Source organism: Halodesulfovibrio spirochaetisodalis, assembly GCF_001672295.1.
GTDB classification, from domain to species: domain Bacteria; phylum Desulfobacterota; class Desulfovibrionia; order Desulfovibrionales; family Desulfovibrionaceae; genus Halodesulfovibrio; species Halodesulfovibrio spirochaetisodalis.
Genome location: NZ_JXMS01000006.1, coordinates 57,672 through 115,342 on the forward strand (window position 1 = coordinate 57,672; position 57,671 = coordinate 115,342).

General features: G+C 47.0%; 56 protein-coding genes and 2 tRNA genes (2 of these 58 cut by a window edge). 26 read left to right on the plus strand and 32 right to left on the minus strand.

Annotated elements, in window-relative coordinates; translation table 11 throughout:
• Together SP90_RS04910 and SP90_RS04915 are read left to right on the plus strand one after the other, a co-directional pair.
• Window positions 1–447: the final stretch of a methyl-accepting chemotaxis protein gene (locus SP90_RS04910; protein ID WP_066853196.1), read on the plus strand. 1,359 nt of this gene lie to the left of the window's left edge; 447 of the gene's 1,806 nt are visible here — the last part of the coding sequence; its start codon lies beyond the left edge, outside the window; it ends in the stop codon at window positions 445–447.
• Window positions 448–797: 350 nt separating this feature from the next.
• Window positions 798–1,064 carry a hypothetical protein gene (locus SP90_RS04915; protein WP_066853198.1) on the plus strand — a complete coding sequence of 89 codons (267 nt, stop codon included), beginning with the start codon at window positions 798–800 and terminating at the stop codon, window positions 1,062–1,064.
• Window positions 1,065–1,138: 74 nt separating this feature from the next.
• Here SP90_RS04915 and SP90_RS04920 read toward each other — a convergent pair whose 3' ends face one another.
• Window positions 1,139–1,786: a tetratricopeptide repeat protein gene (locus SP90_RS04920; RefSeq protein WP_066853200.1), complete on the minus strand. Its 648-nt coding sequence runs from the start codon at window positions 1,784–1,786 to the stop codon at window positions 1,139–1,141.
• A gap of 138 nt (window positions 1,787–1,924) precedes the next feature.
• Between SP90_RS04920 and SP90_RS04925 the strand changes: the two genes are divergently transcribed.
• The 4 genes from SP90_RS04925 to SP90_RS04940 all read left to right on the plus strand — a co-directional run bounded on the left by SP90_RS04925 (window position 1,925) and on the right by SP90_RS04940 (window position 6,035).
• A complete protein-coding gene (locus SP90_RS04925) occupies window positions 1,925–2,116 on the plus strand; it encodes a ferredoxin (RefSeq protein ID WP_066853204.1) in 192 nt (63 codons plus the stop codon).
• Between the two features lie 329 nt (window positions 2,117–2,445).
• Window positions 2,446–2,910 carry a chemotaxis protein CheX gene (locus tag SP90_RS04930; RefSeq protein WP_066853206.1) on the plus strand — a complete coding sequence of 155 codons (465 nt, stop codon included), beginning with the start codon at window positions 2,446–2,448 and terminating at the stop codon, window positions 2,908–2,910.
• Window positions 2,911–3,328: 418 nt separating this feature from the next.
• Window positions 3,329–3,997, plus strand: a complete 669-nt coding sequence (locus tag SP90_RS04935) for an anaerobic ribonucleoside-triphosphate reductase activating protein (RefSeq protein WP_066853208.1) — start codon at window positions 3,329–3,331, stop codon at window positions 3,995–3,997.
• On the plus strand, window positions 3,945–6,035 hold the full coding sequence (locus tag SP90_RS04940) for a ribonucleoside triphosphate reductase (RefSeq protein WP_066853209.1): 2,091 nt from the start codon (window positions 3,945–3,947) through the stop codon (window positions 6,033–6,035). Before SP90_RS04935 ends, SP90_RS04940 begins: the two co-directional genes overlap by 53 nt.
• A gap of 613 nt (window positions 6,036–6,648) precedes the next feature.
• Here the strand turns inward: SP90_RS04940 and SP90_RS04945 are convergent.
• A complete protein-coding gene (locus tag SP90_RS04945; RefSeq protein WP_066853210.1) occupies window positions 6,649–8,322 on the minus strand; it encodes an FG-GAP repeat domain-containing protein in 1,674 nt (557 codons plus the stop codon).
• Window positions 8,323–8,637: 315 nt separating this feature from the next.
• Between SP90_RS04945 and SP90_RS04950 the strand changes: the two genes are divergently transcribed.
• Window positions 8,638–9,897: an RsmB/NOP family class I SAM-dependent RNA methyltransferase gene (locus tag SP90_RS04950; protein ID WP_066853211.1), complete on the plus strand. Its 1,260-nt coding sequence runs from the start codon at window positions 8,638–8,640 to the stop codon at window positions 9,895–9,897.
• A gap of 258 nt (window positions 9,898–10,155) precedes the next feature.
• Here SP90_RS04950 and fliQ read toward each other — a convergent pair whose 3' ends face one another.
• The 15 genes from fliQ to SP90_RS05025 all read right to left on the minus strand — a co-directional run bounded on the left by fliQ (window position 10,156) and on the right by SP90_RS05025 (window position 21,670).
• A complete protein-coding gene (gene fliQ, locus SP90_RS04955; protein WP_066853213.1) occupies window positions 10,156–10,425 on the minus strand; it encodes a flagellar biosynthesis protein FliQ in 270 nt (89 codons plus the stop codon).
• 11 nt (window positions 10,426–10,436) lie between these two features.
• Entirely contained in the window at window positions 10,437–11,246 is an 810-nt protein-coding gene (gene fliP / locus SP90_RS04960) for a flagellar type III secretion system pore protein FliP (RefSeq protein ID WP_066853215.1), read from the minus strand.
• On the minus strand, window positions 11,167–11,601 hold the full coding sequence (gene fliO, locus SP90_RS16455; RefSeq protein ID WP_082936303.1) for a flagellar biosynthetic protein FliO: 435 nt from the start codon (window positions 11,599–11,601) through the stop codon (window positions 11,167–11,169). Before fliO ends, fliP begins: the two co-directional genes overlap by 80 nt.
• Window positions 11,594–12,163, minus strand: coding sequence for a flagellar motor switch protein FliN (gene fliN / locus SP90_RS04970; RefSeq protein WP_066853217.1), 570 nt, complete (start codon window positions 12,161–12,163; stop codon window positions 11,594–11,596). The genes fliO and fliN overlap by 8 nt, the downstream gene beginning before the upstream one ends.
• A 40-nt stretch (window positions 12,164–12,203) precedes the next feature.
• The gene (locus SP90_RS04975; protein WP_157471190.1) at window positions 12,204–12,683 is read right to left on the minus strand and encodes a flagellar basal body-associated FliL family protein; all 480 of its coding nucleotides are present in this window, start codon (window positions 12,681–12,683) and stop codon (window positions 12,204–12,206) included.
• 35 nt (window positions 12,684–12,718) lie between these two features.
• On the minus strand, window positions 12,719–13,444 hold the full coding sequence (locus SP90_RS04980; RefSeq protein ID WP_066853219.1) for an OmpA/MotB family protein: 726 nt from the start codon (window positions 13,442–13,444) through the stop codon (window positions 12,719–12,721).
• A 2-nt stretch (window positions 13,445–13,446) separates the two neighbouring features.
• Window positions 13,447–14,316 (minus strand): OmpA/MotB family protein, encoded by an 870-nt coding sequence (locus SP90_RS04985; RefSeq protein ID WP_066853221.1) that lies wholly within the window; start codon window positions 14,314–14,316, stop codon window positions 13,447–13,449.
• Between the two features lie 34 nt (window positions 14,317–14,350).
• Window positions 14,351–15,112: a flagellar motor protein gene (locus tag SP90_RS04990; RefSeq protein ID WP_066853223.1), complete on the minus strand. Its 762-nt coding sequence runs from the start codon at window positions 15,110–15,112 to the stop codon at window positions 14,351–14,353.
• A 21-nt stretch (window positions 15,113–15,133) separates the two neighbouring features.
• Window positions 15,134–15,868, minus strand: coding sequence for a YggS family pyridoxal phosphate-dependent enzyme (locus tag SP90_RS04995; protein ID WP_066853225.1), 735 nt, complete (start codon window positions 15,866–15,868; stop codon window positions 15,134–15,136).
• 290 nt (window positions 15,869–16,158) lie between these two features.
• Window positions 16,159–17,076, minus strand: coding sequence for a GTPase Era (gene era / locus SP90_RS05000; RefSeq protein ID WP_066853229.1), 918 nt, complete (start codon window positions 17,074–17,076; stop codon window positions 16,159–16,161).
• A 605-nt stretch (window positions 17,077–17,681) separates the two neighbouring features.
• A complete protein-coding gene (locus SP90_RS05005; protein ID WP_066853231.1) occupies window positions 17,682–18,449 on the minus strand; it encodes an aminotransferase class IV in 768 nt (255 codons plus the stop codon).
• A complete protein-coding gene (locus SP90_RS05010; RefSeq protein ID WP_066853233.1) occupies window positions 18,446–19,813 on the minus strand; it encodes a chorismate-binding protein in 1,368 nt (455 codons plus the stop codon). Before SP90_RS05010 ends, SP90_RS05005 begins: the two co-directional genes overlap by 4 nt.
• Window positions 19,785–20,336, minus strand: a complete 552-nt coding sequence (locus tag SP90_RS05015; RefSeq protein ID WP_066853235.1) for an anthranilate synthase component II — start codon at window positions 20,334–20,336, stop codon at window positions 19,785–19,787. Before SP90_RS05015 ends, SP90_RS05010 begins: the two co-directional genes overlap by 29 nt.
• Before the next feature lie 12 nt (window positions 20,337–20,348).
• The gene (locus tag SP90_RS05020; protein ID WP_066853238.1) at window positions 20,349–21,101 is read right to left on the minus strand and encodes a polyphenol oxidase family protein; all 753 of its coding nucleotides are present in this window, start codon (window positions 21,099–21,101) and stop codon (window positions 20,349–20,351) included.
• The gene (locus SP90_RS05025) at window positions 21,092–21,670 is read right to left on the minus strand and encodes a 5-formyltetrahydrofolate cyclo-ligase (protein ID WP_066853350.1); all 579 of its coding nucleotides are present in this window, start codon (window positions 21,668–21,670) and stop codon (window positions 21,092–21,094) included. Before SP90_RS05025 ends, SP90_RS05020 begins: the two co-directional genes overlap by 10 nt.
• A 369-nt stretch (window positions 21,671–22,039) precedes the next feature.
• Here SP90_RS05025 and SP90_RS05030 point away from each other — a divergent pair, with 369 nt between their 5' ends.
• The 3 genes from SP90_RS05030 to infA all read left to right on the plus strand — a co-directional run bounded on the left by SP90_RS05030 (window position 22,040) and on the right by infA (window position 23,290).
• Window positions 22,040–22,702: a metallophosphoesterase gene (locus SP90_RS05030; protein WP_066853241.1), complete on the plus strand. Its 663-nt coding sequence runs from the start codon at window positions 22,040–22,042 to the stop codon at window positions 22,700–22,702.
• 213 nt (window positions 22,703–22,915) lie between these two features.
• Window positions 22,916–22,992, plus strand: a tRNA-Met gene (locus SP90_RS05035).
• A gap of 79 nt (window positions 22,993–23,071) precedes the next feature.
• On the plus strand, window positions 23,072–23,290 hold the full coding sequence (infA, locus tag SP90_RS05040) for a translation initiation factor IF-1 (protein ID WP_020001012.1): 219 nt from the start codon (window positions 23,072–23,074) through the stop codon (window positions 23,288–23,290).
• Between the two features lie 113 nt (window positions 23,291–23,403).
• Here the strand turns inward: infA and SP90_RS05045 are convergent, their stop codons facing one another.
• From SP90_RS05045 to SP90_RS05065, 5 genes are all read right to left on the minus strand, one after another.
• Window positions 23,404–24,432, minus strand: a complete 1,029-nt coding sequence (locus SP90_RS05045; protein ID WP_066853242.1) for an ABC transporter ATP-binding protein — start codon at window positions 24,430–24,432, stop codon at window positions 23,404–23,406.
• Window positions 24,433–24,435: 3 nt separating this feature from the next.
• A complete protein-coding gene (locus tag SP90_RS05050; protein ID WP_066853244.1) occupies window positions 24,436–25,395 on the minus strand; it encodes an ABC transporter ATP-binding protein in 960 nt (319 codons plus the stop codon).
• Between the two features lie 6 nt (window positions 25,396–25,401).
• Complete coding sequence (locus SP90_RS05055) at window positions 25,402–26,313, minus strand: ABC transporter permease (RefSeq protein ID WP_066853246.1); 912 nt, start codon at window positions 26,311–26,313, stop codon at window positions 25,402–25,404.
• 3 nt (window positions 26,314–26,316) lie between these two features.
• Entirely contained in the window at window positions 26,317–27,294 is a 978-nt protein-coding gene (locus SP90_RS05060) for an ABC transporter permease (RefSeq protein WP_066853248.1), read from the minus strand.
• 176 nt (window positions 27,295–27,470) lie between these two features.
• Window positions 27,471–29,021 carry an ABC transporter substrate-binding protein gene (locus SP90_RS05065; protein ID WP_066853251.1) on the minus strand — a complete coding sequence of 517 codons (1,551 nt, stop codon included), beginning with the start codon at window positions 29,019–29,021 and terminating at the stop codon, window positions 27,471–27,473.
• A gap of 1,100 nt (window positions 29,022–30,121) precedes the next feature.
• Between SP90_RS05065 and SP90_RS05070 the strand changes: the two genes are divergently transcribed.
• Window positions 30,122–30,724 carry a SagB/ThcOx family dehydrogenase gene (locus SP90_RS05070; protein WP_066853253.1) on the plus strand — a complete coding sequence of 201 codons (603 nt, stop codon included), beginning with the start codon at window positions 30,122–30,124 and terminating at the stop codon, window positions 30,722–30,724.
• A 97-nt stretch (window positions 30,725–30,821) separates the two neighbouring features.
• Here SP90_RS05070 and SP90_RS05075 read toward each other — a convergent pair whose 3' ends face one another.
• Window positions 30,822–32,147 (minus strand): M99 family carboxypeptidase catalytic domain-containing protein, encoded by a 1,326-nt coding sequence (locus SP90_RS05075; protein ID WP_066853255.1) that lies wholly within the window; start codon window positions 32,145–32,147, stop codon window positions 30,822–30,824.
• A complete protein-coding gene (locus tag SP90_RS05080; protein ID WP_066853256.1) occupies window positions 32,147–32,992 on the minus strand; it encodes a M15 family metallopeptidase in 846 nt (281 codons plus the stop codon). Before SP90_RS05080 ends, SP90_RS05075 begins: the two co-directional genes overlap by 1 nt.
• 392 nt (window positions 32,993–33,384) lie before the next feature.
• Here SP90_RS05080 and dnaX point away from each other — a divergent pair, with 392 nt between their 5' ends.
• The 3 genes from dnaX to recR all read left to right on the plus strand — a co-directional run bounded on the left by dnaX (window position 33,385) and on the right by recR (window position 36,289).
• Window positions 33,385–35,229 carry a DNA polymerase III subunit gamma/tau gene (gene dnaX / locus SP90_RS05085; protein WP_066853258.1) on the plus strand — a complete coding sequence of 615 codons (1,845 nt, stop codon included), beginning with the start codon at window positions 33,385–33,387 and terminating at the stop codon, window positions 35,227–35,229.
• Window positions 35,230–35,358: 129 nt separating this feature from the next.
• On the plus strand, window positions 35,359–35,670 hold the full coding sequence (locus tag SP90_RS05090; protein ID WP_066853259.1) for a YbaB/EbfC family nucleoid-associated protein: 312 nt from the start codon (window positions 35,359–35,361) through the stop codon (window positions 35,668–35,670).
• 13 nt (window positions 35,671–35,683) lie between these two features.
• Entirely contained in the window at window positions 35,684–36,289 is a 606-nt protein-coding gene (recR, locus tag SP90_RS05095) for a recombination mediator RecR (RefSeq protein WP_066853260.1), read from the plus strand.
• A 385-nt stretch (window positions 36,290–36,674) separates the two neighbouring features.
• On the opposite strand, the gene SP90_RS05100 is transcribed toward recR, so the two are convergent.
• Window positions 36,675–37,007 (minus strand): hypothetical protein, encoded by a 333-nt coding sequence (locus SP90_RS05100; RefSeq protein ID WP_066853262.1) that lies wholly within the window; start codon window positions 37,005–37,007, stop codon window positions 36,675–36,677.
• A 37-nt stretch (window positions 37,008–37,044) separates the two neighbouring features.
• Window positions 37,045–38,691, minus strand: a complete 1,647-nt coding sequence (locus SP90_RS05105; protein WP_066853263.1) for a hydantoinase/oxoprolinase family protein — start codon at window positions 38,689–38,691, stop codon at window positions 37,045–37,047.
• Between the two features lie 610 nt (window positions 38,692–39,301).
• Here SP90_RS05105 and SP90_RS05110 point away from each other — a divergent pair.
• Complete coding sequence (locus SP90_RS05110) at window positions 39,302–39,691, plus strand: MucR family transcriptional regulator (protein ID WP_066853264.1); 390 nt, start codon at window positions 39,302–39,304, stop codon at window positions 39,689–39,691.
• Between the two features lie 122 nt (window positions 39,692–39,813).
• Here the strand turns inward: SP90_RS05110 and SP90_RS05115 are convergent, their stop codons facing one another.
• A complete protein-coding gene (locus tag SP90_RS05115; protein ID WP_066853265.1) occupies window positions 39,814–41,400 on the minus strand; it encodes a peptide chain release factor 3 in 1,587 nt (528 codons plus the stop codon).
• A 303-nt stretch (window positions 41,401–41,703) separates the two neighbouring features.
• On the opposite strand from SP90_RS05115, the gene SP90_RS05120 reads away from it, so the two are divergent.
• Entirely contained in the window at window positions 41,704–43,062 is a 1,359-nt protein-coding gene (locus SP90_RS05120; protein ID WP_066853266.1) for a deoxyribodipyrimidine photo-lyase, read from the plus strand.
• Between the two features lie 431 nt (window positions 43,063–43,493).
• Window positions 43,494–43,961 (plus strand): aminoacyl-tRNA deacylase, encoded by a 468-nt coding sequence (locus tag SP90_RS05125; RefSeq protein ID WP_066853267.1) that lies wholly within the window; start codon window positions 43,494–43,496, stop codon window positions 43,959–43,961.
• A 241-nt stretch (window positions 43,962–44,202) separates the two neighbouring features.
• Here the strand turns inward: SP90_RS05125 and SP90_RS05130 are convergent, their stop codons facing one another.
• Together SP90_RS05130 and hemW are read right to left on the minus strand one after the other, a co-directional pair.
• On the minus strand, window positions 44,203–45,093 hold the full coding sequence (locus tag SP90_RS05130; protein WP_066853269.1) for a zinc dependent phospholipase C family protein: 891 nt from the start codon (window positions 45,091–45,093) through the stop codon (window positions 44,203–44,205).
• Window positions 45,094–45,165: 72 nt separating this feature from the next.
• Window positions 45,166–46,323 (minus strand): radical SAM family heme chaperone HemW, encoded by a 1,158-nt coding sequence (gene hemW, locus SP90_RS05135; RefSeq protein WP_066853271.1) that lies wholly within the window; start codon window positions 46,321–46,323, stop codon window positions 45,166–45,168.
• 169 nt (window positions 46,324–46,492) lie between these two features.
• Here hemW and SP90_RS05140 point away from each other — a divergent pair, with 169 nt between their 5' ends.
• The 5 genes from SP90_RS05140 (at window position 46,493) to SP90_RS05155 (ending at window position 50,680) form a co-directional block, all read left to right on the plus strand.
• The gene (locus SP90_RS05140; RefSeq protein WP_066853273.1) at window positions 46,493–46,933 is read left to right on the plus strand and encodes a MarR family winged helix-turn-helix transcriptional regulator; all 441 of its coding nucleotides are present in this window, start codon (window positions 46,493–46,495) and stop codon (window positions 46,931–46,933) included.
• Between the two features lie 47 nt (window positions 46,934–46,980).
• The gene (locus SP90_RS05145; protein WP_066853275.1) at window positions 46,981–48,402 is read left to right on the plus strand and encodes an MFS transporter; all 1,422 of its coding nucleotides are present in this window, start codon (window positions 46,981–46,983) and stop codon (window positions 48,400–48,402) included.
• A 95-nt stretch (window positions 48,403–48,497) separates the two neighbouring features.
• Entirely contained in the window at window positions 48,498–48,653 is a 156-nt protein-coding gene (locus tag SP90_RS16945; protein WP_407920030.1) for a DUF5993 family protein, read from the plus strand.
• A gap of 8 nt (window positions 48,654–48,661) precedes the next feature.
• The gene (locus SP90_RS05150) at window positions 48,662–49,225 is read left to right on the plus strand and encodes a disulfide bond formation protein B (RefSeq protein ID WP_066853277.1); all 564 of its coding nucleotides are present in this window, start codon (window positions 48,662–48,664) and stop codon (window positions 49,223–49,225) included.
• 159 nt (window positions 49,226–49,384) lie between these two features.
• Window positions 49,385–50,680, plus strand: a complete 1,296-nt coding sequence (locus tag SP90_RS05155; protein ID WP_066853279.1) for a M23 family metallopeptidase — start codon at window positions 49,385–49,387, stop codon at window positions 50,678–50,680.
• Between the two features lie 338 nt (window positions 50,681–51,018).
• Here the strand turns inward: SP90_RS05155 and SP90_RS05160 are convergent.
• A tRNA-Leu gene (locus SP90_RS05160) sits at window positions 51,019–51,105 on the minus strand.
• A 322-nt stretch (window positions 51,106–51,427) separates the two neighbouring features.
• Between SP90_RS05160 and SP90_RS05165 the strand changes: the two genes are divergently transcribed.
• The 4 genes from SP90_RS05165 to SP90_RS05180 all read left to right on the plus strand — a co-directional run bounded on the left by SP90_RS05165 (window position 51,428) and on the right by SP90_RS05180 (window position 56,221).
• Window positions 51,428–52,372, plus strand: a complete 945-nt coding sequence (locus tag SP90_RS05165) for a bifunctional riboflavin kinase/FAD synthetase (RefSeq protein WP_066853282.1) — start codon at window positions 51,428–51,430, stop codon at window positions 52,370–52,372.
• A gap of 26 nt (window positions 52,373–52,398) precedes the next feature.
• Window positions 52,399–54,183: a chloride channel protein gene (locus tag SP90_RS05170; RefSeq protein ID WP_066853284.1), complete on the plus strand. Its 1,785-nt coding sequence runs from the start codon at window positions 52,399–52,401 to the stop codon at window positions 54,181–54,183.
• A 256-nt stretch (window positions 54,184–54,439) separates the two neighbouring features.
• Window positions 54,440–55,138: a FadR/GntR family transcriptional regulator gene (locus SP90_RS05175; RefSeq protein WP_066853286.1), complete on the plus strand. Its 699-nt coding sequence runs from the start codon at window positions 54,440–54,442 to the stop codon at window positions 55,136–55,138.
• A 60-nt stretch (window positions 55,139–55,198) separates the two neighbouring features.
• Window positions 55,199–56,221 carry an alpha-hydroxy-acid oxidizing protein gene (locus SP90_RS05180; protein ID WP_066853288.1) on the plus strand — a complete coding sequence of 341 codons (1,023 nt, stop codon included), beginning with the start codon at window positions 55,199–55,201 and terminating at the stop codon, window positions 56,219–56,221.
• A 352-nt stretch (window positions 56,222–56,573) separates the two neighbouring features.
• Here the strand turns inward: SP90_RS05180 and SP90_RS05185 are convergent, their stop codons facing one another.
• Together SP90_RS05185 and SP90_RS05190 are read right to left on the minus strand one after the other, a co-directional pair.
• Complete coding sequence (locus SP90_RS05185) at window positions 56,574–57,494, minus strand: dihydroorotate dehydrogenase (protein ID WP_066853290.1); 921 nt, start codon at window positions 57,492–57,494, stop codon at window positions 56,574–56,576.
• Window positions 57,495–57,503: 9 nt separating this feature from the next.
• Window positions 57,504–57,671: the 3' portion of a dihydroorotate dehydrogenase electron transfer subunit gene (locus SP90_RS05190; RefSeq protein WP_066853292.1), read on the minus strand. Its footprint extends 651 nt past the window's final position; the window shows 168 of its 819 coding nt (coding positions 652–819); its start codon lies off the right edge, out of view — the gene reads right to left on this strand; it ends in the stop codon at window positions 57,504–57,506.

The following is a 57,671-nucleotide window of genomic DNA, read 5'->3' on the forward strand; positions in this document are numbered from 1 at the left end:
GCTGCACGTGCTGGTGATGCTGGACGCGGCTTTGCTGTTGTTGCGGATGAAGTGCGTAAACTGGCTGAAAAAACCATGAATGCCACGCATGAAGTTAGTGAAAACATCAACAGTATACAAAATTTAGCTAAATTAAACACACATGGCATGGATGAGACGCTGGAAGCTTTCAGTACTGTTCAAGAGCTTTCTGGAAAATCTGGAGAAGTGTTGCGCGAAATCGTACTTGCTGTTGATTCTGCAGCTGAGCAAGTGCAATCCATTGCGACTGCAGCTGAACAACAATCTGCTGCTTCCGAAGAAATCACCCGCAGTGTGGAAGAGATTGATCAGATTGCAAAAGAAAACACAGGTCTTGTGGACAATTCAGCTGAAAATACAAAACAGCTTGTGGCACAATCTGAAAATCTCAACCGTGTTATCGAAAAACTCAAAGCCGATGCTTAGCAAACTCTGCTACGCAATACCCTGTGCTGTTATTTTATGAAACGAGCAATCTGATGGTAATCAGACTGTACCAGACGTTCTCACGGAGCATGAACTTTCTGGATAACCATTTACGCTTTCTCGAGTAACGTACCAGCAGCGCAAAAATGCTGGCCTGAAGAAAACAAAAAGCCAAGCTGTTATGTAGATCAACTACTAAACAGCTTGGCTTCTTTTTTCATAACAAAGCAACATGCACTTCCTTAAGCCAATATTAACTTACCCTTAAGCACACATCTTTTTTTCTTAACTCCGGCGCAATTTTTGCTACTCCCAATGGAAAAAGAAATTTTTACCTCAGGAGAATTCCAATGGCACCTATCGAATCTGTCGGGCAGGACGCGTTTTCTTTTAAGCTTGGCAACCTTGCAAAGGCTGCAAGCCAAAAAGCACAGCAGCATGAGACGACACCACAGGCACCAGTTCAGGCAGCTGCACCAAGCCTTACTGAAACAGAAGCGGCAAACATTGCCTACGGTAATACCGTAACTGCCCTTGAAAACGGTCAGCAAGCATCCGACCAGTCAGCGCATGCTCTTGATCCTGCACGAGTTGCAGCATTGCTTGAAGATTTTTAGCCTGCAATGTTTCAGGGGGTGGCAACACTCCCTGAAAACAATTCATACATGTAGCATACGCCAGATACAAAAAATTACGAAAGATCAGCCTGCAACTGAGCCTTAATTTTTGCTGCCCCTACCTTGTCCCCGGTAGCATCAACAGCCTTAAATAGCATTCTCTTTGCTTTCTGCTTATCAGGATCTACTGAAACAGCCTTTTTTAAGTACCGCACTGCCATTTTAGGCTGCTTGCACTCCATACACCACTCACCAATCATGCGGAACATGCTGTGTTCATCCACATAAAGTGATTTTGCTTCTTCAAAAGCCTCGGTAGCATCATTGAGACTGCCACCGGCAAGGTATCTTCTACCCCTACTTAATGCTTTATCCAACGTCAGCTTACGTGTAAGCTGCTGGGTATATGATTCTGAGTCCTGAGCTTTCTTCAACTCAAGAAACAGTTTCACCAGACTGTCATGAACAAGTTTTTCGTGTCCCTTAACGTATTGAATGCCACGCGGGAACATTTTTTCAACTTCTGTCACCCTGTTCATGTTGTGCAGCACTTCTTTAAGTGCGGTGTCAACCGTGATCCTGTCAATTCCGGTGACTTTTCCCGCCAGAACAAGCCTGAGGGTAGCAATCACAGAGGCAGTGGCCCGCAGGATATCGTGTCTTTGAAAATATGCTTTTGCACGAGCTAAGTGCTCTTTAGCAACTTTGGAATCGTCTTTCATACAGTCACCTTACACCATGTTAGTAAATACGAGGCTACAATAGTAAAATAACACTGAAAGTCAAATATCATTGTACAAGCCTCCACTCATGCTATTCACAAAGTACACTTGTAATCAAACTCTAAAAGGGAGAATCATATGGCTAAAAAGATACGTATTGATGAAGATGAATGTATTGGCTGTGAATCCTGTGTAGAGATTTGCCCGCAGGCATTCCAGATGAACGCAGACGGCGACAAAGCAATTGTAGTCAATGAAGACCTTGAAGACGACTGTGTTGACGAGTCCATAGACACCTGTCCCGTGAACTGTATCGCATACGAGGGATAGTTCCATACCCCGCACATAAAGCACTGGCTCTGCAGAGCCAGTGCTTTTTCTTGTTATGAGCACCACATCACCACAGAAGAACTTAGTGAACCATTAACACGCGTTAACACCTTTTGCTTTACCACCACCCGCTTCTCCTGTAGAACAACTCAAAACTGTAACCATCATTCTTTATTAACTTTGGTTTTTATCTCTAACAATACTGTTGCCAAAAAACGCTCTTTCTGTTGTCGTACTGCAACGACCGAGTATTATTGGTATATAACAGGTATTGTAAAATATATTGCTGCATAAAGTCCTACATGCTGCGTATTGCTATAGGAGCTGCTATGAATTCTGACGTAACCTTTGCTAAGCCATTTATTAGCGCTACAAGCAGTGTGCTTTCTACAATGGCTGGTATAACCCCTGTTCCAGGAACTCCTTTTGTAAAAAAAGATGATATCGCGTGCGGTGATGTATCTGCTATCATCGGTCTTACCGGTGAAAAGCACGGAAGTATCTCTGTGACATTTACCAAAAAATGTGCCGTTGCCCTTGTTCGTGCGATGCTTGGTGACGACATTCAGGATATTATCGCTGATACAAAGGATGCTGTAGGGGAAATTTGTAATATGATTTCCGGACAGGCTCGTGCAGGTCTTTCCGAAATGGGGTTTAAATTTGACGGTTCAACCCCTTCCATTATCATGGGCGACGCCCACACAGTTACTCATGTAACTGCCAGTCCTGTAATTGCTGTTCCCTTCACTACCGACCATGGTGAGTTCACCATTGAGTTTTCTTTTGGATAACTAGCCTTTATTACAGGCAAATAGCCTATTTTTCACCTGAAAAAGCCCGTATTTTCATACGGGCTTTTTTTCGTACACAGCGTTAACTCAGCTATTTTCGGTAGTTTCACAGCTAATTAAAATGTTTCACAATACTTATGCACACTCTTTCCACAGTTGAATGTTAGATTTTGACATTTCGTTATTACTTTTTTTTGTAACCAAACCTGTTGAGATGTCTCACTTCTAATCGATACCATACCACAACTGAGAAAAAGTCTATTGCTAAAAAACTGTCAGCATGAGTATGATTTACTTCTTGCGACTGAGTAATTTCAAACGTTCGTTTAGTTGTATTATTCTTTTTATTTCAATTAGTTAGACTATAAATAACAGCTTTCTTTATACAGAAAAGACACACGCTTTTAAGGATTAGAGTATGGCTTCAGCTTGGTCACGTGTTTTTGGTTTTGAGAGGGTAAGTCTGTGTGACTGGCCCGGCATGAATGCAAGCGTCATTTTCCTTGGCGGCTGCAATATGCACTGTCCAACTTGCCACAACTATAACCTTGCCTGGCATAGCGACACGATGGACGTTATCCCGCAGCAAGCGATTGAGAATTACCTTACCAAACGCGCACGTTGGATTGACGGTGTTGTTATCACAGGGGGGGAAGCTACGATTACGCCCGGACTTGCAGACCTTATCCGAGATCTGAAACACCTTGGCATGCCAGTTAAAATGGACAGTAACGGCATGCGTCCGGATGTATTACAAGAGTTGCTGGACGAAGATCTCGTCAAGCTTTTTGCGGTAGATGTTAAAGGCCCTTATCAGAAATATCCTGTGCTTACCGGCGGTACTACATCCCCAGAAGTAGCGGAAGAAAATCTCTCTCAGGTTTTTGAATTAGCAAAGCAGTATCCTGACAAGTTCCTGTTCCGCATTACTAAAGTGCCTGTGCTGACAGAAGAAGATATTCAGGAAGCTGAAAGTTACCTGCCGGAAGGTTTTACGCTTAAGCATCAGGAGTACGTTCCCCCAAGGAGAGAACATGCCGAAACAGATTCTGAAGCGCGACAAGTGTCTGGAGACATGGTCGCTTGAGCGAATTGCATATGCAATCCTCAAGGCACTTAAAGCAAGTGGAATTAAAGATCCGCTCCTTTCCAAACGGCTAGCCCGAAAAGTTGAAAGCAAACTCGGAGCTGAAGAAGTCGTACATCAGGAAATGGTACAGGACGTCATTGAGCAGGTTCTCATGGAGTCCCGACTGTATCTTGTTGCAAAACGCTTTATTATCTACCGCGAGCAGCGCAGACAATTGCGGGAACAAAAAGCTGCGTACCTTGATATCAAGGAAACTATAAATAATTACCTCGATAAAGCAGATTGGCGCGTACATGAAAATGCCAACATGACCCACTCTTTTCAGGGGCTCATGCTTCACCTTTCCGGAACACTGCAGGCAAAATATGCTCTGGAAAAGTATCCAGAAGAAATTCGCCTTGCCCATGAGCACGGGTACTTTCACATTCACGATCTGTCATTCGGCCTTGCGGGATATTGTGCAGGTTGGAGTCTACGTGACCTGCTGCTCGAGGGATTCAACCTTGAAGGCCGCTCCAGTGCAGGCCCTGCTCACCATTTTGATGCCGTTCTCGGCCAGATGGTTAATTTCCTCGGAACACTGCAAAACGAATGGGCAGGCGCTCAGGCATTTAACAATGTAGATACGTACCTTGCACCGTTTGTCAGAAAAGACGGTCTTTCGTACAAACAAGTACGTCAGGCCATGCAAAAATTTATTTTTAATCTCAACACAACGTCTCGCTGGGGCGGACAAAGTCCGTTTACAAACCTGACATTCGACATTGTGCCTCCGAAGCACATTGCCAAAGAAGCCGTCATCATCGGCGGTGTTCTTCAGGACTCCACTTACGGAGATTATGTTGAAGAAATGGCAATGATCAACAAAGCGTTCCTCGAAGTAATGCTGCAAGGCGATCATCACGGGCGCATATTCTCGTTCCCGATTCCGACGTACAACGTCACTTCAGAATTTCCATGGGAAACAGAAAACGGCGACCTGCTCATGCAACTGACAGCCAAATACGGTGTTCCGTATTTCCAGAACTTCATCAACTCAGACCTTGATCCTGAGGATGTGCGTTCCATGTGCTGCCGTTTACAAATGGACTTACGCGAACTGCGCAAAAAAACAGGCGGCCTGTTCGGAGCAGGAGACCTCACCGGTTCTATCGGTGTTGTCACCCTTAACCTGCCGAAACTGGCTTACCTTGCGAATAACGAAGATGACTTCCTTGACCTTGTTACTGAATATGCAGACATGGCCAAAGAATCACTTGAATTCAAACGCAAGCTTATTCAGGAAAACCTTGATCGCGGTATGTTCCCGTGGTCTGCACGCTATCTTAAGAACGGGTTTAAAGCTCATTTTGCCACCATCGGCATTGTGGGCGGACATGAAGCATGCCAGAACCTGCTCGGGAAAGGCATTGAAACTGAAGGTGGCGTCCGGCTCATGCGCCGAGTACTAAACCACTTACGAGACCTTACTTCCAATTATCAGGAAGAAACAGGCAACTTATACAACCTTGAAGCAACACCTGCTGAAGGAACAAGCTACCGTCTCGCACGCACAGACAAAAAGCTATACGAAGATATCGTCGCTTCCGGTAATGGAACACCGTACTACACAAACTCAACCGCTCTTCCGGTTGGAGCAACAGAAGACGTATTTGCAGCGCTTGAACATCAGGATCAACTGCAACCGTTATTTACCGGTGGTACTGTATTCCATACATATCTTGGCGAAGCCGTTGCTGACCATGCGGCTCTAAAAAAATTCATCGTCAAAGCATTTACCAAAACCAAGCTTCCGTACATTTCCATCACACCGACATTCTCTGTGTGCAAGGACCACGGGTATATTGCAGGTGAGCACTTCTCCTGCCCGACCTGTAATGCTGATGCAGAGGTCTACACCCGTATTGTCGGCTACTACCGTCCGGTCTCGCAATGGAACAAAGGAAAGCAAATGGAATACGATGACCGCCTTTGCTACAACAGCGCTCCGGTTGACACCGGAACAGTCATCAAAAAAGTTGAGGAAGCTGTGTAAACATATTCCCCATATCTGCCGTTCGTAAGATGGGCAGAGTAATGAAACGAACGACACCAAATACAAAGAGGGTGGAGCAAATGCTTCACCCTCTTTTTTTGCATCATGCAATTATCCGACACAAACATTATGCACATTTGTACGAACATTCTAGAAACGACCTGTGCAAAACTTTTACTGACATAAAGGAGAGTATATCTCCTTAACAGCCTTACTTTACGAAACTTTTCCAAATAAAAAACAACATAGTTAGTGACAAAATAAGGAACATTTTACGAACAGGCTGTGCAAAACACATACAACCTATGCTTATTTTTACTCATTAACACCACACAGTATCGTTATGAGATAATTTTACTAACCTTACGCCATCTGAATCCATCTGAGCCTACTGGAAACAACTTGTATTGACACTGAGCACATTCGGTACGGTTAACCATACAGTACTCATTTCCAATCGCATTCAACACACAAACACACTCTGAACACATATAAAAGGACAACAAAAAAGCCCCTGCTGCAAATGCAACAGAGGCTTTGATGATACGTATTCGACTGATAAATTCGTGTTAGCTACCTATGCAGCTACACGTTACCTGTCAATGAACCGTTCCTACTGGTCTTCGGAAAATTCCTTAGCTGCAGGGGTATTCGGGTTGGTTCTTTCAAGATCAAGCGGGTACCCGAGGACCATGGTCTTACGTGATTCAAAACCAGTAGCACCTGGGTGTGTGTTAATACCCACAACAAGATCCATAATTCCGTCGTTGTTAAGATCAGCAACCTGATAGCCCATTACACCACCCTTGATGCGACGGGTTTTCCACTGGAGTCCAAGACCTACGCCATCCCATTGCAAAGAGTGAATTTCACCCTGCGGGAAGAAACGGTAACGGTCAAAGAATTGGGCAGCAACAGAAATAGGCTTGTTTACCAGCACTTCATATTTACCGTTGTGATCAAGGTCTTTCACAACAAACGGCATAGGAATGTAGTACTTGGCAGGGATAAGGAGCTTATCTTTTCCGAGTCCCGGCATAGTGTCGTCGTTTTCAACACTAATGGTGCTGCCAGAGTATGAAGCGGAGGTGGATACCATGCGGTCAAACTTAGAGTTAAAGACAGCAATCTTTTCGTTATCAGGGAGAAGTACGATAATCTTATCACCGTCCTGCTCATCCGGTACCCACGCAAAGTTGTACAAGTTTGCTTTCTTCGGCAACATAATGCCACGGCTGACAACAACCTTACCGTTTACGTATGCAAGCTCTTTCACGCCCGGTACAAACACGGTACCGCCCTTACGGGTTTTCTGTCCCAACAGAACCGGCTGGTAGGTAGGCGGAAGAGGCACAACGTTTACAAGCATTTTAATTGTTGGTGCAAACTCAACAAGGCGGTCACCTTTCAAAGAATAGAAGAAGGTAATAGACGCCTGATCTTTATCCATTGCGCTGACAATCAATTCAGATTTACCGTCTCTATCCAAATCAAGAGCACGGACAGTCAGCATCTCATAACGGCTGGAAGGCTTAATCTGCGCAATCGGGTCGAGCGTATTTTTATTGAAGTTGTAAACACGCACAAACTGATCATCAAGCAGGACTACCTGATTTTTCTTGTCACCGGTAAGGTCTGCTACAACCATACCATGCGCTGCAAAACGCAGTGTGTTGGAACGCAGGCGGTTTGTGGATTCATTACTTCCTGCATACCGGAACTGCGGGTTCAGGTATACTTCCTGATTCGCAGAGGTCTGGTTAACTGTAATTGCAGGGTTCATCTGGTTAACACGATCCTTAGCCTTTGCAACAGCCTGTGCGCGGGCGTCAGGACGATCAAACACTTCTGTGTTAATCGCACCAGCAATATTCTGCAGGGTCGGGATCATATCATTTAAAGAGCTTGAAGCAGAGCGAGGCCAGATCGCACCTTTTTTATCCGCAACGCGAACATCCAAAGAAGTCTGGTCACCGATAATATTAACGCTACCGTATACAAGGTAGTCCGCACCGGAATCTGCAAGAGCTTTAAGAGCATCTGCCTTATTTGCAGGAGCTGCAATGCCCTCGACAGCGCTGGCATCAACAGGAATAAAATGATCTTTCCAGAACAAACGGGAGCTGAGCATTTGCGGAATTGCACGCTCAAGGTATTTAAATGTTTTTGGTCCGTTAACAGTAAACGGCACAATCCCGAAAGTTTTTACCCCCTCTGCAAACGCAGCTGACATGCTTAACATCAGCATAAGCACCGCTAAAATCACAGTGCGCACAACAGATTGCATACGTTCTCCTTAGAAATAACTTACTGGGTAGCGTATTCACCCAGAACAATCGCAGGTTATTTGGGAAAGTCGGACTGTAATGCCATTTACAGCGTGCTTACCTAACGCTTTCCCAACGGTCTGTCGTGTACATTATCAACGCACAAGACCGGTATCTTACTTTTTTTATATGACTTAATGCCAAATCATACGACAAAAAGAATCTCATTTCGCTTAACTAGCATCACATCCATAATATCACTTGATCGATGAAGCAACCATAAGGTACAGCGGCAAGCATAATTCTAAAATAAACTGGATCGAGCAGGAGACTTTGTGACAGTAACAACCTCATCCCGTTCTTTCAGGCTTGTGTGTACCCCTGAAGAGCGACCACTTGTAGAAGAACTTTTGCGTGCGCAAGGGTACGATTTTGAGCCTGAACCATTTTCTGAATGGTCCCGAAAGATTACTCATGAACCAAAGCCTCTCGGCTCCAGTCTGGCTGCTTTTTTCGGTCTTATCTACATTCAGGACAGATCGTCCATGCTCCCGCCTGTCATACTCAATCCTGATGCAGGAGATGCGGTACTCGACATGTGCGCAAGCCCGGGCAGTAAAACAGGCTTTCTTGCGCAACTCGTCGGCCCTGATGGTTTTGTTATGGGGAACGAACCCAGCAGAAACCGTCTGGCAACCTTGCGACAAAACCTGTTCACAATGAACCTGCTCCACACAGCAACCTGCTCATACCCGGGAGAGAATCTTCCACTTCCATCCGGAGGATGGCAAAAAATCCAGCTCGACCCGCCATGCAGCGGTTGGGGTACTGTTGAGCGTAACCCCAATGTTCTTAAATTGTGGCAAGGCGACAAGGTAAAGCCCCTTATCGGGATTCAACGCAAACTGCTGCAGGAAGCATTTCGTCTTCTTGCTCCCGGCGGCAAGGTCGTCTTCTCCACCTGTACAACCAACGTTCAGGAAAACGAAGAACAGGTTCGCTTTGCCGTCGACGAAGTAGGATTCAACCTCCTGCCTGTCACCCCGCCGGAAGGCTTCACTTTTGAAGAACCATACATCGAGGGCTGTGAAGGCACCTTACGTGTTGATCCTGAAAAATCCGGCGCACAAGGTTTCTACATTGCTGCCTTTACAAAACCAGAGGACGCTGATCCCCCAGAACCGTTCGAAGCAGGACTCAAAGCAGACATCATGCCGCGCCGTGCCCTGAGCATGCCGGGTGTAGATGCAAACCTTCTCCCTGAAGGCGAACTTGCCCATGTTCGGGAAAACGCACTATTCCTTCCTCAGTATGCACTGGATAATTTCCCAGAAACATTCCGATGGAGAGGTTTCCCTATAGGCAAAATGGCTCGCGGAGAAGTGCGTCCGTCTCCGAGACTACGCGCCTTGATGCCTGAGTACCAAGAAGGTAACGGCATCAATCTTGAAGAAACAGAACCTATCGAACGGCTGCTTACCGGTCAATCTATGCAAGTTGAGGTTAAGGGCAAGGAAACTGGCCTGTACTTCAAAGGTCTTCGACTTGGCCGCCTGAAAGTAAAAGGAAAACGTGTTCTTTGGAGCGAAAAATAGCGTACGACTTCTCCGGTAGCTTTCCGAACCTCCTACGATATTCAGCAACTCTACACGTCTTATACAGCTATTACGGAACATTTGTATTTCCATAAAAGGGGTGAAAAAAACGCTCCCCCTTTCTTCTTGCTTTTCCATATAAAAAGGCTGTCTTTGTAACAAAGACAGCCTTTTTATTGCTCTTCAATTCAGCAACAAGTGCAGAGCAAAAATATATTCCCTGACGTGCAAGCACAACGGGATTCTACTCGTTTATGCCTAGCGGATATAATTCGGGATATTAATGAACACTTCACGTGTGAACGTCGTCATCTTTTCCATAATCCACGGAAAGGCAATCAGCAGTGCAACAAACATTGCGATAATTTTCGGCACAAAGGTAAGCGTCTGTTCCTGTACCTGTGTTGCCGCCTGAATAATAGATACAACCAGACCGACAATCAGACCGACAAGAAGCATAGGCAACGAGATCATCAAGGTAAGCTCAATGGCTTTACGGGCATAACCGATTACAAATTCGGGAGTCATGTTGTTTATCCTCACAATAGGAAGCTGTTAACGAGAGAACCGGTGAGCAGGCTCCAACCATCAACCAGAACAAAAAGAAGCAGCTTGAACGGCATGGATACCATCATCGGTGGAAGCATCATCATACCCATAGCAAGCAGGATACTCGAAACAACCATATCAATAATGAGAAATGGAACGTAGATGAGGAAGCCAATAGTAAAGCCGGTTTTAAGTTCGCTGATTACGTAAGCTGCTGCCAGCATAAGCGTTGGAACTTCTTTTTTTGTCTGAGGGCGCTCTATTTTACTGATGGTGTAAAACAACGCGAGATCTTTTTCACGCGTATGCTTGAACATAAACTCTCTGAGAGGCTGCTGAGCCACATCAATAGCCTGCGTAAAGCCAATTTCCTCATTAAGGTAAGGCTGCAGTGCTTTGTCGTTTATTTCAACACCCACAGGGCGCATAATGACGAAGGTCATGAAAATTGCGAGGCTTGCCAGAACCTGTGACGGTGGCAATTGCTGTGTTCCCAGTGCCTGCCTGAGGAACGAGAACACGATGATGATGCGGGTAAAGCTTGTCACTGTCAGCATAATGGCTGGTGCCAATGACAGAATGGTGAGCAGGAACAGGATTTCTAAAAGAACGGATACGTTTTCCGGTTCTGATTGACCTGCCCCTAATGCCAGGGAGAGGGATGGTACTGCAAGGTCCCGCGCTGCAAACGCCACCGCGGGAACCAGCAGCAATAAAACACTAAGAGTCAGAATCCTTGTCGTGGAACTGTCCCATAACTTTTTTAAATTCTTCCGTGCTTGAGGAGTCGCTAGAGTCATCTTCCGCTTCCGTTTCAGATAAAAGGTTGATCTGGTGGTCCGTAACCCCCAGTAACAGCCTTTTATTCAAGAAGCGTACCACGACTAACTGCTTTTTCGGTGCAATGTGGAAACGCTCTTCCACATCCAAGGTGACCTGACTACCTTTTTTACCTCTAAAGCCTTTATTCATGCCGATTTTCTTAACAAACCAGAGCATTCCGTACAGTACCGCTAAAAGCAACAGCAGGATGCCGATGGCCTGTATATAGCTTCCCCAGCCAACCACTTCAGGGGCAGCCGGTGACGTTCCGTTGACGATGTCAGCGGAAGATTCCACTGCCGCATGAGCGGCTGTCACGAAAATGTTATGCAAGTTGCTTCACCCTTTCGATCGGGCTGATGATATCTGTCAAACGAACACCAAACTTTTCGTTGATAACAACAGCTTCGCCACGAGCAACAAGCTTGCCGTTAACAAAAATTTCAAGCGGCTCACCTGCAAGCTTGTTCAACTCTACTACAGAGCCCTGACCAAGCTGGAGGAGTTCGTTGATAAGCAAGCGGGTACGACCAAGTTCTGCAGAAACATCAAGTGGAATATCAAGAATAAAGTCGAGTTCATGCTTGCCGGATTCCGGACGAATAGCTTTCGCATCTTCTGTCAAATCCTTGAACTCAGCCTGGCTTGCTTTGCTGGAGAGCAAGCTCTGTTCTTTCTCTTTCTTCACGTCCTCCTGCTCATCAGCAGCAAGAGCAGCAGCCCATTCCTCAGCAAGCGCTTCGTTCTGGCTCATGTTCTGCGGCTGTTCACCGCCACCAGCACCACCGCCAATATCGTCAAAATTGCCGAGATCGCCAATTGGATCATCATCCTGATCGTCAAGAGCAGCAGCCCACTGTTCAGCCAGTAAATCCTGGTTTACATCGTCAGACATAGTAACCTTCCTTCTCTGAAAGGGAATTATTGCTAGTTAATTACTGGATAACCAGTTCTGTAAAATACACACGTACAACTTTAGAGCTGCCAATAATCTGGTTAAGACGGGTTACCAGCTCATTTTTAAGCAGGAGTTTGCTCTCAAGGGAGGCAAGATCTGCATATGACTTACTGGAAAGAAGCAAGATAACGGCATCACGCACTTTTGCACCTTGCGCTTCCAGAGTTTGAGCAGAGTCAGCGTTGGCAACTTCAACATCAAGAGTAAGCTTGATGTAGCGTCGGCCAAGCGGATCAGAGAGGTTTACAAGGAAACTAGGCAGGGTAACCACCATAGAGTCCGAAGTATCTACTTCTTCCAGCTGGACATCCTGAGGTGCAGCCGCTTCGGTAGAGTTCTGGAAGTACGTTGTGTACGCATAGTACCCGCCGCCTCCCAAAAGCAGAAGGACCAAAAGCATGATGATCCATTTCATCTTACCGCTTTTTTTCTTAGATTCACTTCCTTCTTCAATCACGATACAGCTCCTTTACAGTTTCTTGCAGCAATCTCTTATACATAGCGTCCAAGACGCTGAGTTGTTTTAATCAAAATTTCTACTCGCCTATTCTGTGCCCGTCCGTATTCTGTCGCATTTGACTCAACAGGCTTATCAGCACCGTATCCGCTTACTGAAAAACGGGAGGGCTTTAATCCCTGATCCAAGAAATACTCAAGTACGGACATTGCACGCTTTCCAGACAACGGATAGTTGGCGGCAGTGTTACCACCGGTATTATCTGCATGTCCTGAAATATTCACATCTGCCGATGTATATTGCAGCATCAGGACAATTTGAGAGAGCAGTTGTTCTGCCGATGAAGTCAGCGTATAGCTGCCCGGCTTAAACACAAGATTATTTGTGAGAACAATGGCAAGGCCTTCCGGCTTTTGCAGGATACGTAAGTTACGATCCAGCGTGCTCATATCAATGTCCGGAGGCAACACATCCTCTGGAAACAGCAAGTCTTTAATTCTATCCCGCTGTTCAAACGCAGTCTTAGGATCTTTCACCAGATCGACAATCAATTTGATGCGCTGGGGCACTCGTCCGGAGCCATGGTACTTAATCGCACCGAAGCCCCTGTCGAACGGGTTAATCTTTGTAAGTAACGTTCTGTCCATTGAAGACATACTGAGCAATAATACAAAGAAGGTAAGCAGCAATGTCACAAGATCAGAGAAGGTAACCAGCCACGAAGGGTTGCCTTTCGGCTCTTCTTTCTTTTTACGTGCCATTGTTACACTCCACTCGGCGTTGAACCGTCTGTTGCGGACACTTTATCACCGCCTTCGCGAACACTTAGATCAAATTTGAAATCTTTAAAATCAAATTGTTTCTGCTTTTCCGGTGCCTCGCGAGTGAGTTCTTCCAGCTTATTGATCCATTCCATGTTGCGTTTATCAAGCACAATATCAACGCGTCTGTTCTTCTTTCTACCTTTAGGAGTGTTGTCGCTCCACCGCGGATGGTAATTGCCAAAAGCTTCTACCATCATATGCTCTGTATCGATGCCACGGCTTTTAAGGTAGCTGTAGACGCTCATAACGCGCATGAATGAAAGATTCCAAGTAGGAGAAAGTTCTTCATCACGCGTAAAAGAAACTTCGTAATCAACACCGGCCTCATCGCGCAAAGCGGATGTATGGCCAGCGAGCAGCAGCGGATGCTTAATACGCATTACCCACGGAAGAATACGGTTGAGCAATACAACACCCCGTCTGCTTAACTGGGTTGTACCCGGTTGGAAAAGAACGTCTTCACTAATGGAGAACACTTGAACATACTTGTTCTCCTGAAAGTTCAAATCTTCTTTGTCATCTTCCCACAAGAGGTCTTTAAGCGGAGAAAGGTCATCTGTATCCATCTCCATCGGCCCCGGGTCAACAACACGTTTCGTGTCTTTTTGTGTGGCGGGGTTAAGGTTGCCGTGCCCCTCGCCAAATTGACCTGAGACAGAGGTAAGTACAATAAGCTTTCTTCGTGAGTCAGGAATCGCCATACTTACGAGCAAAACAAAGAACGTAAGCAAAAGGGTCATCATGTCTGAGAACGTGATGAGCCAGGTTGCTCCTCCGCCTTCTTCTTCTTTCTTTTTACGCTTAGCCATATCGTACTCCCGCTACATGTAAGTATGGGAACTGCTAAGCAGCATCTTCACGATCGCCGACCGGCTGGTAGCAGGACAGTTTTTCCTGAATAATACGCGGGTTCTCACCGCGTGAAATAGAGATTACACCTTCCAGCTGCATCTCTTTAATGCGGATTTCGCTGTTACTGCGAGACTTGAGCTTACCTGCCATCGGGATGAAGACAAGGTTAGCAAGACACGCACCATAGAAAGTTGTAATAAGAGCAACCGCCATAGCAGGGCCAATTGAACTAGGGTCGTTCATGGTTTGCAGCATCTGCACCAGACCGATAACCGTACCGATCATACCCAGAGCAGGAGCATACTCACCAAACGATTTCATTATGTCCTGTCCGTCGCTGTGACGGGCTTCTGTGTTGGCAATTTCCGATTCCATAATCTCCTGAATCGCCTGCGGCTCAAGGCCGTCAACGGTCAACTGTAAGCCCTTTTTAAGGTAGGGATCATCAATACCGCTGATAATAGGCTCAAGAGAAAGAATACCTTCACGGCGTGCGCGGTCAGCGTAATCTTTAAACTGATCAATGGTTTCCTGCTGTGAAAGTTCTGCAGCAAAGAGAGTTTTCTTGATAACGCTCATTACGGAAACAACGCGGTGCAATGGATAGTTAACAAGCGTTGCGCCGATGGTGCCGCCAAGAACGATGAGTAATGACGGTATGGAAATAAAGATAAGAAGACTGCCACCCATCATGATAGCAGAGAGTACCAGACCAAAGGAAATTACTATCCCGAGAACCGTTGCCAAATCCATAGAATGCTCTTTTTTCGCGTGTTAGTAAGGACGCGGGCCGAAAATTTCTGTTCCTATACGCACAAATGTGGCGCCTTCTTCAATTGCCTGCACATAATCCTGCGTCATACCCATTGAAAGGTGCTTCAAAGGCATGCCGAGGCGTGTCGCAAGCTCATCGCGCAGCATACGCAAATTACTGAAGAAAGGACGTGCTTCCTCTGCAACACAAGATGCCGGTGGCATTCCCATCAGGCCGCAAATACGTAGCTGTGGAAGTGCCATAATCTGTTCAGCAAGTTCAAAGAGTCCGTCTTTATCTACGCCGGACTTTTGTGCTTCATCACCAATGTTCACCTGAAGCAGAATATCCTGAACTTTTCTTTCACCGTCCAAACCGGAAACGGGAAGCATCTCCATGCGTTTTTGCAGTTTCTGTGCCAAGCTCAAGCGATCTATGGAGTGGATAAGAGCAAACTTACCAGCTACATCCTTTGCTTTCTTGGACTGTAAATGACCGATAAAATGCCAGTTAATAGTATGCTCCGCCAGCTCTTCCTGCTTTGCAAGAGCCTCTTGAACATAGTTCTCCCCAAAGTCTAATTGTCCGTGATTGTTAAGAATTCGCACAGACTCAGCCGGATGTCGTTTTGACACGGCAATCAGTTTTACTTCTTCCGGATTACGCCCCGCATTGCGGGCAGCTTCAGCGATTTTTTCTACGACAGCATCGTATCGGGCAATAATTGCAGCACCGTCTACCTGACATTCATTCATAGTTCTTAATCCATTTTTCCGGCGGTTATTACCCCTCACCGGTATGTGTGAGTACGGGGTTTTGACACCCCCAATAAAAAAGGCGGCATACGCCGCCTCAGATTGATGACAAACCCGCACATTGCGGCGTCACTTCAAAAAAGCCAGATGCTCACATAGTTATCTATGCATTGCTCCTGACATTTTCTCATTCCTTGCACTGCACAGATTTGTCTCAATCTGACAGGTAAGGACGTTGTCAGCAATCTGAAGCAGCATATGCCGCCTACTATTTGCTGAAATGAAGCAGCTTACGAAGAAGAAAGACCAAGCAAGCGCATAAAGCTTACATCTTCTGTCCAGCCTTCGCGAACCTTCACCCAAAGCTCAAGGTGAACTTTCTGGCGAAGCATTTCCTGAAGCTCTTTACGGGCTTCGGTGCCCACTTTCTTCAGGTTCTGTCCCTGCTTACCAATAACCATTGATTTATGGCTCTTACGGGAAACATAAATAACAGCGTTCACGAAAACGCGCTCGCCCGTGTCATCCCATTTTTCAATTTCAACTGCGCAGTTATACGGAAGCTCCTGACGTAATTCCATAAAGAGCTTTTCACGCACAACTTCAGAAGCCATAAAGCGTACAGGTACTGTGGAAAGCTGATCTTCAGGGTACAGCTTTTCAGAAACCGGAAGATGCTTCTTAAGGTATTCGAGCATCGGCTCAAGGCCGTCTCTGCGCATAGCGGAAACTGGAAATACTTCTGCATTTGGCCAAAGTGCGCTCAATTTTTCGAGAAGAGGAAGCATCTTGGCTTTATCGCGGAACTTATCCACTTTGTTGACAGCAACTACCACAGCACGTTTTTCGTTAAGAATAGCTTCTTTCAACGGCTCGATGTCTTTATCAAATGCACCGGGACGGTCAACGTACAGGGAACCATCCAGAACCACCATAACTACATCTGCACCACTAAGGGTGTGCCATGCAGTCTGCAGCAAAATTTTGTTCATTTTACCACGAAGCTGGTGAATACCCGGGGTATCCATGAAGATAACCTGAGAGTCTGGGCTGGACAGGATACCGCTGACCTGATTTCGGGTAGTTTGTGGCTTAGGGGTAACAATTGCTACTTTCTGCCCTAAGTATGCGTTAAGCATAGTAGATTTACCCGCATTAGGTGGTCCCATCATAGCGACCCATCCGCAGCGGTGTTCTGTGTTACTCATATATATTTTTCTCCATCAATATTCTGACAAATTAATTTGTTTAGATGTGTAATAGGACTTCATATAAAGTCAAGGAGTCATCAATGACTATACGCGTGCCTGAGTAATACAGCAAATGGAAGATTTAGGTAAAGTCCGCGACAGTCGGGGGGATGCACAAAACAAAGCAAGGATGCAGAATCTAGCTAGTTTTCTGCATCCTTGCACGAGGAGACTCTCAGCCATTTCTGGCAGGAGCGTCTGAACATCGGGGGAGGTACCTCCCCAAATGTTTTACTGCCCACAACAAGTGGTAAAACCACAAGCGGAAGACGTTGTGTGCATTGATTGACTGTAGCGTTTATTGTGTACGGCAGCAAATGGTATAACGCTTACAATTATAAGAAATAACAATCGTAGCATCCAAAACAGCACCACATGTCCCACCCAACAGACAATATGCCGAACACTGTTTACATTTTTTGGCGAACCACCATTGAGAAGCCAACAAAAAACACCTGAAAAACAAAGGCCTCAGCAATAAAAAAAGCTGTTCTTTCAAAAGAACAGCTCCAAGTACCAATTTATGCTCTAAGCCCAACAGCAAAAGCATAATTATTGAACAGCTAACACCCGCACACCTTTTCTGTCACAGCCTTGCAGCTATGTTCATCCGGCATAAACATTGTGCCGTTTATGGCAGTAACAGGACGCATGCCTATGAGTGAATTAAGAACATATGCATACCGGAAATTACTTACTGAGTACGAACGCACTGAGCAGTCATAAATAGGCAAAATGGAACGTGCAGCTTCCAAAGCAATGGAAGGTAGACGAAGCTTACCACCCGGCACGCAAAAACGCTCACCATCTCCAAACAGCAACGCTGCTGTGGTTGTTTCGGTAATGTGGTTATCGCGTGAAAGTAAAACAGCGTCGTCATACCCTTTTTCAATGGCAGAACGGCGCTGTAACCAGTTATACATATAATTCATTGTCTTGTGGCCTAGCAACGGGTGTTGCACACCGTCAGTAACAGTACATAGTCTATATAATTTATCTGGCTGCGGAGTATAGGGAGCAGCAGTAATGACAGGGTCAACCATGTCATTTTCTTCAATCAGCGAAAAAATATTAACCCGTGCGGTCTGCCCCATCAGTCCGTTCCGCTGGACAACTTCCATAGCAAGTTCTGCGTAATCAATCTGCGGGACAACAAATCCCAGCTTTTCCAGCGAACTCTCCATCCTGTAGAGATGCTGATTAAAGAAACACAAGTTTTTTCCGTTGAACAGGATGGTTTCAAAAACTCCTGCCCCAAAACGAAAAGACGGAGCGGCAATATTCTGCGTTACTCCGTCTGTATGGTATTCACCAGATTTGTAGTAGGTCATGTAGATAGCACCTTTCGAAACTTTTCTGCTTTCGCGATAGTCTCTGCAAATTCCTGCTCCGGCACTGAATCAATCACCAGCCCGCTTCCTGCAAAATACCGGAACTTTTGTATACCACTAAGATCATATGTAAACCATCCGGTACGAATTGCAATACTTGAATTCATGGTCACAGGATTTTTGATATGAAGGAAGCTGCCGCAGTACAAATCCCTGCTGTGCGGCTCTAACTGTTCGATAATCTGCATGGTTCGTAATTTTGGGCAACCGGTAATGGAACCACCGGGAAATGCATCAAAGAGCAGATCAAGACAGGTGGATTCCTCTTTCAATGTTCCGCGCACCACAGAATACATTTGCAGCATATTATCTACCGTGAATATGCCCTTGTGCCGCTCAACGCGGACAGAGCCGTATTCGCAGTGTGCTGAGATATCGTTACGGATAAGGTCTACAATCATAGACAGTTCCGCACTTTCTTTTGGTGAATTTTTAAGATCCGAAACTAGTTTTTCAGAAAACTCAGAATACGCCACCGTACCCTTGATCGGCTCAGAGGTAATTATTCCCTCCTCCACACGCAGAAAACATTCCGGAGACGTTGAAATAATTTTAACATCTTCTGATGAGAACCATGCATAGTACGCAGCCGGATAGTGCTGCCACAGATGCATGAACAGGCCTGCTGCATCACACTGCTTTTTACCGTCAGCGAGTTTCGTCGGAACCACTGTAAAATTATCCGGTACAGTCATGGAAAAAGCTGATGAAAGGCATAACTGATATGTGTCGCCGCTGCGAATATGCTCCAGCACCTTCTCTACACCCGCAATATAGTCGTCACGGTTCATGGAAGGAACAGGAACGGAAAAAGCGGTGCATTCCGGCAGCAGTCTGGCAGGGGACGGCGGAGTTGTGCACACATCTTTGAGACGTTGTAGAATGCGGCTGTCCGCACTTTCCAGCGCAGCACACTCTAAAAGGCCTGTGGAAATATTGACTGTAATGAGAATGGCATACTGACGGAAATGCCCTAGCGGCAGGTCGTTACGCTTCTCAGAGGGAATACCGTGTTCTTTCAGGCCATATGTATAGGATAGGTAGCCAAGAGTTTCATGACCGGAAGCAAAGCAGAATTCCTTAACATCTTCCCGCGTTGTTTCTGGCTGAACAATGAGTTCCGCAACAGGGTCAATGCCGATAACGCACACATTGGCAGAACGACGAAGCGGAGCATCATCTTTTGTGACGCCGGATAAAAACATATCCGCATCAAAATTGGTGGCAAAGCTGTTGAACAGTGCTGCAAGCTTCTCGCGCTGCACTGTACCTGCATCAAGAAAGACCGAAAAAGCGCATTGCATGGTGAATGTACCACTCACCCTGCTCCGTCAAAAACGATTCAGGATGGAACTGAAGCCCCATTACAGGGCGGGTTTCATGTTCAACAATCATTGGAACGTCTGTCCCGCTCAACGTCGCCGTAACCCTCAACCCTGCGCCTACAGAAGAAAGATACAATGAATGATAGCGCGCGACTGTGCGTGCCTCACCATTTATTTCAAGAGTATCTGTTTTTCCATGTACACAATCAGGCAAACGGTCTGTGGTTCCGCCAAAAAACTGGTTGATAATCTGCATTCCCATACAGACACCAAGCACAGGTTTTCCACTTTCAAAAACACAGTTGTATGCAGCGTATTCAGACGGGTGCCCCGGGCCGGGGGAAATAACAATCAGATCGTATTGATCAAACGGGCAATGTTGCAGAGATGTCCCCTGCTCACCATACGTGACGATGTCCGGTACAAAACAAGTTGCCGTAACAAGAAGGTGTTCAAGATTACGAGTAAAGCTGTCGTTGTTATCTATTAATACAATACGCACTATACGTTCCTGTTACAAACTCGGCTCAATCCAGATAACGGCTGCCTGCCGCCCTGTTACCCTGTCACGCCGATACGAATAAAACTCCTCTTCAAGCGTTTTAGTACAAAGGTCAAGGCTGAAAATTTGCTTTTCGGGGATACCTGCAAGCCGTAACTGATGCTTTGTAAGCTGCCACAAGTCCATTGTTTTGGTTTCCTTGCAGAACCATTCAGCCCACTCAACACCCCATTCTGTATCAAAATTAACAAACTGAGATTCTGCCGGGCCGAGACTTGGCCCCCGTACTGCAAGCACATCAGCAGGCTCTATTCCGTACTGTTCACAAAACGTGCGCACTCCGGAAACAGGAAACGCAATGCGGTTCCCCCGCCATCCCACATGTAGCCCTGCTACATACTTACCGCTTTTATGGGCAAGTAACACAGGCTGACAATCAGCAGTCTTAATAACTAGTGCTTTTTCTAGTTTGTCAGTCGCGCTTCCATCAGCCTCATGCACTGCGGCCTCGCCAACAGGCGTTTCCGGTGGATCAAAAAGAACAACATCACCATGAACCTGCTTCAGTTCACACCAGGACTGAACATTCAGCTCTTTTTGCAGTCGGATGCGGTTGTACACAACATGCTTGGGATTATCCCCCACATCCATAGAAATATTACCGGACATAAACGCGCCGGTACTTTCTCCACCAAGACGATTCTGAAAAAAACACCGGACATTAGGAACACCGGGGAACGCAAATTCAACACCGCTCAAAGCCATTGTAACGCCTCCTCAGTACATAGTGCATGCATTGTCTGATCCCATGCTTCTGTTTCCACAGCGGGGACTATCTGAAAAGAATAAGCCAAACCTACAAAGGTTGCACGCGCAAAGGCTGGTCTAGCCAGCATTCTATCATAGTATCCGCCTCCGAACCCAAGCCTGTTTCCGGCGCGGTCAAAACCGACACCAGGCACAACAACCAGGGAAGGAGTAAAGTCCGGAGCGTCATAATCAACAACTGTACAATGAGTACGGGGTTCAAGAATACCGTATGCACCTTCTTCCAGTTCATGATGCCCATCGCACCGAACAAGAGACATCTGTCCCTGCGCTTCATCACAACGGGGAAGAAGCAGAGTTCTGCCTGACTCCCATATAGCGTTAAAAAGCAGGTCGGTTCGAAGCTCGTTTCGTATAGGAGAGTACAGGATAACCTGCTGCGACGTCTTCCAGATGTCATCAGCCATGAGGTTGCGCTGTGCACTGATAGAGGCTTCCTGCACATATATTCCGCCCAGACACTCCCGTTTCGCAAGTAGCTCTTTGCGTAAGGCTGCTTTAGACAAAAGACACTCCTGATGAAAATAGAAAAATACAGCACGAATTGTGAATTCATCTGCAAAACGCAGTAGCATTTACACCGCATCTGCTCAACTTCTTTTGCAACTAATGACTCAAACGCTCAGTAAATCTATCCCAACGGTTGCAAATGATTCCTTTTGCGTCAACTATACGCACAGCACAGATTGATGACAAACCCGCTCATTGCGGCGTTGTTTCGAAAACGCCAGACGCTTATTATGTCTATCTATGCGTAACACATACGTTTTCTCTTTCCTTGCACTGCACAGATTTGTCTTAATCGGGCAGATAAAGGATTTGTCAGCAATCTCGCAGCTACTATGTTCTACAAACTGTGCCTTACGGAGTTACCTATGAGTGATTATTGGATTTGTATTGGTGACATTCATGACGAGATCGCCCGCCTCAAAGATATTCCGGGACTTGCGCAAGCACGCGGAGTCATCATCAGCGGTGATTTGACCATGGCAAAAGGGACTGCAGCTGCGCGTCGTGTTATTGACGCAGTAGCTGAGATCAACCCTGTCATCTATGCGCAGATAGGCAATATGGATAAGCCTGAAGTGACGAATTTTCTGCAAGAACAAGGGTGTAACATTCACCGTGCGGTAAAAGAGCTCACCCCTTCTGTTGCTGTCATGGGCGTAGGTACGTCCGGCATCACCCCGTTCAACACGCCTTCGGAAACACCAGACGAAAAGCTCGGTCAATGGCTCGAAGAAACATATGCCGCAACATCACAGTACAATGCCACTGTCGTTGTCGTACACGACCCTCCTTTTGACACTCACTGTGATGATCTGGGGAACGGCGTACACGTAGGAAGCAAAGCAGTGCGCGCCTTTATTGAAAAACACCAGCCGCAGCTTGTTCTCTGCGGACATATCCATGAAGCGCGCTCTGTAGACTCAATCGGGGACACGACCATAATCAACACCGGCATGCTTTCAGCCGGCGGATACGCAAAGGTTACTCTGGAAGGAACAACTGTTCGCGCAGAACTTCTTGAGATGTAATTCCTTTTTGCCCTGCTTAAAAACACGCGTACAGCAGTGCTACCCACAAGCTTCTTTTTCGAAATTATAGTATTGTTGAGCAAAAAAAAGTGTACCATGTTTTTTAGCAAGTGCTAAAAAAACTGTTGACAGTTGAGAGCGTGGCGTATAGATATGTCCACCTCGAGAGGGAATTGCTTTCAGAGCAAGAACCGCATCGCAAACAAGCTATGACGCGGGGTGGAGCAGCTCGGTAGCTCGTCGGGCTCATAACCCGAAGGCCGTAGGTTCAAATCCTGCCCCCGCTACCAATATTTAACCCCCCTGCACTGCAGGGGGGTTATTGTTTTTTGTACTCCCGACGTTAAATCACGATAAAGGAGATCGCAGATGGCAAAAGAAGAAGCCATTCAAGTAAACGGTGAAGTAATGGAAGCACTGCCGAACGCAATGTTTCTTGTTCGCCTCGAAAACGGTCACGAATGTCTCGCCCATATCTCCGGCAAAATGCGTAAGTTCCGCATTCGCGTACTTCCAGGAGATACAGTTACAGTAGAACTTTCACCTTATGACCTCACTCGCGGTCGTATTACCTTCCGTCCTCGGTAGGTTCGACATATAAGGCGTTCGTTTTTTTAACGTAACGAATAAAGCCCGCTCTACCATGTAGAGCGGGCTTTGTTATTTTCTAAAACGCAGCAGGAAGCACTTCCTGCATACGCCTATGAAGGCATGTGTGTAGAACGGCCTTCCTGCACGGCATGACAGGCACAGATAGTGCCGTTATCAAGTGTGAGCGGGTGCGGAATCTCATTCACACAACGCTGGTTTGCAAGACGACAGCGACCATGGAAAACACAGCCTGTAGGCAGGTTAATCGGGGTCGGTACATCACCTGTAAGCTTAATGTGTGAGAAACCTTTTTTACCCATGCGCGGAATCGCTGAAAGCAACGCTTTTGTGTACGGGTGCTGCGGATTTGCGAACAGCTCTTTTGCATCAGCAAGCTCACACAGGGAACCCAGGTACATTACAGCAACTCTGTTGGAGATGTGCTCAACAACAGATAAGTCATGACTGATGAAAAGGTAGGTAAGGTTGCGGTCACGCTGCAAATCCATCATCAGGTTAAGCACCTGAGCCTGAATGGATACGTCCAGCGCAGAAATAGGTTCATCAGCTACGATGAATTCCGGCTCAAGCACGAGTGCACGCGCAATGGAGATACGCTGGCGCTGACCACCTGAGAATTCGTGCGGATAACGCTCTCCCCATACAGGGTTGATGCCTACCTGCTCCATAACATCTGCAACACGCTGCTTTACTTCAGCATCGTTCAATGCCGGGTAATGAAAACGTACAGGTTCCTCCAGAATCTGGGAAACCTTCATACGTGGATTCAAAGACGCATACGGATCCTGAAAGATCATCTGCGCCGCAGTACGAAACTGTTTGCGGGATTCGCCTGACTTATCGTCCACACGCTCACCACGGTAGTAAACCTGACCGCCTGTCGGCTCATAAAGGCCGATTACAGTTCGTGCGAGGGTGGACTTACCACAGCCAGACTCACCAACAACGGAAAGGGTTTCACCCTGATTGATTTCAAAGCTCACATCGTTCACAGCGTGAACAACAGTTTTCTTACGGGTAAACTTTCCATCATGAAAACCCAGCTGATCAAGAAGACCGCCGGAAATATCAAAGTGCTTTACTAGATTTTTAATTTGAAGAAGAGGTGTATTACTCATCGCCTACTCCACTACATGACAGGCTGCAAGAACGCCGGATTTTTTAAGTTCGAGCTCCGGCACCACTTCAAAACAGATGTCTTTACAGTAGTCGCAACGGTTGTTGAATGCACAGCCTTTAGGAATGTTGGTAAGGCTAGGCATAGAGCCGCGAATCTGGTTAAGACGATCGCCTTCGGCGCCGTCCGGTAATGCTGCAATAAGCCCCTGTGTGTACGGATGGGTAGGAGTAGCACAGACAGTATCTGTTGAACCAAGCTCAACAATACGTCCGGCATACATAACAGCGATTTTTTCAGTAACCTGAGATACCACACCAAGATCGTGCGTAATGAGGATAAGCCCCATGTTATCCTTCTCGCAAAGTTCGAGAAGCAAATCCATAATCTCAGCCTGGATGGTAACATCAAGAGCAGTTGTAGGCTCGTCAGCAATAATCAGCGCAGGATCGGTCAGCAATGCAATTGCAATAACGATACGCTGGCGCATCCCCCCGGAAAATTCGTGCGGGTACTGCTTCAAGCGTTTTTCCGGTGAAGGAATGTATACTTTGCGCAGCTTCTCCAGTGCGATTTTTTCGGCTTCTTTCTTTGACACTTTGCTGTGTGCAAGCACAGTTTCAATCATCTGCTGCCCAACGGTCAAAACAGGATTGAGTGTCATCATCGGGTCCTGAAAGATCATGGAAATGCGGTTACCGCGGATAGTACGGAGCTGCTTATTGTTAAGCTGCGCAAGATCCTGACCTTCAAACATTACAGAACCACCGGCAATAAAGCCCGGCTTGGAAATCTGATTGATGATGGAAAAACCGGTAACAGACTTACCAGCACCAGATTCCCCCACAAGACCAAGGCGTTCGCCTTTATCTACTGAAAACGAAACATTATTCACAGCCGTAAGCGCAATATCGCGCATACGGAACTGAACAACCATATTTTTTACATCTAAAAGGTGTTCCATTGTTCCTTAGTCCTTGTACAGTTTTGGATTCAGGAAGTCCCTGAGCCAGTCGCCGAGCAGGTTGATGGAAAGAACCAGCAACACGAGAACAAGTCCCGGGAAGAGGGTAATCCACCAGCTGCCACTCATAAAGTAGGCAAAGCCGGATTTAATGAGAGAACCGAGTGAAGGCTGGTTAACAGGCATACCGAGCCCGAGGAAAGACAGAGCCGCTTCACTCATTACAGCGTTAGCAACCTGAACTGTAGAAATAACGAGTACAGGGGTCAGGGTGTTCGGCAGAATATGACGGAACATGATGCGCATAGGACGAAGGCCGATAACACGCGCTGCTTCAACATATTCTTTCTTTTTCTCTGCAAGTACGGAGGCACGGACAGTACGTGCATACTGCGGCCATTCAGAGAACCCGATAACAAAAATTAGGAATGGAACAGCTACGTCTGCATAGCGGGCAACACCCAATGCAGCCTGCAAAATTGCACCAAAGAAGATCGCAACCATGTAGGATGAGAAGGAAAGCTGAACATCAGCAACACGCATAAGGAAGGAGTCTACACGACCGCCTTTGTACCCTGCGGTCAAGCCGACGATAATCCCCAAAAAGGACTGCAATGCGACAGCGCCAAGACCAATTAACAGAGAGATACGGGTACCGTACAAGATGGTAGACCAGATATCGCGTCCCTGAGCATCTGTTCCCAGCCAGAAAGCATCCATACCGTCAGGAGTCCACATTGGCGGTGTTTCTGCGTCCATCAGATCAATGGCAGAACCGTCATACGGGTTCTGGCTTGCGAACACAGGTGCAAGCACAGCCATTGTAATAAGAATGAGCAATACTATGAAGCTGCCGACTGCAACTGGGTCGCGCCGGAAGCTATACCAAAAGTATGATTCCTTAAATTTTTGCCACATGGATTACTTCCTCCCCGAAACACGGACCATCGGGTTAACCAGTCCGTAAATAACATCCACAACAGTGTTCACAATTACGAAAAGAACACCAACGAAAACAAGGTATGCAACGAGCAAAGCAGTGTCTGAACGTTCAACAGCTTCAATGAACATAAAGCCCATACCCTGCCACTGGAATACTGTTTCAGTGAGGATTGTGTACGCAATCATAATACCGAGCTGTACGCCGCCCACGGTAATAACCGGAAGAAGGGTGTTCTTGAAGGCGTGAACCATGAGAACACGGGTAGGGTTAAGACCTTTTGCGTGAGCAAATTTAACGTATTCTGTCTGTAAAACCTCAACCATCTCTGCTCGGATAAGACGGATGAAGAGTGGAAGCATAATTGAAGACAATGCAATGGAAGGAAGAATAATATGTCTGAAAGCCTTCCAGCTTGTGAAGTTACTTTCCCATCCCGGGAAGAGCAGCGATGTAGGCCCTCGTCCGTAGGACGGAAGCCAGTGCAGTTCTACCGCAAAGACGTAGATCAGCAGGAGCGCGGTAAGAAATACAGGAATAGAAACACCTACGATACTGGCTCCCATAAACAGACGGGCAAGCCATGAACGCGGTTTAACCGCAGCATAAATACCAATAGGTACAGAAAGAAAAATAACGAGCAAAGCACTGGCAAATACCAGTTCCAGTGTTGCAGGAGCCTTTTTTAAAATAACTTCAGTAGCCGGTTTACGGTAGAAAAAGGAACGACCAAGGTCGCCATGCACTGCTTTTTTTACAAACCGAACCCACTGAACCAAAATAGGGTCGTTCAGACCCAGCTGGTCACGATACGCCTCGCGCTCTGCAGCGGAAACGTTAATGCCGACCATCTCACGTACCGGATCACCAAATGAGTATTTAATACCGAATCCGATGATCGATATGACAAACATGACGATCAACGCCTGTGCCACTCTTCGAACAATAAAAGCAAACATATGGGGTTTTTGGGGTTATAAGTTAATCCAATTCCCAGTATCTTAAAACCGAAGAGAACCGGCCTAAGGTCGGTTCAGATGGTTCCGCGCTGTGTAGCGGAGAACTGAGCAAACAGACCGTCGGCCTATTTGTCTCCTTCATAAAACGGGGCGGCATAAGCCGCCCCGAATAAATGCTATTTCATTACGAGATCGCCAAAGTAAGGGTAGTTCATTACGTTTACAATCTCACGTGCGTTCTCAAGGTTCTTACCACCTGCCCAGGAAAGGTCCTGCCAGTGAAGTGGTACGAATGCTGCTTCAGCGTTAAGGATCTGCTCGATTTTCTGGAGCTGAGCTTTACGCTTTGCAGTATCAGTCTCGGAGTTAGCAAGTGCTACGAGCTTATCAACTTCAGGGTTGCAGTACTCACCGGAGTTGTACTGGCCTGCGCCTGTGTCTTTGTTAGGGCATACAGCGAGGTATTCGGTGAAGTTAGCGGAGTCTTCAGTATCAGAGTGCCAACCGATCATCTGGATGTCAGCTGCGCGTGCATCGAACTGATCCCAGTACTGTGCTTTAGGCATAGTCTTGAGGTTAACTTTGATGCCGATACGAGCCATCATGGATACGAATGCCTGAGCGATCTGCTCATCTTTTACGTAACGGTTGTTAGGAGCAATCATAGTTGCTTCAAAACCATCAGCGTAACCAGCTTCTTTCATGAGAGCTTTAGCTTTTTTGAGGTCGTAACGAGGCTTGAGGTTAGCATCGTGACCCTGGTAGCCTTTAGGGCTCTGCTGTGCTGCTGCAGTACCACGGCCTTTGAGGATCTTTTTAACGATACCAGGGTTGTTGGTAGCGTATACGATAGCTTCACGAACTTTAGGGTTCTTGAATGCTTTGTTACGTTCCTGGTTGAGCTGGAACATGATAACGCGGGTACCAGGCATGGTAATGAGGTCTACGTTGTCAGCAGCATCAAGACGGTCGTAATCCTGTGGAGGTACAGGCATGATGAAATCTACGTCGCTGGAAAGAATGGAAGCAACACGGGTAGCTTCGTTCTTAATAGGACGCATGTCGATTTCTTCAATGTTACCACGGTCAGTCCAGTAGTTAGGGTTGGCTTTGAAAACCATTTTTACGCCCTGTTCACGTTCTGCAACAGTGAAAGGACCAGTACCGGAAGCGTGGGTGTTTGCGAAAGATGGGGATGTCTTACCGATTTTATCTTTAGGCTCACCATTTTCATCTTTACCGGAGTAGAACTTGGAGTCCATCGGGAAGAGGTAGGTCGCCATGTTGATAAGCAGCGGGTAAGGAACTTTTGTTTTAAGGTCTACAGTGTAGTCATCAACTACAACAGCAGGCTCAAATACTTCGTAAAGACCTTTGTAGTCGATAGATTTTTTAAGACGATCAAGAGTCCATGCAACGTCTTTAGCAGTAAATTCGTTACCGGAGTGGAACTTTACGCCCTTGCGGAGGTGGAAACGCATGGTTTTGTCATCAATACGTTCCCAGCTGGTTGCCAGACGAGGATCAAAGCCCATGTCCTGGTTCCAACGTACGAGCGGGTCGAAAACTAAGTGGGAGTACTGAAGCATGCCGCCGGAAAGCTGTACATGCGGGTCAAGAGATACAGGGTCAGCATCCACTGCTAAACGCAAAGTCTTAGCAGAAGCAGGAGCTGCAGCAAATGCTAATACAGCAGCAAGAGCAAGCACTGTTAACAAACGTTTCATGAAACCTCCAAAACTAGAAATACTTCTAACAACCTAAAACAATATAGAGACCACAAAATTGTTCAAAATGCGTTTTTCGCTTTTCAGCAGCACTCCAAACAACATTAAAGCTCGAAATAAGAACCCTTCAGGCCTTTCTAAGTCAAGCTTTTTTGCGATAGAGGAACCTATTGCCGCAGAAAAACTCCCTTCACTGCGTAGTACCCCATTTCAACACTAAGAGACAGAGCACACATATTTTCTCAAATATAACAACAGGTAAATTCATTGAATCTGTAAAACAGAAAGATTGAAGCGCCATCTACCCTATGCGCTAAAAGCAGGCATAGCGTACGTGAAATACGCAAAGCCACACTCTTAAAAAACGGCATTCAATATTTTCCATTTACGTAAACAGCTATTAATTTCAAGTAAGTAACTAAGGCAAAACCGTTTGCCATGCGCATTTGAGTACAACAGAAGCATAAAAATAACAACTTCTCTATACATTTTACTTCATCATGCCGTGATAACAGCACTTCATCACCTAAGTACTGCTATATTTTGCGCATGTTCTACATGAAAAACAAACTTTACGCTGCACATTTCTGCAGTTTGTGTGCTCAATTTATACGTTAACATGAACACCAGCTAATCCACCTCACCTTTCCTTTGCTAAAATCATTAAAAAACATACAGATAAGTAAAGACCTACTCCTCTCGTAACATATGATGAAAGCTTCAATTACTACGAAAAAGGATGCAAACACTGTTCGTGCCTCTTTCTTTTCTACAATTATGTATAAACTGCATTTTTTTGCATTTTTTGGACATAAAAGACTCATTTCCCCCATAAGCATCTCTCTATCGACTCCCACTTTCAACATCTGCTGAAAACAACGTCGTACTAGACAAGACCTCGTGGCGTTTCCTCTATCCTAATGATATGGTAGCCTTTACACAGAGGTCTAAAACTCCTGTTTCCTGAACATATTACATATCCGCCCGTAATTTAGTTTCGGGCGGGTCTTGCGGGAACAGACGATCGACTGTATCAATCAGCTCAACAATGATACGAAATGCTCCAAGCACGCTATCGTGACAGAGCAAGGAGAATATATATGCAGTTTCCAGAACCAAGCATGGAAGGCCCTATTTCCGTAGAAACAGCGCTGGCTAACCGACGTAGTGTCCGTGAATTTGCTGACGAGCCGCTGACACCGGACTCTCTCGGTCAAATTTTATGGGCGACATACGGAGTAAGCGAAGAAGGCCCTTGGAACCGGCGCACTGTGCCATCTCCCGCAGCAATGTACCCAATGGAATTGTATGTGGTAGCTGGTGATGTTGAAGGACTGGAAGCTGGAGTCTACCGTTACGATGCACTCGGTCATTCTCTGGAAGAGGTGGAAGACGGCGATCTTCGTGAAGAGGTAGCCGAGGTATGCATAGAGCAGGACTGGATGGCAAAAGCACCTGCTATTCTTGTTATTACAGCTGCATTCGACCGTATTTCCCAAAAATTTGGCGAACGCGGCGTGGCGTACACCTTCTTTGAAGCAGGCCACATGGCACAAAACTGCTATCTTCAGGCTGAAGCGCTCGGACTTGGGGTAACAGAAGTTGGAGCCTTTAAAGAAGAGCACCTTATGGATCTTCTTGAACTCCCGCCGGAACACAACCCTATGCTGGTTCTGCCGGTAGGCTGGAAAAGTTTCGAATAAAAAAAGGTGTTCTTCGATTGAAGAACACCTTTTTTTACGTCAATGGTCAAAAGGATACGCGTTCGATTAATGAACAACACCCCATGCAGTTTTTGGGCTACCGCACAGCAACAGCGCTATTCTTACTGAATCGCACCAGCACCATTCCGGAGAATTTTTCACCTCGATACGCTTCAATACGATACACACGCCCACCTTTATCAAGAGAGAAGCGTTTAACAAGATCTCTCTTGCGGACCGTCACATCAACTTCAGGCCCCTTGTTCGGTGCAACATAGCCGATAATATTAAAACGATACCCTTTCAGTGAATTTACTCTGAAATGGCTATCTACCTCGACAATGGTTCCGACCGGAACTTCCTGCTTTTTCCCATCTACAGTTAAATGCAATAAAGACAAACTATCATCAAATTCAAAAAACTGCGGAGACAGGTTCGTCAGGTTTCTATTGCCATAGTAGACCTTATACCCGTTCGGGGCATCAACCATAGTCAACAACGGCTTTGACGCCTCAAACTCTGTTGCCAGATTTTTATTCATAGGAACATAGTTCAGGTACTTTCGCACGTTATCCAGCTCAAGCTGCAACTTCCCGCCATAGAGCGCAAGTTTAACTCTGCTGAACATAGCCTGCTTAATTGAGCGCGGGTCCAACTTGAAGTCACGCGTAAACTCTACACCAACCTGCTTAAGAAAGGACTCAAGAACAGAGAGGTGATAGTAGGTGCGCGTAGGAGTCATAAAGGACTTACTTGCTTCAATACCAAAGGCAGGCTTTCCATGCGTAATGGCGTAGTAGGTAAGTGACTTTTCCATTTCATGATCACCTTCGCGGGTGCGGGTATTCTTTAAATGGAACTTGTCACTTGGTTTAAGCAATTCTGTATTCGCTTTTTTAACAGCAATGCTAGCCATTCTGTTCAGGTCACCGAACTTATGACTAGCAATCATTTTCTGGTCAATAATAACACACTGCCCCCAATACCGAGGGTTGTGCAGTTTATCGATATATTTCGGGTTAAAAAATCCACTTCCATCATGCAGGTTGAGTACCATGTCCACCTGATCGTTACGGATAATTTCCTTAATACGCTGTACGGACTCGTAATCCGGATCATTTTTATCCAATGAAGCAAATTTGCGGTTCATATCACCATATGAACCACGAGAACTTTTGATAATACTTAAAAAGTTCAAGTTAGGAACAACCCAGATGTTCCCTTTTGTAATGTTGTAATGAGATACAAGCATGCCCGCAGCACTGAAACCGCCCGGCTCATCTCCCTGAATACCGCCTACAACCAGAATAGTCGGACCCTTGGGATCATTTCCAAGCTTATGCAAAGAAAACGCAAGCGGGTTTTGTGCAAACGCAGAGACCGCAGTCATGACAACAAGTATGATAGATAATAACAATCGCATTATGAACTCACCTTAACGTGCCAGGGTTCATACCGTACCCCCAGCATATTCCCTCTAGGGTATCGCAATGTCAGATAACCAAGTTCGCTTAACTTGGTAAACACACGAGTCTCTGTAAAACGTGAAGTAAAATTAAATTCTCCGTACTTCCGCTGTCCCACATCAAAATCACTTATCCCGTGGAACGAGTAGCCCGGAGGAGCCAAGGAGCGTGAAGCAAGGGACAGATTCCCACCATTACTGCTCGCTTTCATAAGGAACAGATGGAACTGTTTCACAATTCCGCGCACACCTGATGTCAAAATTACGTCAGATCCCAGCGCGCTTTTAATCTCCTTCCACACCTCAAACGGATGTCCTCTAAAAAGATAATGTCCGCTGTGACGGATTTTTATCACATCTTTTCGTGAAATTGTCTGTGTAAACGCAGTAATAGGTTTTTCACCGTAAAAACCTAATGTATCAGCATCATAGTAAAACATCTTTTCCAGAAACTCTTTTTCTTCCTTCGAAAATATACCTATTCTCGAATACTGTTTCCCGAAATAAAATGCCTGATCTATACTTACGAGGTTAAAATTGCCGTACCCAACTGTACGCATTACACGGGTAATCTTATTTGTGCATTCTTTGAGTAATTTCAAGTCTTCATCTTTCAACACAATGTCGTCAGGATGCGCAGAATCAAAATGACTCATCTTTGAAATATAGTCTTTTACATGCAAATCAAACTGCCCGTGCTGCTCTTGAGGCTTCTCCTCAATCAACCCTGCGGCAAACGAGTTACATGGCATTGCAACCGCTGATGCAATACAGATTTGTTGTAAAAAGAATCGCCTATTCATACAGTACTCTTGGAAAAAATAAAGACATAGCAGCATGATCGCTGTTTATTGCGAAAGAAAAGTACGCCATTTCAGCCTAAAATCAAACCCTGTTTATTAATGATATCTGTTTCAGTCTGCACCGCTCTTGCGGCTTGTAACAGTAATATGTTGTAAAAGTACGCCCCACAGATCACATGCAAGAGAAATGCCCAATGATACTAAAATGTTTTTCCGTATCTGATCATTTCCCGCGTATCAGCGAAAAATAATGTTCTCAGCTGCCGCTTCAACGTGTTCATCTTGCCTTTGCGCTAAATTTTTTTTAGCGTGACGAATTGTAGTTCTTTTTGCGTATTCCTTGTTTTGAATACACAAATGCAACGCACACAAATCCCAATTGCAGGACCATAATGAGTACAGCAGCATTAACCACAGCCTACAGACCACAACGCTTTGCCGAAGTTGCAGGACAGGAGACAGTCAAATCTGTTCTCTCCCGTGCAGCCAAAGAAGACAAGGTGGCTCCGGCCTACCTTTTCAGCGGCACACGCGGTGTCGGTAAGACCACCATTGCACGTATTTTTGCAAAAGCACTTAACTGCCAGAACGCTCCTACAGATGAGCCTTGCAACGAATGCGAACATTGCAAAAAAATAACTCAGGGCATGCATGTAGACGTGGTGGAAATTGACGGTGCCTCCAACCGAGGTATCGACGATGCACGCAGACTGCGCGAATCCATCGGCTACGCTGCCATGGAAGGCCGTTACAAAGTCTTCATCATCGACGAAGCCCACATGCTCACCAGAGACGCGTTCAACGCACTGCTAAAAACTCTTGAGGAGCCGCCAAAGGGCGTCACCTTTATTCTTGCAACAACTGAATCACACAAATTTCCGATCACCATCATCAGCCGCTGTCAGCATTACACATTTAAAATGCTCACAGAGCAGGAGCTGGTCGATCATCTGACAAAAATTCTTGAGCTGGAAAAGCATGAATACGACCCAGCAGCAGTACGACTTATTGCACGCAGAGCCGCAGGTTCCGTGCGAGACTCCATGTCCCTGCTAGGACAGGTACTAGCACTTGGTAACGACCGCCTCGAAGTGGCGGATGTACGCTCTATCCTCGGCCTTGCGGGACAGGAACTGTTTTTCAGCGTCATGGACGCCATGAAAACGCAGGACGTAGTCGCACTCTCACAGGTTATCCGTGATATTCTGGAGCAGGGGGTTGATATAGGGTTCTTCCTTCGTGAACTCGGCAACACATGGCGAAACCTGTTCATGCTTAAACAGGCTGGGGAACAAGCTCTACCGCTCCTCAACCTTCCTGAAGCGGAAGCAAAGCAATGGCTTGAACTGGCACCGCAATTTGCCTTATCGCATGTGCATGCATGCTGGCAGCTTACATTGGAAGGCCAGCGCCGTGTGCTTTCCAGCCTTGAGCCAGCAATGGCTTTAGAACTGCTCTTGCTGAACCTTGCTTTCCTGCCGAAGTTGATTTCAACAGAATCGCTTTCCCGCGGAACTGCTGCACCGCAGCAACCCGCAGCCCAACGTCCGGTGCCTCAACAGCCTGCTGCACAAAGCACACCTCAAGCGCCACAACAGGCACCGCAACAAGCACCAGCGCCTCAGTCACAGCCGCCACACAGGCAGCAACAGGAACAACGCCAGCAGCCTCCTCACAGACAGGAACCACCGCATAGGCAGCAGCAACAGCGGCCTCCTGTGCAGAGCAGCATGCCGCCTTCCATGCCACCAATGGATGCACCTCCTGCAGAGCTTCCGCCGGAACTTGGCGGAGCAAACAACAGCATGAGCGCACCACCGGATATTCCTTCTTCCAGCGGTGGAGACTCTTCAAGCAATAATCAGCCGTCCGATCTTACCCGTTGGAGCGAGTTCTTAGAGTCCTGTCAAAAGCAGGACGAGACGGGCGGCAAAAGCTTACAGTATCTCGCTCAGGCTACCGGCAAACGTTTTGGTGACACCTTGCATATTACTGCTGCAGGACGCACGCAGTACGACATGTTGAACAATACGGACGCCATCGCTAAAATTAGGAATCGTGCGATGGAATGGTACGGAACAACAGAGGTGGCATTGCATGAGCCTGAAACAGAGGCGCGCAGCTATCACGAATTAAAAGAAGAAATTGAATCGAATCCGGCAGCACAGCTCCTGAAAGAGGAACTTGGTGCTGAGTTGCTGACATTCAAACATAAAGATGACCCGAGCCGGAAATAGCTTCCGGTCTGCAAGGTTTCCGTTTCCTGCACACAATCGCCCGCCGGAAACGGGCTCCTTTTCCATACACAAACTATGCAGAAGTTCCCTTCTGCTTATATAAAAGAAAACATTCTCAAGGAGACTACCATGCGTGGAATGAACGATATGCTTCGTCAGGCTCAGATGCTTCAGAAAAAAATGACTAAACTTCAGGACGAACTTGCAGAACGCGAAGTAACCGGTACTTCCGGTGGTGGTATGGTTACTGTTGTCTGCACAGGCAAGCAGGAAATCCGCTCAATCGTTATCGACAAAAACGCTGTAGATCCTGAAGACGTTGAAATGCTGCAGGATCTCGTTCTTGCTGCAACTAACGATGCTCTGCGTAAATCAAAAGAAATGGCTGAAAATGAAATGGGCGCCCTCACTGGCGGCATGAACATTCCAGGCATGTTCTAATTCAGGATTACCAGTGCAACAGCTCCCAGAACCGCTTAAAGTACTTGTAGGGCAACTTTCCAAACTGCCGGGGCTCGGTCCCAAATCTGCACAACGGCTTGCCATGACACTGCTCAAATGGCCGGAAAAACAAACCCGTGACCTTGGGCAGAACATCCACGATCTTCGGGATAAACTGCACCTTTGCGACCGGTGCGGCGCTCTGTCAGATACCGACCCCTGCGCCATCTGCATCAATGAACACCGCGCTACAGACACCCTGTGTCTTGTGCCGGAATGGGATGCCATGCTCGCGCTCGAGGACGGCGGCTTCTACAAAGGGCAATACTTCATCATCGGCGGGCTTATCGCACCGCTGGAGAACGTTACACCCGAACAGCTGGAGCTGGATAAACTGAAACAACGCCTTCTCGAAGGCACCATTACCGAGATCATCTTTGCGCTCGGTACGACCATTGAAGCAGAAAACACCGTCTCCTACATCAAGGAGCTTGTTAAACGGGAGTTTCCGCACATCAATGTCAGTCGTCTGGCGCAAGGGATTCCCCTTGGATCCGACGTAAAATTTGTGGACAAAGCAACGCTCAGGCAGTCACTGAATTACAGGCAAAAACTGTAAAAGTTTCCAGTAGGCAAAACGTTTATCAGCGCTTTTTGCCTCCGGCGGCGCTTGCCAGCGGGACAATTCTTTTGTCTTCGACGAGCCTCCGGCGGCTTAAGAACCTCTTGCAAGAGGTTCTTAAGAATCTCCAGAAACCTTTGTACGCGATATCAGCCCGTTCTTTACAATACCTCGCGGCTTTTGCTCCACTACCTTTCGATGAGTATAAAAGGGTTGGCCTACATAATTGTGGCCAACCCTTTTGATTTTTGTATTGGAAAGTTAGCATGTTCGCGGCTTCCAATGTGAGAAACAACAGGCGAAGACGCGTACAATCGGGGTCAAGGGGACGCGTCCCCTTGTGGGGGTGCAGGGGGCAAAGCCCGCCTGCCCGTTGGAGACACTACTTCTTCAACGGATCAACATCTGATGTTGTCGCGAAAAACAATTCTTTGTCATACGGCCCGAAATGTTTTGTGTCTCCCAGAAGAGTAAAAAATTCTACTCGGGAGTACCGGCGCAAACGCTCTTCTGTCACACCGTGATTCTTGTAATATTCATCACGATGCTGCGGGTCACGGGATTCTGTCAGATCATACACAGCTTCTTCTGTTTCTCCCCATGCATGCAGTACCCACTTGCTGCCGTCATAGAGCCAGCCGTGAACAATTGTGCAGTCTTCACATTCACTTCCCACTTCAATAACAGCTTCAAAACTCTGTTCTTTATATTCCATATCCTCTTCCTTTTTCCATCGACTAATGTTGCAAAACTTAGCAGTTGCGCTCTGCCATGAACACGGAGCCAAGCGCATTCCCCACAGCAAAATGTTCAGGGAACGAGATCGTCGTGTTCAAACGTTTTGCAACATTTGTAAGCAAATACGGTGCAGCTGCACCTATTCCAATCATCGGCACATTGAGTGACACAGTAATTTGCAGCAACTGATTCTCTTCACGGTTGGCAAGATAGCCTACCAAGTTACCGCCAATTTCCCGCTTAGAAAGATGCCGCAGCACCGTCTCTTCAATAGTCCGTTCTGCTTTTGTAAGAACACTACGGGCAAACCCCTCTGCTGAACATCCCTCAATGTCTGCTAGAGTCTTCGCCGCATTGCAAGCAGCATCCTGGTCACCAATACTGAGCTTATCCAGCACGTGCAAAGCATCAGTCGGCGTAAAACCGACTTCACGAACGTGCTGTTTATGAAGCAACTTAGTTAACTCCTGCTCAAAAGTAATTTCCGCCACACCTAACAACGTAAGAAGCGCATGCGGTGTCATCCCACCATGTTCCTGCAACGCGGCAAGTATCGGGGAAGCGGTAATGTTTTCGTGCGAAACATCCGGTAACATGGTAATGCACCGTGAAAGCCTGCTCTGCCCGATCCATGTCTCAGGTGCGGGGATATCCCGCGCCATACAGACAGGCGTCACTCGCGCAGGCCCCACTTCCATCGGTTTACCATTTGTAAGATGGACAAGGCTGTCACCTCCGACGCCCACTGTAAACATCTCAACAGCTTCAACATGGGTTTCCCACTTACCGATGGACATACCGGAAGTATCCACAACCGGTTTCCCATCTTTGATGAGCGTAATATCCGTGGTGGTTCCACCCACATCAAGAATAAGCGCATCGGTAGTATTGGTTGTTTTTGCCCCGAAAAGTGCTGTTGCAGCAGGACCGCTGGCAATAGTTGTCGCAGCATGCGTCAGTGCCTCCTGCATATTCATGGCAGTAGCATCACCGCGTACAACCAGCACCTCACCCGAAATTCCGCATGCAGTAAGTGCATTACTGATACCGGAAAGAAATTTTTTCATCACGGGCAGCAACTGGGCATTCAGACATGCAGTAGAGGCTCGTTCCTTCATGCCTGCACGGCAGCTCGCTTCATGCGAACAAAACACCGGAGCTTCACTCACCAGCTTTACGGCTTTTGCAGCCACCAGTTCATGTACTGGATTCACAAACGCCATGGAACTGCATACTGCCCATGCCTCCACATCATTTTTAAGCTCGTTTACCCCATCTACAATGTACTGGATGCCTAACGGCTCCACTTCTTCACCTTTAATAGTGTGACCGCCGGGAACAAAACGGGCTGCTACTGCGGGAACTTCCAGCCGCTGATTAAACCCGATGACAAACAAGGCAACATCCGCACCTTTGTTCTCTACCAGTGCATTTGTTGCCAATGTGGTCGAGACACAGGTTCTGGCAATTGCATCAGGCGAAACTGCAGATGCGGCCAGTACTTTTTCAACAACCGACTGAATGCCTTTTTGAATATCATAATGCGTTGTGGGGCTTTTGGCAGTGCACACAACCGCACCGGAAACTGTGTCCACAATCACAGCATCCGTAAATGTTCCACCCGTATCAATCCCGATGCAGTACCGCTTGTCCGTAACCATTGGTATTCTCCCGTACAGTAGTGAGAGCACAGGGTAGCGCCCGAACAGGCAGTTTGGCAACAGAGCAGCTGAGAAATGCAAAATAATGCAATTATAACTCTATCTACCACCTGTACATGCAATTTATAATGTGATTATCAGGCATTCTAATACGAAAATTTTCTATGTAATTTTATTCAGACTTATGAAAAGCAAATTCGACTTTATTTTATAATCTGTCATAACCTTTTACATACTTACGAAATGTTACCAGTAACGATAGTGAGTTGAATAAAAGCGCTGAATGGCTTCAGTGTACTTTGCTTGCCACCTGCCTGCAGAAGCGGACTCTACTAATCTTCTATTAAAGCGCCACTTCTAATTAATAACGCACGCAACACATCGCTTTAGATTACAACAGCTGTTTCAAGGGGCAAAAAACGATTTTTTTTATCGCAAAAGCAATATTTCAACATAATATAATGGAAATGTTACATTTTACTACGTAGCGTCAGCTAAGAATTTAAGAAGCCAGTATTAATCTCTGAACAGTGCCGGTGTTCTACTAAAGACGATTAATACGTGTGGAATAGGTTTCAAACTATTATGTGGCGTAACGGAAGGAGGGAATATGGAAGAATATCTGAAGCAGGCTTTGGATATTGTGAAAGCGCAGGCTAGTGTCCGCACCATGACCGAAGATGAAATCGGCTCTATGATGCAAAAATTAGCTTTCGGCATTAAACAGATCGCTGAAGGTACTCAGGAAGAAATAGAGCAAGAGCCGATAATGGAGCCTAGCAAGGCCATTAAAGAAAAATCCATTACGTGTCTTGAATGTGGTAAGTCATTCAAAATCCTTACCCGCAAACACTTGCTTTCTCACGACCTGACTATGCAGGAATATCGTGAAAAATACGGCTACAAAAAAGGCATGCCGCTTGTTTGCAAATCACTGCAGCGCGAGCGTAGAAAGAAAATGAAAGACATGCGCCTGTGGGAAAAACGTAAGAAAAAATAGTCTTCAATAGATGACAGCTCAGCATTGCAGTCTCAACATAGCAATCTCTATGCACGCTGCATGCATCTGACAAAAAAACCCGCACAGAACGAATAATTCTGTGCGGGTTTTTAGTATTTGTACTAGCGAATTTCGCGCGTAGTGCTGAAGACAACCTTGGAGTAGCGTTCCTGCGCGGACTCAAGCTTCCAAGGGTTAGGAGCAAGGTAGGCAAGGCAGCCTTCCGCATCGATGGCAAGATCGCTACGGTAGTAATCTTTAAAATCTGCCAGCACCTTCTCATCTTCACTGCTGATCCAGCGTGCGGTTGTAATCATGCATGGTTCATACAGCGCATTCACGCTGTACTCTTCTTTCAAACGGTGGACGATTACATCAAACTGCAGAATACCGACCGCACCAAGAATGTAGTCACTATTCGCAATCGGGCGGAACAACTGTACTGCGCCTTCTTCTGCAAGCTGCTCAAGTCCCTTCTGCAACTGTTTACGCTTCATAGGGTCTTTAAGCTGTACACGGCGGAAATGTTCCGGGGAGAAGTTCGGTATGCCGATAAACTTCAGCTCTTCCTTTGTGGTAAAGGTATCACCGATTTTAATTGTGCCGTGGTTATGAACACCGATGATGTCACCTGCATACGCTTCTTCTACGCCGGTACGATCCTGCGCCATGAAGATGGTTGCGTTCGCAATGGTAAAATCTTTGCCTAAGCGGTGATGTTTCACCTTCATACCACGGGTAAATTTACCGGAGCAAATACGCATGAACGCAATACGGTCACGGTGGTTTTTATCCATGTTCGCCTGAATCTTAAAAACAACACCGGAAAAATCTGTCTCGTACGGTGAAACTTCACGCGTTGTCGTCGGGCGGCTCTTAGGCGCAGGAGCAAGGTCAACAAATGCATCCAGCATTTCCTGCACACCAAAGTTATTGATGGCAGAACCGAAGAATACCGGAGTCTGTTCCCCTTTAAGGTAACGCTCTTTATCAAACGGGTTACCAGCACCTTCAAGCAACTCCAGTTCATCACGAAGCTGAGCAGCGTATTCACCAAGGTACTCTTCAAGACGCGGATCGTTTACATCATTGAAAACAAGTCCTTCCTGAGTTTTTCCTTCGTGCACAGCACTGAACAGGTGTAATTCATTCTTGTAGATATTCCATGTGCCTTTAAATTCCTGCCCCATGCCGATAGGCCATGTGAGAGGCGCACATTCAATCTTCAAGTGCTCTTCAATGTCAGCCATAACATCCAGAGGATCAAGGCCGTCACGGTCGAGTTTGTTGATGAACGTTACAATAGGAGTGTTACGCAGACGACAAACATCCATAAGTTTCAATGTCTGTGCTTCTACACCCTTTGCAGAGTCAATAACCAGCAGACCGGAGTCAACAGCAGTCAATACACGGTAGGTATCTTCAGAAAAGTCCTGGTGACCCGGTGTATCGAGCAGGTTTACTTCATGCCCTTTGTATTCAAACTTCATAACGGAAGAAGTAACAGAAATACCACGTTCCTGCTCCATCGCCATCCAGTCAGAAGTAGCGTGACGTGCCGCTTTACGGGATTTTACGGAACCCGCCATCTGAATTGCACCACCGTACAAAAGCAATTTTTCTGTAAGGGTGGTTTTACCGGCATCCGGGTGACTGATGATGCCGAATGTACGACGTTTATCAACTTCACGTGCTAAAGCTTTACTCATGGTTATTCCTCTGTATTCCGTTTTATTCATAAAAACGGTGCGATATCGCAAAAAACAGCGCGTGTTACCGCGCTGCTGTTGTGATGATTTTGTAAGCGTACAATTTTACATACTACGCTGTTGCTGACTGCCTATTCCACAAAGACCCTGCTTTGGTCAAGAAAGAAGGGTGTCGCAACGTCTTTCAGTTCCCAACGCCCACGCCTGTGTACCCCAAAAGCTTCCCAACCTGCCTGCCATTTCCACGTCCATATTCTTCTGGTAAACTCCCAAATATACCTATCCCGCATCAGGAGAAAGACCATGCAAACAGAGCGAATTTTGCAGGAACGAACCACAACCATATCCAACCCGCAAAGCATCATATATTGGATGCGTTGCGAACACAGAGCGAAAGACAACTGGGCACTACTGTATGCACTGGAACAGGCAAGCAGCCAGAATCTGCCCCTGCTCGTACTCTTTTGCCTCTCCGGCTCAACCCCTGCCAGCTCTTATCGGCAAAAGCATTTTCTCTACACCGGCATTCAGGAAACTCAGCGCACTCTGGAAAAAAAGAACATCCCTTTCATTAATTCCACAGCAAACACTCCAGAGCAGCTCGCAACGGTAGTAAAACACAACTCCCCCCAAATGCTCATCACAGACCACTCCGCTCTCAAGCCACAAAAGCACTGGCTGGAAACCATCATAAATCTCACCGAATGTGCAGTTGCCACTGTGGATGGTCGTAATGTTGTTCCAGCACGCTATGTTTCTGAGAAACAAGAATATGCAGCGCGAACTATCCGTCCTAAAATACACAGGTCACTTGATCTGTTTCTTACCCAATTCCCAGCGCTTACTTCTCCCGCAGCCTCATGGAACGGCAAACCAAAAGGTCAGCCGCTCTCAGCCCCGCTATCAAGCGCTTCCTCCCCGTCTCCAGTAACACACATCAAATCCGGTGAAAAAGCAGCCGACGCAGCGCTGCAGCACTTTTTGACCAAAACAATCCAACATTATGAGGACAGAAACGATCCCACACAGGACGCACTGTCCAACCTGTCACCATACCTGCATTTCGGTATGCTATCCGCCCAACGGATTGTTCTGGAAACCCTGCAACATAAACACATCAAGCACGAAGCCAAAGAAGTCTTTCTGGAAGAGCTCGTCGTCCGCAGAGAGCTTGCGGACAACTTCTGCATTTACAACCAGAACTACGACTCCATCTCCGGTTTTCCGCAGTGGGCAAAGGACACGCTCCAAAAGCACCTGTCAGATCCGCGGGACTACATCTACACCTTACCCCAGTTTGAGCACGCACAAACACACGACCCGCTTTGGAATGCTGCACAACAAGAACTGACGCATCTTGGAAAAATGCACGGGTATATGCGGATGTACTGGGCAAAGAAAATTTTGGAATGGACGCACTCTCCAGAAGACGCCATGAACATTGCCCTGCATCTTAATGACACCTACTCACTGGATGGCGTGGATTCCAACGGCTACACAGGCATTGCATGGTCAATAGGCGGAGTGCACGACAGGCCGTGGAAAGAGCGCCCCATCTTCGGAACCGTCCGGTACATGAACTACAACGGCGCCAAACGAAAATTTAACGTGGAAGGGTACATTGAAAAAGTACGCTTAGCCGCTGGACTGCAACCTGCATAGAGTTTGTATGCCTCTGGCGGCGCTTATCAGCGGGATTTTTTTGCCTCCGGCGGCTTAAGAACCTCCAGAAACCTTTATATACGAGAATAGCCCGTTAAATATGACCTCACGCGGCTTTATGTCACTACCTTTCTCTAACTATAAAAAGGTTGGCCTACATAATTGAGGCCAACCCTTTTTATTTTCATATCAGAAAGATAGCATGTTCGCGGCTTCCAACGTCATACATAACGGTCAGCTTCGCGTATAATCGGGGTCAAGGGGACGTGTCCCCTTGCGGGGGTGCAGGGGGCAGAGCCCTCCTGCCCGTCGGAGACAATCTCATAACGCTCTATTTTGACATATGCTTTTTGAGACTGTAGTCATGCAATACTAGCTGATTTCGCGAAACGAACTTACACTCGCGCACATACAAATTTAAAGAGATTGTTATGAACTCCCACCATGAAGAAAACCTCAAAACCTACTTGAAGGCTCACATCCCAGCAGCTGAACATATGAGCTTTAATCAGTCCTGCCACAGTGTGGCAGACGCAGCAGACGCGGCAAACGCTTCACCAGAAGAATTCGTTAAAAATGTCTGCATGATCGGCTCTAACGGTGATTTTATCGTTGCAATTGTACACGGCACTGACAGGGCAAGTACATCACGCGTAGGTAAAGCTCTTGGTACAGAACGTCCAAGACTAGCAACAGCAGAAGAAATACTCGAAAAGACAGGGTACCCTTGCGGTGGAACACCATCTTTCGGCTACAACGCAACTTTCCTTATTGACCCGCGTGTAGCAGAAATTCAGTCCGTGATTACCGGAGGTGGTTCGGAATGCTCGTTGGTGCGAGTAAAAACGAATGAGATGCTCCATGCCAATAATGGACGCATTGTACGCGTACGAAAATAGTCGCACGGCATTATTCCACGACCTTTCTCTAACTATAAAAGGGTTGGCCTACATAATTGAGGCCAACCCTTTTTATTTTCATATCAGAAAAATAACGTGTTCGCGGCTTCCAACGTCATACATAACGGACAGTTTCGCGTATAATCGGAGTCAAGGGGACGTGTCCCCTTGCGGGGGTGCAGGGGGCAGAGCCCGCCTGCCCGTCGGAGACCCGCCGGAAGCAACCACCAACCAGACTGTACTACAGCACAATCCTGTGCGCAGCTCTCAGCTCCGGCAATGTTGATACCCGCTTATCAAGCGGGAATACGAGTGGAAAGGGATTACGTCTCGGCAAAACAGGGGTGCCCGCGCACATACCTTTTGAGTCAGCGAGCGCTGTTGCGCCAATCGGGTCTACCCCGATTACAGCTGACTTATCTTGTTTTGAAAGAATATTAACTACTGACCGGACACTGGCATCAATCATGGAACGCAGGTACTTTCTGTCGGCTGCGCCCGGCATAGTGTGATGAATAAGTTTAAGAGAAGTTTTCCAAGGGTATCCGCCACACAGGGCTACACTGCTTCGAAAAACTTGTTTGCGGATGGCAAAACCACTTTTGTTCTTGTTGGTTGCCGCCAGTAGTTCGCAGTCATGGTCGGTGCATGGAATTTTGAAGAGACCGCGGACGCTGTTACTGTTCCAACGCACCATACGGTCAGCCTGTGCTTCAATATACACGTGCCCAAACTTACCGGAGGTTGGTGCCCCGGACATGAGGCTTGGTACGTAATTATTGTGTGCTACGACATCTGCTGCAAGGTGTGAGAGGTATCCGTAGGCATAGGAACGCAGCTTCGGGCTTTGGACATTTTGCAAAAGAGTAAGGCCTGTTTCCCAGTTATGACTATGACCGGGAACAACAGTACTGCCTTTACCTATAAAAATATCTGCTGAAAGAGCGCCGTATTTAAACGCGTCCTTATGTGTTGCAATGGTGTGTGCAACAGATGCAGGAAGAATTGAAAGATTGGAAAGTAACCATTCGGCTATTGAGATATGAACACCGGGTCCCCACGCGTATGCGGATTCCGGAAGCAAAACAAAAGCAAAGGCAGCTACTGCTGCCAGTACCAGACACTTTTTCATAAAACCCCATCCCCCCATATTTCGCCTGAAGCTTCAGGCTGAGGTCATAGAGTAGTACTCACTCCGAGAATGTCAACACTTCAATCCCTGCAAGCGATCCATTGCATCGAACAGGTTCTCGATGATCGTATTGGAGACCAGCATGCCGCGCTTTGTAAGGTTCAGATACCCATTGCGAATTTTAATCAAACCATGCTGATGCAGTGCTGTAATCATAGGCCGAAAATCTTCCATAAAAGTTCTGCCCGTGAGTTCCTTATAAGCGGCAAGTCGTAACCCGCGCGCAGTACGCAGCCGAAGCATAATCAGTTCCTGCATACGTTCATGCGGAGTCAGCGCCTCTGTATTATTACCTATTTCTCCGCTTTCCACATGTTGCACATAGGTATTGAGGTCTTTGACATTTGACCAACGCCTGCTGTTAACGGTTGAAACTGCTGAAGGCCCGAGTCCGAGATAGTCTGCACCTTCCCAGTATCCCAGATTATGACGACACTGGTAGCCCATTCGGGCAAAGTTGGAAATTTCGTAGTGTGCGTACCCTTGCAATTCTAAGAATTCCGCCCCGTACAAAAACATTTTGCTCTGATCATCATCAGAAGGCAGTTCGATTGTCCCATCATCATGGGCTTTTTCAAACGGAGTATTCTCTTCAATACTTAAACTGTAGCAGGAAATATGATCCGGCTTCAGCTTCACAATCGATTTTAATTCCTTGAGCCAGTTACCTAAACTCTGCCCCGGTAATCCCCATATAAAATCAAGATTTATATTCCCGAAACCGTTTTTTCGAGCCTGTTCAACAGCAACTACAGCCTGCTTTGCTGTATGAGGTCTGCCCAAAATATGGAGAAGATCACGATTAAGGCTTTGTACACCAAGGCTTAACCTGTTAATGCCCGCTGCGTGGATATCGTACAAAAAGGTATCCCGCACAACAGACTCAGGGTTTGCCTCCATACTGATTTCGGCACCCTGCTTTACAGCGAATGTCTTTGAAAGCCGATTCAAGAGGGCATCAATAGCTCTTGCAGGCAACATGGAAGGCGTACCGCCGCCTAAAAAGACTGTTTCCACAGGCACATTGCCAAGCCTGTCGCCCCAGAGGGCAATTTCGCGCATTACAGCATCAAGATAGACCTGCATTGCATCATCATTCGGCACTTGGGAGTGGAACGCACAGTACCCGCATTTACTGCGGCAAAATGGAACGTGTAAGTACAACAACATAACGCAGTGAAAGTAGGTGCCTCAGCCCCATGCGTCAAGAGATCAATTAGGCAAGATGTTGCAGGCAATATACAACAAACCAACTATTGACTTATCAATAGAAAGACTTTATTGATTTATCAACTGTTGATACAACAATACAGTCGATTAACTTACATTAGAGGAAGATATGAACGGTTTTACTGATGAGCAGTTCCCACTTGGATACGCAGTTTCAATGACCAGCCGTATTCAGGCGGCAAAGGCCAAAGAAAAGATCACTAAGTTTGATGTCACGTTCGGCCAAGTGCCTTTCCTAATGGAAGTGCTCCGAAACAAGGAGCCAATGACGCAGGACGAACTTTCCAAAGCACTTTTCATTGATCCGGCAGCTACCGCGAGAGCAATTGAGCAGTTGGAAAAAAAAGGGCTGGTTAAACGGAAAGTGAACCCTAAAAACCGAAGACAAAAACTTGTATCAGCAACAGATAAAGCAAATTGGATGAAAGGCGAGCTACGTGCATCATTGCGTGAAGGCACACAGGAAATGCTTGAAGCACTGACACCGGAAGAGCAGGAAACACTTTCAAAACTTCTCGCCAAGGTTTGCAAGCACAATATGCAGAAATAACATCCAGCCGCTACGACACACTATCCTAGACTGGGGAGGACCATTAAATGACAACCCAAAAAACCGTCTCACCGGCGGCAGCGACATTCATTGTTTCTGTCGTACAATTTTTGACACCATTCATGATGTCAGCTGTAGGTGTGGCACTGCCTGCCATTGGCAGGGAATTTTCCGCTGGAGCGTTCCAGCTCGGCCTTGTTGAGATGGCCTACATACTTGCCGGTGGTATTTTGATGCTGCCGGCAGGGCGCTTTGCGGACATCCGCGGGCGTAAGCGTATTTTTTCCATAGGACTCTGCGTCTTTATTCTTGCTACGTTCTGCATTGCACTGGCTCCGACAATGGAAGCACTCATTTTGTTGCGTTTTGTTCAAGGGGCAGGGTCTGCACTTATTGCAACAACAAGCGTAGCCATCATCTCATCCGTTGTACCGCAGCAGGTACGCGGTAGGGCTATGGGGATAGTCGCTGCTTCAGTATATTTAGGACTTTCCGCAAGTCCGACTCTGACCGGTTTTATTATTCAATACGGTAGCTGGCGCTGGATTTTCTGGGGTGTGCTACCGCTTCAGCTTGCTGCACTGTGGCTTACACTGACCCGTTTGCACGGTGAATGGCATGGAGCAAAAGGTGCTCCTTTCGACTGGATCGGAAGCATCATGTATGCAGGTGCAGTCTGTATGGCAATGACAGGAGTAACCCATCTTAATCAGGGTGGAATATTTACTCTTCTGTTTGCTGCCGGTCTGCTCGGCCTCTGTTTCTTCTTTTACTGGGAGTCAAAGACTGAGCATCCGATCCTGAACGTACCGCTGCTGAAGGCAAACCGTACCTTTTCCCTCAGTACACTGGTTCTGCTTGCGAACTATGCATCCTCTTTTGGCGTGACATTCTTCTTCAGCCTCTACTTGCAGCAGGTTAAGGGAATTCCACCGCAGTATGCAGGGATCATTCTTGTGACCCAGCCGGTAATCATGGCCATTTTATCGCCGATTGCCGGACGGCTGGCAGACAAGATTGACCCGGGCAAGTTGACTGTTTTCGGTATGGGATTATGCACGATTGCACTGGCAACCTGCACCACCGTCAACGCAGAAACAACTCTGCCGACATTACTCATGATTCTCGCTCTGCTCGGCCTTGGTTTCTCATTCTTCTCAACACCGAACCTGACCGTAATCATGACCTGTGTAGAACCTAAGCACTATGGTGTAGCAGCAAGCCTTTCAGCGACTATGCGTACGCTGGGCATGCTTACTGCCATGTCCGCAATCTCGTTCATTCTGAGTCTGTTCATGGGCAGACAGTCAGTTTCGCAGTCACCGGAAGCATTTATTTCCGCACTGCAAACCGGCTTCACCATCTTTACAGTCATTAGTGCAATCGGGGTTGCGGGAGCATTTGCAAGTGCCCGTGCACAAAAATACTCCGCAATGTATCAGGAACCACAAACTGATTTGACGACATAACAGGATAGCTTCATCCTGACGCACCAATCCGGATGGTAGTGCAGATCCCTCAAATTATCTTAGCACTACAGCCCTGCCTCTAATACACTGGCAGTATGAGTACTATCTTATTTTTACTACTGATACTGGCTATGGGTATTGGATGGTATGGGCACCGGATGGGCGCAATCTACGTCACTATTCTTTCAATCATACTCGCCATCATCTGGTTCATGTCCCATGCTACAGACTCGCTAAACGTTAATCTGTAGGCAGGACTATGCATCCGGAACTTGCACGCAAAATTAATTTACTGTTGCTGCTCATGGTTGCAGGCGTCATGTGCGGCTCCCTTTCTGTACAGTTCATACTTGGTGATTTGCCATGTCCCCTCTGCATACTGCAACGCTATGCAATGATTGGTCTGGCAATGGGGCCTCTGCTGAACTTGCGGTTTGGTATACGCCCGCGTCATCTCTCAGTTACGCTCATGTTTGCTCTGTTCGGTATAGCAGTCAGCGTACGGCAGGTATTGCTGCATATAGTACCGGGAACAGGAAATTACGGTGCTCCTGTCTTTGGAATGCATCTATATACATGGTCGTCACTCATATTTTTTATTGCACTGGTTGTTACTGCTCTGTTGTTACTCATAGAAAATGTATGGTCACCATTAGATACACCTACCTATAACGACAAAATAGTCCACATTGGATATGGAATTATGATATCCATAACGTTATTCCTTGCAATAATAACACTTTTGGAATGTGGCTGGCGATGTCCCGATAATCCAGTGCACTATATGCTCATTCAACCTACCCATTTTATAACACATCCATAATACATAGCATGGTGAAGTTATTATAAATCTGTACTCATGACCCTATTATTATAAACAATTACATCTAAAAACTTGACGTAAACCCGTTTTAAATGATCTTTATTAGTTCGTGTATAATAAGGAATGTGGTAACTATTTGGGGACGTTTGTAAGGGTTTTATGTCTATTCAACAGAAAATTAGTACCAAAAAAGTATGTCTGACCATTGTCTCAGCAATAATTATTGCTGGAATTGCGTATGGTTCTCTAACATTTACGCAGAATAAACAAACTTCCGAAAACACCACCTCCGTCGCCTCTTCCGGAGATATTTCAAACACTCCCGCGACACCAAGCCAACCTGCAGAACAGGTTCCGCAACCGATTATTGAAGTAGTCAGCGGAAAAATCGGCAAAGGCGAAACCGCCTCCACCCTTCTCAACAAGTGGCTTTCCAAGGCAGAAGTTTACCGTCTTGCATCAGCAACGGATACAACATTCCGCCTTACGAGCCTTCGTCGTGGACGACCATACAGGGTTGTCACAACCGACGGCGAATTCACCCGTTTTGAGTACGAAATCGACAACGACAAGTACCTGTCTGTTGCCAAGATAGACAACGGATATGACGCTGAACTCAAAGATATTGAGTACGATGTCATCACTGAACGCGTGAACGGCACCATCTCTTCCAATTTATATGAAGCATTGGCTGCTGCAGGGGAAAAAGCAGCTCTTGCCGCTCGAATTGGGGACATCTTCGGGTGGGAAATCGACTTTATCCGCGACATCCGTAAAAACGATAATTTTACCGTCGTTGTGGAAAAACGCTTCCGTGATGGCAAATTCCAAAGCTATGGAAAAATTCTTGCCGCACGCTTCATGAATCAGGGTAACGCCTACGAAGGCTACTACTTGAAAGACAACAACGGGTTTACTCAGTACTACACTGCTGAAGGAAAAAACCTGCGTCGTGCTTTCTTAAAAGCACCGCTCAGTTTCACCCGTATTTCCTCCAAGTACTCAAACCGTCGCCTGCACCCTATTCTTAAAACCTACCGGCCGCATCACGGTATCGACTACGCTGCTCCGCGCGGCACTCCGGTATCTGCCATCGGCAACGGCAAGGTTATTAAAATTGCCCGTAGCAGAGGCGCAGGAAAATACGTTAAAATTCGCCACAGCAACGGCTATGAATCAGCGTATCTGCACCTCAACCGTTTCGCCCGAGGGCTTAAAGTCGACAAAAAGGTAAAGCAAGGGCAAACCATTGCCTACGTTGGCTCCACAGGACTATCCACTGGGCCGCACCTTGATTTCCGTATGAAAAAGAACGGTAAATACATCAACCCGACACGGGCAATAAACCCGCGTGCACCAAAAGCAACCAAAGAGCAGCTCGTTCTGCTCAAGGAAAAGGTAAAGCTGCTGCATCCGGAAGAAACACCAGTACAAGTCGCAGAAAGCAAGGTGTAGCATTGGTTGCGAACACCTCCGGTGGGTCTTCGACGTGCCTCCGGCGGCTTAAGAACCGTTTTTCAGGAAAAGGGCTTCTTAAGAATCTCCCAAAACCTTTGCCTGCGAGAACAATCCGTTTCTTGCCAAACACCGCGGCTTACGCCTCACTTTCTTATGAAATAGAAAAAGGGTGGAGTTTATGACTCCACCCTTTTTTATTTTTGAAGATTGCTAGCAGTTATGGGCAAAAACAGAATTCTGACCCGCGTTGCCCCACGCAATATGTCCAGAAGCTACAAGGTAACCAAAACGAAAAAAGCTCTTAATTCTTTCGAATTAAGAGCTTTTGATATCGATGGTGCCGGGGGAGAGACTCGAACTCTCACGGAAATACATCCACTAGACCCTGAACCTAGCGTGTCTACCAATTCCACCACCTCGGCACGTTTTCGTCGAAGCTTTTGTTGCGCTTCGAGGAGTGGTGTTTAGCGATAATATGAAAAGCATGCAAGCTTTTTTTAAGAAAAAATAAAACTTTTACCGCCTGCTTATCACCTAAAAAGCTCTAAACACCGCACCACATTTCGCTAACATACTTATTTTACACAAAACATGCAAAACAATAACGCAGGAACATAAAACCACCATTCCTGCCATCTGCCACTTGAAGCACCACCTCTTTTGCTGTAACAATAATCGCCTTCGCGCAACAGGCTGCCTGTTCGCGAACATATTTTATGAATTCACATGCTGCTGGTGGTACCCATGCAAATCGCACGAAGCATACAGGAAATTTCACTCGATCTTTCCAAAGGTTGTTGTCTCACTATCGGAAACTTCGACGGTGTTCACAACGGTCATAGAAAGTTAATCAACCGCACTAAAGAGAAAGCGGCGTCTATGGGCGTCCCGAGTGTTGTTGTTACCTTTTGCCCGCACCCACTCAAGGTGCTTGCCGGCTCGCATGCCCCTGCTCTTATTACCGACTACGAAAAAAAGTTAGACCTGCTTGAAAAAATCGACGTTGATTTAGTTCTTCTGCTTGAGTTCACGCGGGAACTTGCTGCGCTGGAACCAGAAGAATTTGTTAAATCTATCCTTGTAGATCAGCTCAAGATGAAAGAGCTTGTTGTTGGATACGATTACGCTTTCGGCAAAGGACGCAAAGGTAATTTTGAGCTGCTCTCCGCACTGGGAGAAAAATTCGGGTACGGCATAGAGCGCCTCGAACCTGTCATGATCAACGACGCAATTGTCAGTTCTACACGCATCCGCGACCTCATTAAGGCCGGCAAAGTGTGGGATGTGAAACCGCTTATGGACAGATTCTACATCATCCGCGGGACTGTTGTGCATGGCATGGACAGAGGTGGCAAACTGCTTGGCTTCCCTACCGCAAACATGCGTGTACGTGACGAACTGCACCCGAAACCAGGTGTATATGCCACATGGGCAGAGCTGGATGGCAAAGTCCACAAGGCCGTCACCAATATTGGATACAACCCGACGTTCGGAAACGACGAAATCAGCGTTGAAACCTTTATTCTCGACTTCGATGCAGACATTTACGGATGGGAGTTGCGACTGAACTTTGTTGCACGCATCAGAGACGAGAAAAAATTCAACGGACTTGATGAACTTATCGAACAAATCACCAGTGATGTTTCTCTAGCCCGACAATTGCTCGACGCTCCTGAAGCCCGTCTCTAGCATGAATATACAATTGGGAGCGCCCGATGCTCGGTCCTTTTAAACGAATTTGGCAAGAATACCTGCGTGTGTACCACAGCGTTACATACGTACGTATGCTTGTACTCGGCGTACTGGTCGGTATCTTTGCCGGATTGGTTGCCATTGCCTTCCGCCTTGGTCTCGATTTTTCTCAGGATTTTATCCAGAACCACCTCGCAGGTATTTCCACACATGGTGCGCATGGCGAATACCGCCCGTGGGTTATCCCTGTAGCGTTAGTCAGCGTTGCGTTTGTTACCGGCTATCTTGTTAATAAATTTTTGCCGGACTCCATACACGGCGTTACTGACGGCACCGATGCCATGATCAAAGCCTTTCACCGGAACAAAGGTGATATCAAGCCAAAGGCACCTATCATCAAAGGCATCACATCCATCCTGACCATTGCTTCCGGTGGTTCTGCTGGTCAGGAAGGCCCTGTTTCCCAGCTCGGAGCAGGTCTTGGCTGCTGGTTTGCCCACAAGTTCGGGCTTTCCACCAAAGAGCGCCGCATTCTCATGCTTACAGGTGCAGCAGGCGGCCTTGGCGCTATCTTCCTTGCTCCGCTTGGCGGCGCGATGACTGCCATTGAAGTTATCTACAAAGAGGACTTTGAATCCGAAGCCATTGTTTCTGCCGTTACTTCATCCGTTGTGGCGTACTCCTTGTTCTTCATGGCATTCGGCTCCAAGCCGATGTTCGATATTCCTCAGTTTCATTTCCGTGATGCCCGCGAACTGCTGTTCTACGCCATCCTTTCCGTAGCCTGTGCGCTTGCAGCATGGTTCTACGTACGCACCTTCCATTTCCTCAAATACTCTGTGTTTGAAAAGCTCCGCCAGCGTGTGGGCATTATGTGGACAATGGTGGCTGGCGCCCTGATTATGGGTATCTACGGCATGTTTTACCCGCAGGTTCTTTCAACAGGCCACCACGGACTGGAACAGGCAATTAACGGCAACCTGCCGATACTCACAATGCTTGTACTGCTGTTCGGCAAAACCTTGGCAACGTCCTTGACCCTCGGCTCCGGCATGAGTGGTGGTATGTTTGCCCCTGCACTGTTTGTAGGCGGCATGACAGGCGGTGTTGTCGGTTTTACAGCCAACAGCTTCTACCCGAATATCGTTACCCAACCGGGTGGCTACGCGCTCGTAGGTATGGCAACCTTCTTTGCCGGTGTAGCGAATGCGCCAATCGGGCCGCTCATCATGGTATGCGAATTGTCAAAAGGCTACGGCCTGCTGGCACCTCTCATGCTTTCCGGTGCTATCTGTGTTGTTATCAGCCGCAAAGTTTCTCTCTATGAAAATCAGGTTGAGAACAAATTTGAATCCCCTGCACACATTGTTGACTCTACAGTAAACATCCTTGAAAACCTGCAGGTTAAAGATTTCTACCAGCGCGGACGCGTAACGATTCTTGAAGAATCTATCACCCTTAAAGCACTTACGAACATCATTACAGGAACAAACGAATTCTTCTTCCCCGTCAAAAACATTGCCGGAGAAATTACAGGAATCCTGTCCATTAACGATGTACGAAACATCCTGTATGAAGAAAGCCTGTTTGACCTTGTTGTGGTAGGCGACCTCGCCCGTAAAGGCGTAACGCTCTATGACGATGATGACCTGTACACTGCACTTGTTAAGTTTGTTGACTCTGACCTCGGACAGATTCCTGTTGTTCAAGAAGATAACCCGCATGAGATCCTCGGCCTTATCAACAGAGCGGACGTGTTCAGAGCGTATAAAAACCATCTGTACACCATTCAGGAAAACGAAAAATAGGAACCTGTTAACCAACAACAGTTCCGCCTGCCGGATACACAAATCTGTGCAGTAACATGAATATAAAAGCCAAGCTCAAATGCGTTCCAACGCACGATAGCTTGGCTTTTTTCATATCTCACCACCCACCTTTGCCTAGCCTTTCAGCAAGTAGCATTAACTGATCTCAAACCTCTCTAATAAAATTCTTCAAAACCACTCATCAATATGGTAGTGGTCAGACCAAACAAATTGGTCAGACCAACAAAAGGAAGACATGAACAAGGTATCATTTGCAGCCGACAGTGCTCCCACACAAAAGCAGTTAAAGATATACGAGCAGGTTGTGCTCCGTATTCAGGAAATGCTGCACACCGGAACAATCAATGTTGGGGACAAGCTCCCGCCGGAACGAGATCTGGCTGCGACCTTTCAGGTTTCGCGAAGCTCTATCCGCGAAGCAATCCGTTCCCTTCAGGAAAAAGGTATTGTTGAAAGCAGACGCGGCAACGGAACATTTGTTGTGAGTACAACAAGCATTATTGAACCACTTGCTGAAGCGGTAACAGAGCAACGCATTTACTTGCTGCAAATCATGGAATTCCGTCAGGCTATTGAGCCTGCAATAGCTGGTCTGGCTGCACGTAATGCAACACCGGAGCAGCTTGAGGCCATTGCTGCTATTATGAAAGAAAAAGCACCGGAGGATAAGCCGTGGGAAAAAGACATTCGTTTCCATTGCGCCATTGCCAAAGCCTCCGGCAATCCGCTTTTTGAACAGGCGCTCGTCAACGCAAAGGCCGCACTTGAAGAGACACGGCAGGAACCGCTGCAATCACCGGAACGCAGAGAACAATCCTGCTCCATGCATAAAGAAATTTACAATGCCATTGCTGCCGGAAACGAAGCTTTGGCAGAACGCTGCATGCACAAGCACCTGAAATTGGTACACAGCATGCTCTTTTCAACAGAATAACCATACGCAGAGCGCGAGCAAACGTTCTGCGGCTTAACCACCGTCAGGTAAGGAAATGCTATGCAAGAAGTTCGTAAAGCAGCCCATGAACGTATGAAGGGCTTTTGCAGAGTCTGTAGAGAATGTGACGGACGAGCCTGTGCAGGCGAAGTTCCGGGAATGGGTGGTCTTGGTACAGCTGCTTCATTCAAAGGCAATGTAGAGGCTCTGGCAGACTACAAACTGCGCATGCGCACTATCCACGATGTTTCTGCCCCATCAACATCCACCAGTGTTCTGGGGTATGCTCTGTCCATTCCAGTTTTTGCTGCCCCTATCGGCGGCGTATCTTTCAACATGGGCGGTCAGATTACTGAAGAAGAGTACATTCTCTCAAAGGTTAAAGCGTGCGATGCCAACGGCATTGTGGGCTGTACTGGCGACGGTGTACCACCGTTTATCTCCGAAGCAGGTTTTGCTGCTCTTACCGCAGTAAACGGCAATGGCATTCCGTTCATCAAACCGTGGGAAGGCGATGAGTTCTTTGAAAAAATCGAAAAGGCAGCTGCAACAGGCTGTACAACCTTCGGTATAGACATCGACGCAATCGGCCTCATCACTCTTGCTAAAATGGGTCGTCCAGTAGCACCGCGTGGTGTTGAACGCCTGCGTGCTCTTATTGAACAAATTCCAGGACAGGTACTCCTTAAGGGCGTGATGACAGCTGAAGACGCTCAGGCTGCAGCCGAAGCCGGTGCAGCAGGTATCGTAGTCTCCAACCACGGTGGTCGTGTTCTTGATCACACACCGGGTACAGCGCACGTAATTTCCGACATCGCAGACGCTGTGAATGGTGAAATTGCAGTACTCGTTGACGGTGGTATCCGCACTGGTGCTGACGTACTTAAAATGATCGCCCTTGGCGCTGATGCCGTTATGATAGGTCGTCCATTCTCTATCGCCACTGTTGGCGGTCTGGAAGAAGGTGCATCCAAATACATCCAGCAACTTACCGGAGAGCTTACATCTGCAATGGTACTTACAGGCTGTGAATCCATTGAAGATGCGAACGCAGACATCATTACTGATGTTCTCGGGCAGTAGCATGCCTCCGGCGGCCAAAGAACCTTGTTGAAACAAGGTTCTCTGGACTCTCCAAAAACTTTTAGTCGCGATACCAGCCCGTTTTTCATCTGAACCTCGCGGCTTTTGCACCACTACCTTTCTCAAACTATAAAAGGGTTGGCCTCATAATTGAGGCCAACCCTTTTTAATAACGGAAAGATAGCGTGTTCGCGGCTTCCAACAAGAAAAGAAACGGATTGAAGACGCGTATAAATGGGGTCAAGGGGACGCGTCCCCTTGTGGGGGTGCAGGGGCAAAGCCCGCCTGCCCGTCGGAGACAGTCTTCTCCCTACGGAGACAACAGCCTGCGCCCATCAACGACACGCATAGACTAGAGTTGCAAAGACCCTCTGTATTCTTCAAGATCGGTAATATTCATCTGTTCCATAAGCTCTTCAAGCTCTTTAACAAGACGGAACGAGAAGTCCGGACGCAGGAAGTTGGCGGTACCAACCTGCACTGCGTGTGCTCCTACAAGGATGAACTCAAGCACATCTTCTGCTGAAGCAATGCCGCCCATACCGATTACCGGAATAGAAACAGCTTTGCAGACCTGATAGGTACAGCGAAGCGCTACAGGTTTAATTGCAGGGCCAGAAAGACCACCGATAACGTTTGCGATAAGCGGCTTGCGCTTACGGATATCAACGCCCATGCCGGACAGTGTATTGATGCAGGAGATCACATTAGCGCCTGCACCTTCAACGGCTTTGGCAATGGTGGTGATGTCGGTAACGTTCGGGCTGAGTTTAATGATGACCGGCTTTACGCCAGCAGCTTTTTTTACAGCTTCGGTTACACGGGCAGCCTGCTGCGGATCCTGACCAAAAAGGATACCGCCTTCCTGCACATTCGGGCAGGAGATATTCACTTCGATTGCCGCAATACCTTCTTCCGCTGCAAGGACTGCTGTGAGTTCGCCGAACTCAGCAGGGTCACATGCGTAGATATTGGCAATAACCGGAAGTTGTTCCGTAGGAAGCTTGGGCAATTTTTCTGTAATAAAATTCTCTACACCAGAGTTCTGAAGACCTACAGCGTTGAGCATACCGCATGGAGTTTCCGCAATACGCGGCATCGGATTCCCTGCGCGAGGCTCAAGGGAAAGCCCTTTTACCACGATACCGCCAAGTGTAGTAAGATCGCCGTACGGGGCAAACTCAACACCGTACCCGAAGGTACCTGATGCGGTAAGAATAGGGTTTTTAAACTGTAAGCCAGTAGAGCCGGGAAGCGTTACATTAGTACTCATTCAAGCCTCCTACTCTTCATCCAGAATAATCTGATCTGCCCAGAATACAGGGCCGTGCTCACATGCTTGAGCGCGTCCGGCTGCAACGCCTTTGGCAGTCATTTTTTCGGTGGTTTTAGTGACACAGCCAAGACATGCCCCGACACCGCAAGCCATACGGTTTTCCAGAGAAAGCTG

Coding starts and splice junctions, on each gene's coding strand:
- fliN (WP_066853217.1), bottom strand. CDS start 12,163: ATGTCTGACGATGTAAACCAGGATTTACTGGCTGAACAGTGGGCTGCT.
- SP90_RS04990 (WP_066853223.1), bottom strand. CDS start 15,112: ATGGATTTGGCAACGGTTCTCGGGATAGTAATTTCCTTTGGTCTGGTA.
- SP90_RS05105 (WP_066853263.1), bottom strand. CDS start 38,691: ATGGTTACGGACAAGCGGTACTGCATCGGGATTGATACGGGTGGAACA.
- SP90_RS05115 (WP_066853265.1), bottom strand. CDS start 41,400: ATGAGTAAAGCTTTAGCACGTGAAGTTGATAAACGTCGTACATTCGGC.
- SP90_RS05140 (WP_066853273.1), top strand. CDS start 46,493: ATGAACGGTTTTACTGATGAGCAGTTCCCACTTGGATACGCAGTTTCA.
- SP90_RS05080 (WP_066853256.1), bottom strand. CDS start 32,992: ATGAATAGGCGATTCTTTTTACAACAAATCTGTATTGCATCAGCGGTT.
- SP90_RS04945 (WP_066853210.1), bottom strand. CDS start 8,322: ATGCAATCTGTTGTGCGCACTGTGATTTTAGCGGTGCTTATGCTGATG.
- infA (WP_020001012.1), top strand. CDS start 23,072: ATGGCAAAAGAAGAAGCCATTCAAGTAAACGGTGAAGTAATGGAAGCA.
- dnaX (WP_066853258.1), top strand. CDS start 33,385: ATGAGTACAGCAGCATTAACCACAGCCTACAGACCACAACGCTTTGCC.
- SP90_RS05090 (WP_066853259.1), top strand. CDS start 35,359: ATGCGTGGAATGAACGATATGCTTCGTCAGGCTCAGATGCTTCAGAAA.
- SP90_RS04995 (WP_066853225.1), bottom strand. CDS start 15,868: ATGAATGAATGTCAGGTAGACGGTGCTGCAATTATTGCCCGATACGAT.
- SP90_RS16945 (WP_407920030.1), top strand. CDS start 48,498: ATGAGTACTATCTTATTTTTACTACTGATACTGGCTATGGGTATTGGA.
- SP90_RS05110 (WP_066853264.1), top strand. CDS start 39,302: ATGGAAGAATATCTGAAGCAGGCTTTGGATATTGTGAAAGCGCAGGCT.
- hemW (WP_066853271.1), bottom strand. CDS start 46,323: ATGTTGTTGTACTTACACGTTCCATTTTGCCGCAGTAAATGCGGGTAC.
- SP90_RS05155 (WP_066853279.1), top strand. CDS start 49,385: ATGTCTATTCAACAGAAAATTAGTACCAAAAAAGTATGTCTGACCATT.
- SP90_RS05100 (WP_066853262.1), bottom strand. CDS start 37,007: ATGGAATATAAAGAACAGAGTTTTGAAGCTGTTATTGAAGTGGGAAGT.
- SP90_RS05030 (WP_066853241.1), top strand. CDS start 22,040: ATGAGTGATTATTGGATTTGTATTGGTGACATTCATGACGAGATCGCC.
- SP90_RS04915 (WP_066853198.1), top strand. CDS start 798: ATGGCACCTATCGAATCTGTCGGGCAGGACGCGTTTTCTTTTAAGCTT.
- SP90_RS05120 (WP_066853266.1), top strand. CDS start 41,704: ATGCAAACAGAGCGAATTTTGCAGGAACGAACCACAACCATATCCAAC.
- SP90_RS05170 (WP_066853284.1), top strand. CDS start 52,399: ATGCTCGGTCCTTTTAAACGAATTTGGCAAGAATACCTGCGTGTGTAC.
- SP90_RS05125 (WP_066853267.1), top strand. CDS start 43,494: ATGAACTCCCACCATGAAGAAAACCTCAAAACCTACTTGAAGGCTCAC.
- SP90_RS04925 (WP_066853204.1), top strand. CDS start 1,925: ATGGCTAAAAAGATACGTATTGATGAAGATGAATGTATTGGCTGTGAA.
- fliQ (WP_066853213.1), bottom strand. CDS start 10,425: ATGACTCCCGAATTTGTAATCGGTTATGCCCGTAAAGCCATTGAGCTT.
- SP90_RS05010 (WP_066853233.1), bottom strand. CDS start 19,813: ATGCAATGCGCTTTTTCGGTCTTTCTTGATGCAGGTACAGTGCAGCGC.
- SP90_RS05020 (WP_066853238.1), bottom strand. CDS start 21,101: ATGGCTTTGAGCGGTGTTGAATTTGCGTTCCCCGGTGTTCCTAATGTC.
- SP90_RS05005 (WP_066853231.1), bottom strand. CDS start 18,449: ATGACCTACTACAAATCTGGTGAATACCATACAGACGGAGTAACGCAG.
- SP90_RS05060 (WP_066853248.1), bottom strand. CDS start 27,294: ATGTTTGCTTTTATTGTTCGAAGAGTGGCACAGGCGTTGATCGTCATG.
- SP90_RS05150 (WP_066853277.1), top strand. CDS start 48,662: ATGCATCCGGAACTTGCACGCAAAATTAATTTACTGTTGCTGCTCATG.
- SP90_RS05065 (WP_066853251.1), bottom strand. CDS start 29,021: ATGAAACGTTTGTTAACAGTGCTTGCTCTTGCTGCTGTATTAGCATTT.
- SP90_RS04935 (WP_066853208.1), top strand. CDS start 3,329: ATGGCTTCAGCTTGGTCACGTGTTTTTGGTTTTGAGAGGGTAAGTCTG.
- SP90_RS04920 (WP_066853200.1), bottom strand. CDS start 1,786: ATGAAAGACGATTCCAAAGTTGCTAAAGAGCACTTAGCTCGTGCAAAA.
- fliP (WP_066853215.1), bottom strand. CDS start 11,246: ATGACTCTAGCGACTCCTCAAGCACGGAAGAATTTAAAAAAGTTATGG.
- era (WP_066853229.1), bottom strand. CDS start 17,076: ATGAGTAACACAGAACACCGCTGCGGATGGGTCGCTATGATGGGACCA.
- SP90_RS05180 (WP_066853288.1), top strand. CDS start 55,199: ATGCAAGAAGTTCGTAAAGCAGCCCATGAACGTATGAAGGGCTTTTGC.
- SP90_RS04940 (WP_066853209.1), top strand. CDS start 3,945: ATGCCGAAACAGATTCTGAAGCGCGACAAGTGTCTGGAGACATGGTCG.
- SP90_RS05045 (WP_066853242.1), bottom strand. CDS start 24,432: ATGAGTAATACACCTCTTCTTCAAATTAAAAATCTAGTAAAGCACTTT.
- SP90_RS05055 (WP_066853246.1), bottom strand. CDS start 26,313: ATGTGGCAAAAATTTAAGGAATCATACTTTTGGTATAGCTTCCGGCGC.
- SP90_RS05175 (WP_066853286.1), top strand. CDS start 54,440: ATGAACAAGGTATCATTTGCAGCCGACAGTGCTCCCACACAAAAGCAG.
- SP90_RS04930 (WP_066853206.1), top strand. CDS start 2,446: ATGAATTCTGACGTAACCTTTGCTAAGCCATTTATTAGCGCTACAAGC.
- SP90_RS05075 (WP_066853255.1), bottom strand. CDS start 32,147: ATGCGATTGTTATTATCTATCATACTTGTTGTCATGACTGCGGTCTCT.
- SP90_RS04985 (WP_066853221.1), bottom strand. CDS start 14,316: ATGGCTAAGCGTAAAAAGAAAGAAGAAGAAGGCGGAGGAGCAACCTGG.
- SP90_RS05165 (WP_066853282.1), top strand. CDS start 51,428: ATGCAAATCGCACGAAGCATACAGGAAATTTCACTCGATCTTTCCAAA.
- SP90_RS05145 (WP_066853275.1), top strand. CDS start 46,981: ATGACAACCCAAAAAACCGTCTCACCGGCGGCAGCGACATTCATTGTT.
- SP90_RS05185 (WP_066853290.1), bottom strand. CDS start 57,494: ATGAGTACTAATGTAACGCTTCCCGGCTCTACTGGCTTACAGTTTAAA.
- SP90_RS05130 (WP_066853269.1), bottom strand. CDS start 45,093: ATGAAAAAGTGTCTGGTACTGGCAGCAGTAGCTGCCTTTGCTTTTGTT.
- SP90_RS05070 (WP_066853253.1), top strand. CDS start 30,122: ATGCAGTTTCCAGAACCAAGCATGGAAGGCCCTATTTCCGTAGAAACA.
- SP90_RS05050 (WP_066853244.1), bottom strand. CDS start 25,395: ATGGAACACCTTTTAGATGTAAAAAATATGGTTGTTCAGTTCCGTATG.
- SP90_RS04980 (WP_066853219.1), bottom strand. CDS start 13,444: ATGGCACGTAAAAAGAAAGAAGAGCCGAAAGGCAACCCTTCGTGGCTG.